General features: G+C 51.6%; 48 protein-coding genes, 3 tRNA genes and 2 pseudogenes. 29 read left to right on the top strand and 24 right to left on the bottom strand.

Going from position 1 to position 41,542, the window contains the following annotated elements; translation table 11 throughout:
* Positions 1–614, top strand: a 614-nt coding sequence (locus FDX22_RS13520; RefSeq protein WP_146717327.1) for a tyrosine-type recombinase/integrase, incomplete at its 5' end; no start/stop codon positions are given.
* A gap of 105 nt (positions 615–719) precedes the next feature.
* On the opposite strand, the gene FDX22_RS13515 is transcribed toward FDX22_RS13520, so the two are convergent.
* The 6 genes from FDX22_RS13515 to uvrY all read right to left on the bottom strand — a co-directional run bounded on the left by FDX22_RS13515 (position 720) and on the right by uvrY (position 4,261).
* Positions 720–806: transfer RNA gene (locus FDX22_RS13515), tRNA-Leu, on the bottom strand.
* A gap of 12 nt (positions 807–818) precedes the next feature.
* Positions 819–892, bottom strand: a tRNA-Cys gene (locus FDX22_RS13510).
* Positions 893–944: 52 nt separating this feature from the next.
* Positions 945–1,020: transfer RNA gene (locus tag FDX22_RS13505), tRNA-Gly, on the bottom strand.
* Between the two features lie 151 nt (positions 1,021–1,171).
* Entirely contained in the window at positions 1,172–1,720 is a 549-nt protein-coding gene (gene pgsA, locus FDX22_RS13500; RefSeq protein ID WP_096757488.1) for a CDP-diacylglycerol--glycerol-3-phosphate 3-phosphatidyltransferase, read from the bottom strand.
* A 55-nt stretch (positions 1,721–1,775) separates the two neighbouring features.
* Positions 1,776–3,608, bottom strand: coding sequence for an excinuclease ABC subunit UvrC (uvrC, locus tag FDX22_RS13495; RefSeq protein WP_096757489.1), 1,833 nt, complete (start codon positions 3,606–3,608; stop codon positions 1,776–1,778).
* Positions 3,605–4,261 carry a UvrY/SirA/GacA family response regulator transcription factor gene (gene uvrY, locus FDX22_RS13490; RefSeq protein WP_096757490.1) on the bottom strand — a complete coding sequence of 219 codons (657 nt, stop codon included), beginning with the start codon at positions 4,259–4,261 and terminating at the stop codon, positions 3,605–3,607. Before uvrY ends, uvrC begins: the two co-directional genes overlap by 4 nt.
* Before the next feature lie 358 nt (positions 4,262–4,619).
* On the opposite strand from uvrY, the pseudogene FDX22_RS32600 reads away from it, so the two are divergent.
* Both FDX22_RS32600 and FDX22_RS13485 read left to right on the top strand, forming a co-directional pair.
* Positions 4,620–4,733: pseudogene (locus tag FDX22_RS32600) on the top strand (hypothetical protein); the annotation flags it as partial.
* The gene (locus tag FDX22_RS13485; RefSeq protein WP_096757491.1) at positions 4,720–4,944 is read left to right on the top strand and encodes a DUF2594 family protein; all 225 of its coding nucleotides are present in this window, start codon (positions 4,720–4,722) and stop codon (positions 4,942–4,944) included. The pseudogene FDX22_RS32600 and the gene FDX22_RS13485, both read left to right, overlap by 14 nt.
* A 66-nt stretch (positions 4,945–5,010) precedes the next feature.
* On the opposite strand, the gene sdiA is transcribed toward FDX22_RS13485, so the two are convergent.
* The 9 genes from sdiA to FDX22_RS13440 all read right to left on the bottom strand — a co-directional run bounded on the left by sdiA (position 5,011) and on the right by FDX22_RS13440 (position 13,445).
* Complete coding sequence (gene sdiA / locus FDX22_RS13480) at positions 5,011–5,733, bottom strand: transcriptional regulator SdiA (RefSeq protein WP_146717326.1); 723 nt, start codon at positions 5,731–5,733, stop codon at positions 5,011–5,013.
* A 232-nt stretch (positions 5,734–5,965) separates the two neighbouring features.
* The gene (tcyN, locus tag FDX22_RS13475) at positions 5,966–6,718 is read right to left on the bottom strand and encodes an L-cystine ABC transporter ATP-binding protein TcyN (RefSeq protein ID WP_096757493.1); all 753 of its coding nucleotides are present in this window, start codon (positions 6,716–6,718) and stop codon (positions 5,966–5,968) included.
* Complete coding sequence (tcyL, locus tag FDX22_RS13470) at positions 6,715–7,383, bottom strand: cystine ABC transporter permease (protein WP_115258812.1); 669 nt, start codon at positions 7,381–7,383, stop codon at positions 6,715–6,717. The genes tcyN and tcyL overlap by 4 nt, the downstream gene beginning before the upstream one ends.
* A 21-nt stretch (positions 7,384–7,404) precedes the next feature.
* Positions 7,405–8,391 carry a D-cysteine desulfhydrase gene (gene dcyD / locus FDX22_RS13465; RefSeq protein ID WP_146717325.1) on the bottom strand — a complete coding sequence of 329 codons (987 nt, stop codon included), beginning with the start codon at positions 8,389–8,391 and terminating at the stop codon, positions 7,405–7,407.
* 107 nt (positions 8,392–8,498) lie between these two features.
* Complete coding sequence (gene tcyJ / locus FDX22_RS13460; protein WP_096757496.1) at positions 8,499–9,299, bottom strand: cystine ABC transporter substrate-binding protein; 801 nt, start codon at positions 9,297–9,299, stop codon at positions 8,499–8,501.
* Positions 9,300–9,399: 100 nt separating this feature from the next.
* Positions 9,400–9,951 (bottom strand): flagella biosynthesis regulatory protein FliZ, encoded by a 552-nt coding sequence (fliZ, locus tag FDX22_RS13455; protein ID WP_096757497.1) that lies wholly within the window; start codon positions 9,949–9,951, stop codon positions 9,400–9,402.
* A 57-nt stretch (positions 9,952–10,008) separates the two neighbouring features.
* Positions 10,009–10,728, bottom strand: a complete 720-nt coding sequence (locus FDX22_RS13450) for an RNA polymerase sigma factor FliA (protein ID WP_096757498.1) — start codon at positions 10,726–10,728, stop codon at positions 10,009–10,011.
* Positions 10,729–10,924: 196 nt separating this feature from the next.
* Complete coding sequence (gene fliB / locus FDX22_RS13445; protein WP_146717324.1) at positions 10,925–12,127, bottom strand: flagellin lysine-N-methylase; 1,203 nt, start codon at positions 12,125–12,127, stop codon at positions 10,925–10,927.
* A 79-nt stretch (positions 12,128–12,206) separates the two neighbouring features.
* A complete protein-coding gene (locus tag FDX22_RS13440; RefSeq protein ID WP_146717323.1) occupies positions 12,207–13,445 on the bottom strand; it encodes a FliC/FljB family flagellin in 1,239 nt (412 codons plus the stop codon).
* A gap of 255 nt (positions 13,446–13,700) precedes the next feature.
* Between FDX22_RS13440 and fliD the strand changes: the two genes are divergently transcribed.
* The 4 genes from fliD (at position 13,701) to amyA (ending at position 17,451) form a co-directional block, all read left to right on the top strand.
* Positions 13,701–15,101, top strand: coding sequence for a flagellar filament capping protein FliD (fliD, locus tag FDX22_RS13435; RefSeq protein ID WP_146717322.1), 1,401 nt, complete (start codon positions 13,701–13,703; stop codon positions 15,099–15,101).
* A gap of 15 nt (positions 15,102–15,116) precedes the next feature.
* The gene (fliS, locus tag FDX22_RS13430; RefSeq protein WP_146717321.1) at positions 15,117–15,524 is read left to right on the top strand and encodes a flagellar export chaperone FliS; all 408 of its coding nucleotides are present in this window, start codon (positions 15,117–15,119) and stop codon (positions 15,522–15,524) included.
* Complete coding sequence (gene fliT / locus FDX22_RS13425) at positions 15,524–15,892, top strand: flagella biosynthesis regulatory protein FliT (RefSeq protein ID WP_146717320.1); 369 nt, start codon at positions 15,524–15,526, stop codon at positions 15,890–15,892. The genes fliS and fliT overlap by 1 nt, the downstream gene beginning before the upstream one ends.
* A 71-nt stretch (positions 15,893–15,963) precedes the next feature.
* Positions 15,964–17,451: an alpha-amylase gene (gene amyA, locus FDX22_RS13420; RefSeq protein ID WP_146717319.1), complete on the top strand. Its 1,488-nt coding sequence runs from the start codon at positions 15,964–15,966 to the stop codon at positions 17,449–17,451.
* A 40-nt stretch (positions 17,452–17,491) separates the two neighbouring features.
* On the opposite strand, the gene yedD is transcribed toward amyA, so the two are convergent.
* Positions 17,492–17,905, bottom strand: a complete 414-nt coding sequence (gene yedD / locus FDX22_RS13415; RefSeq protein ID WP_096757505.1) for a lipoprotein YedD — start codon at positions 17,903–17,905, stop codon at positions 17,492–17,494.
* Positions 17,906–18,027: 122 nt separating this feature from the next.
* Between yedD and yedE the strand changes: the two genes are divergently transcribed.
* Entirely contained in the window at positions 18,028–19,296 is a 1,269-nt protein-coding gene (gene yedE, locus FDX22_RS13410; protein ID WP_370317232.1) for a selenium metabolism membrane protein YedE/FdhT, read from the top strand.
* Positions 19,293–19,526 (top strand): sulfurtransferase-like selenium metabolism protein YedF, encoded by a 234-nt coding sequence (gene yedF, locus FDX22_RS13405; protein ID WP_000790504.1) that lies wholly within the window; start codon positions 19,293–19,295, stop codon positions 19,524–19,526. Before yedE ends, yedF begins: the two co-directional genes overlap by 4 nt.
* Before the next feature lie 54 nt (positions 19,527–19,580).
* Here the strand turns inward: yedF and fliE are convergent, their stop codons facing one another.
* Positions 19,581–19,895 carry a flagellar hook-basal body complex protein FliE gene (fliE, locus tag FDX22_RS13400; RefSeq protein WP_045444321.1) on the bottom strand — a complete coding sequence of 105 codons (315 nt, stop codon included), beginning with the start codon at positions 19,893–19,895 and terminating at the stop codon, positions 19,581–19,583.
* Positions 19,896–20,111: 216 nt separating this feature from the next.
* Here fliE and fliF point away from each other — a divergent pair, with 216 nt between their 5' ends.
* The 14 genes from fliF (at position 20,112) to rcsA (ending at position 31,608) form a co-directional block, all read left to right on the top strand.
* Complete coding sequence (gene fliF / locus FDX22_RS13395) at positions 20,112–21,782, top strand: flagellar basal-body MS-ring/collar protein FliF (protein WP_115258824.1); 1,671 nt, start codon at positions 20,112–20,114, stop codon at positions 21,780–21,782.
* Positions 21,775–22,770, top strand: coding sequence for a flagellar motor switch protein FliG (gene fliG, locus FDX22_RS13390; RefSeq protein WP_048211311.1), 996 nt, complete (start codon positions 21,775–21,777; stop codon positions 22,768–22,770). Before fliF ends, fliG begins: the two co-directional genes overlap by 8 nt.
* Complete coding sequence (fliH, locus tag FDX22_RS13385; RefSeq protein ID WP_115258825.1) at positions 22,763–23,470, top strand: flagellar assembly protein FliH; 708 nt, start codon at positions 22,763–22,765, stop codon at positions 23,468–23,470. The genes fliG and fliH overlap by 8 nt, the downstream gene beginning before the upstream one ends.
* Complete coding sequence (gene fliI / locus FDX22_RS13380; RefSeq protein WP_115258826.1) at positions 23,470–24,840, top strand: flagellar protein export ATPase FliI; 1,371 nt, start codon at positions 23,470–23,472, stop codon at positions 24,838–24,840. The genes fliH and fliI overlap by 1 nt, the downstream gene beginning before the upstream one ends.
* Positions 24,841–24,861: 21 nt before the next feature.
* The gene (gene fliJ, locus FDX22_RS13375; RefSeq protein ID WP_115258827.1) at positions 24,862–25,305 is read left to right on the top strand and encodes a flagellar export protein FliJ; all 444 of its coding nucleotides are present in this window, start codon (positions 24,862–24,864) and stop codon (positions 25,303–25,305) included.
* On the top strand, positions 25,302–26,516 hold the full coding sequence (fliK, locus tag FDX22_RS13370; RefSeq protein ID WP_146717317.1) for a flagellar hook length control protein FliK: 1,215 nt from the start codon (positions 25,302–25,304) through the stop codon (positions 26,514–26,516). The genes fliJ and fliK overlap by 4 nt, the downstream gene beginning before the upstream one ends.
* A 104-nt stretch (positions 26,517–26,620) precedes the next feature.
* Positions 26,621–27,088: a flagellar basal body-associated protein FliL gene (fliL, locus tag FDX22_RS13365; protein WP_115258829.1), complete on the top strand. Its 468-nt coding sequence runs from the start codon at positions 26,621–26,623 to the stop codon at positions 27,086–27,088.
* 4 nt (positions 27,089–27,092) lie between these two features.
* Positions 27,093–28,097 carry a flagellar motor switch protein FliM gene (fliM, locus tag FDX22_RS13360; protein ID WP_115258830.1) on the top strand — a complete coding sequence of 335 codons (1,005 nt, stop codon included), beginning with the start codon at positions 27,093–27,095 and terminating at the stop codon, positions 28,095–28,097.
* Positions 28,094–28,507: a flagellar motor switch protein FliN gene (fliN, locus tag FDX22_RS13355; protein WP_096757515.1), complete on the top strand. Its 414-nt coding sequence runs from the start codon at positions 28,094–28,096 to the stop codon at positions 28,505–28,507. The genes fliM and fliN overlap by 4 nt, the downstream gene beginning before the upstream one ends.
* The gene (gene fliO, locus FDX22_RS13350) at positions 28,507–28,884 is read left to right on the top strand and encodes a flagellar biosynthetic protein FliO (RefSeq protein ID WP_135912238.1); all 378 of its coding nucleotides are present in this window, start codon (positions 28,507–28,509) and stop codon (positions 28,882–28,884) included. The genes fliN and fliO overlap by 1 nt, the downstream gene beginning before the upstream one ends.
* Complete coding sequence (gene fliP, locus FDX22_RS13345) at positions 28,884–29,621, top strand: flagellar type III secretion system pore protein FliP (RefSeq protein WP_115258832.1); 738 nt, start codon at positions 28,884–28,886, stop codon at positions 29,619–29,621. Before fliO ends, fliP begins: the two co-directional genes overlap by 1 nt.
* Positions 29,622–29,630: 9 nt before the next feature.
* Positions 29,631–29,900, top strand: coding sequence for a flagellar biosynthesis protein FliQ (gene fliQ, locus FDX22_RS13340; protein ID WP_115258833.1), 270 nt, complete (start codon positions 29,631–29,633; stop codon positions 29,898–29,900).
* 8 nt (positions 29,901–29,908) lie between these two features.
* Complete coding sequence (gene fliR / locus FDX22_RS13335; protein ID WP_115258834.1) at positions 29,909–30,703, top strand: flagellar biosynthetic protein FliR; 795 nt, start codon at positions 29,909–29,911, stop codon at positions 30,701–30,703.
* 281 nt (positions 30,704–30,984) lie between these two features.
* Positions 30,985–31,608 (top strand): transcriptional regulator RcsA, encoded by a 624-nt coding sequence (gene rcsA, locus FDX22_RS13330; protein ID WP_135912239.1) that lies wholly within the window; start codon positions 30,985–30,987, stop codon positions 31,606–31,608.
* A gap of 55 nt (positions 31,609–31,663) precedes the next feature.
* Here the strand turns inward: rcsA and dsrB are convergent, their stop codons facing one another.
* Positions 31,664–31,852, bottom strand: coding sequence for a protein DsrB (dsrB, locus tag FDX22_RS13325; protein WP_170974186.1), 189 nt, complete (start codon positions 31,850–31,852; stop codon positions 31,664–31,666).
* Between the two features lie 163 nt (positions 31,853–32,015).
* Between dsrB and yodD the strand changes: the two genes are divergently transcribed.
* Complete coding sequence (yodD, locus tag FDX22_RS13315) at positions 32,016–32,243, top strand: YodD family peroxide/acid resistance protein (protein WP_096757522.1); 228 nt, start codon at positions 32,016–32,018, stop codon at positions 32,241–32,243.
* A gap of 206 nt (positions 32,244–32,449) precedes the next feature.
* Here yodD and FDX22_RS13310 read toward each other — a convergent pair whose 3' ends face one another.
* Both FDX22_RS13310 and FDX22_RS13305 read right to left on the bottom strand, forming a co-directional pair.
* Positions 32,450–32,629, bottom strand: coding sequence for a YodC family protein (locus FDX22_RS13310; protein ID WP_170973029.1), 180 nt, complete (start codon positions 32,627–32,629; stop codon positions 32,450–32,452).
* Positions 32,630–32,706: 77 nt separating this feature from the next.
* Positions 32,707–33,621 carry a DUF808 domain-containing protein gene (locus tag FDX22_RS13305; protein ID WP_182039105.1) on the bottom strand — a complete coding sequence of 305 codons (915 nt, stop codon included), beginning with the start codon at positions 33,619–33,621 and terminating at the stop codon, positions 32,707–32,709.
* A 174-nt stretch (positions 33,622–33,795) separates the two neighbouring features.
* Here FDX22_RS13305 and yedA point away from each other — a divergent pair, with 174 nt between their 5' ends.
* Complete coding sequence (yedA, locus tag FDX22_RS13300; protein WP_096757525.1) at positions 33,796–34,716, top strand: drug/metabolite exporter YedA; 921 nt, start codon at positions 33,796–33,798, stop codon at positions 34,714–34,716.
* Here the strand turns inward: yedA and FDX22_RS13295 are convergent.
* The 3 genes from FDX22_RS13295 to FDX22_RS13285 form a co-directional block, all read right to left on the bottom strand.
* The gene (locus FDX22_RS13295; protein WP_146717315.1) at positions 34,708–35,175 is read right to left on the bottom strand and encodes a very short patch repair endonuclease; all 468 of its coding nucleotides are present in this window, start codon (positions 35,173–35,175) and stop codon (positions 34,708–34,710) included. The two genes, yedA and FDX22_RS13295, sit on opposite strands and share 9 nt — an antisense overlap.
* Positions 35,156–36,586 carry a DNA cytosine methyltransferase gene (locus tag FDX22_RS13290; RefSeq protein WP_096757527.1) on the bottom strand — a complete coding sequence of 477 codons (1,431 nt, stop codon included), beginning with the start codon at positions 36,584–36,586 and terminating at the stop codon, positions 35,156–35,158. The genes FDX22_RS13295 and FDX22_RS13290 overlap by 20 nt, the downstream gene beginning before the upstream one ends.
* 73 nt (positions 36,587–36,659) lie before the next feature.
* The gene (locus tag FDX22_RS13285) at positions 36,660–37,355 is read right to left on the bottom strand and encodes a phosphohydrolase (RefSeq protein ID WP_146717314.1); all 696 of its coding nucleotides are present in this window, start codon (positions 37,353–37,355) and stop codon (positions 36,660–36,662) included.
* 399 nt (positions 37,356–37,754) lie between these two features.
* On the opposite strand from FDX22_RS13285, the gene ompC reads away from it, so the two are divergent.
* From ompC to FDX22_RS30445, 3 genes are all read left to right on the top strand, one after another.
* A complete protein-coding gene (gene ompC / locus FDX22_RS13280) occupies positions 37,755–38,930 on the top strand; it encodes a porin OmpC (RefSeq protein WP_117341893.1) in 1,176 nt (391 codons plus the stop codon).
* Between the two features lie 692 nt (positions 38,931–39,622).
* Positions 39,623–39,835, top strand: a complete 213-nt coding sequence (cspA, locus tag FDX22_RS13275) for an RNA chaperone/antiterminator CspA (RefSeq protein ID WP_096757530.1) — start codon at positions 39,623–39,625, stop codon at positions 39,833–39,835.
* A 281-nt stretch (positions 39,836–40,116) separates the two neighbouring features.
* Positions 40,117–40,350, top strand: coding sequence for a YnfU family zinc-binding protein (locus FDX22_RS30445; RefSeq protein WP_326929964.1), 234 nt, complete (start codon positions 40,117–40,119; stop codon positions 40,348–40,350).
* A gap of 312 nt (positions 40,351–40,662) precedes the next feature.
* Here FDX22_RS30445 and FDX22_RS13270 read toward each other — a convergent pair whose 3' ends face one another.
* Positions 40,663–40,881, bottom strand: a complete 219-nt coding sequence (locus FDX22_RS13270) for a cold shock domain-containing protein (protein ID WP_096757531.1) — start codon at positions 40,879–40,881, stop codon at positions 40,663–40,665.
* Positions 40,882–41,137: 256 nt separating this feature from the next.
* Here FDX22_RS13270 and FDX22_RS13265 point away from each other — a divergent pair.
* Positions 41,138–41,471 (top strand): annotated as a pseudogene (locus FDX22_RS13265) (integrase); the annotation flags it as partial.
* Between the last annotated feature and the right edge of the window lie 71 nt (positions 41,472–41,542).

Here is a 41,542-nt window from a genome sequence, read left to right as displayed (position 1 = left end):
TGTCACGAGTGTATCGCTGGGCATACGAACGCGGTTATGCGAAGGGCAACCCCACCAAGGGCGTCAAGCAGTTTAAGGAAACCGGAAGAGATCGCTACATCACCCACGAAGAGTACAACGCACTTTACAGCGTCGCTCCGGGTGTTGTGCGTGTTGCGATGGAGCTGGCTTATCTCTGCTGTGCACGCCAGAACGACGTGCTGGAAATGAAAAAAAGCCAGCTTATTGCGGAAGGGATACTGATTAAGCAAAGCAAAACGGCCGTTGCGCAGATAAAAGCATGGTCTGAAAGGCTCAACGCCGCCATCACAATGGCGAAAACCCTCCCCCTGAATGACGGGATGAGCAGTCTTTATGTGATTCACCAGGCATCCGGACATAAATATACCCGTGACGGTTTTAATAGCCGCTGGAGAAAAGCGAAGGAAGAGGCAAAAGATCAGTACCCACACCTGAGTTTTGATTTCACTTTTCATGATTTGAAAGCGAAAGGTATCTCGGACCTGCAGGGTAACATTTACGAGAAACAGGCCATATCCGGGCACAAAAACGTGGAGCAGACAGCACGATACAACCGGAGAATTGAGGTCGTGCCGGTAGTCGGCGGACAGTAAAATATTATGAAGGGATATTATGAAATTGGATTTCAGGCACAAAAAAACCACCCGTAGGTGGTTTCACGACACTGCTTATTGCTTTGATTATTCTTTTCTTTCCCATGGTGCCCGGAGTGGGACTTGAACCCACACAGCCTTACAGCCGAGGGATTTTAAATCCCTTGTGTCTACCGATTTCACCATCCGGGCTCGGGAAGAAATTGGAGGCGCGTTCCGGAGTCGAACCGGACTAGACGGATTTGCAATCCGCTACATAACCGCTTTGCTAACGCGCCGAAATCTTCAGGCTTTTCAGCCAACACCCGCATATTGCCGATGTTTTAAATTTGGAGCGGGAAACGAGACTCGAACTCGCGACCCCGACCTTGGCAAGGTCGTGCTCTACCAACTGAGCTATTCCCGCATCACCAAGTAACTTTGTTAATCACTTGATTTTACTATCGTCTGGCAATCTGTGCTGCCGTTCGATGCGTTGCATTCTACTTACCTGACGCACTGAGTCAACGATATTTTTCACCACTTTCGATCGTTTGCTGAAATTTGCGTCGAAACGATCACTGATCAAGCAAATCTCCACGTGCAGCTCTCAAATACTGGAACATTGACCACAATGTCAGTATCGCAGCAACGAAGAAAAGCGCGATCCCGGCGTATTCAACCCAGATATTTGGCCGCCACAGTAACCACGCCAGAGCCGCCATTTGTGAGGCGGTTTTGACTTTACCGATCCATGACACGGCTACGCTGTTGCGTTTCCCCAGCTCGGCCATCCATTCGCGCAGTGCTGAAATGATAATTTCACGGGCGATCATCGTCGCAGCAGGTAATGTTACCCACCAGCTGTGGTAGTGCTCCGCCACCAGCACCATGGCGATAGCCACCAGCACTTTATCGGCGACCGGATCGAGGAAGGCACCAAAACGCGTACTTTGGTTCCAGCGGCGTGCCAGAAATCCGTCAAACCAGTCGGTAACCGCCGCGATACAGAAGATCAGCGCACTAACAAAGGGAGCCCAGGTAAATGGCAGATAAAACGCCAATACAAAGAATGGGATCAGAATGACGCGAAACAGCGTGAGCAATGTAGGGATATTAAATTGCATATGACGGATAACTATCTGTTGTCAGTGAAATTACCCCTATGTTGCTACAGAGGGCCTAATGTTTCAACGAGTAGAAGATCTTTTCTGCCAGACCTTGCGAAATACCCGGCACTTTTGCAATTTCTTCGACACTTGCGTTACGAAGCCCTTGCAAACCGCCCATGTATTTTAGCAGCATCTGTCGACGTTTTGGTCCAACGCCCTCAATGGTTTCCAGGGTACTGGTGCTTTTCACCTTCGCCCGTTTTTTACGGTGTCCGCTGATAGCGTGATCGTGTGATTCATCGCGAATATGTTGAATCACGTGCAGCGCAGGCGAATCTGGCGGCAAGCTGAACCCCTCACCTTCCGGTTCAAAGAACAACGTTTCCAGGCCAGCTTTACGATCCGCCCCTTTTGCCACGCCAAGCAGGAGCGGATGGCTTTTATCCCAGGGCACATCCAATTCAGCAAATACCGCTTTCGCCTGCCCCAGTTGACCTTTGCCACCGTCGATCAAAATAACGTCCGGGATCTTACTTGCTTCAATCGCCTTGCCATAACGGCGGCGCAGCACCTGATTCATCGCTGCATAATCATCGCCGGGGGTAATGCCGGTAATATTATAGCGGCGGTATTCAGCACGTAGTGGTCCATTAGCATCGAAAACCACGCAGGAGGCTACCGTCTGCTCGCCCATGGTATGGCTGATGTCGAAGCACTCCATGCGTTTAACCGCCGGTAGCTTCAGCACCGATGCCAGCGCCGTCAAACGTTGTGTAATGGTGGACTGCTGAGACAGTTTGGTGGTCAGCGCCGTTGCAGCATTGGTACGCGCCAACTTCAGGTAGCGCGCACGATCGCCACGCGGCTTCGTCTGGACGTTAATCCGCCGCCCGGCGAGCTCAGACAACGAATCGGCCAGCAGCGTTTTATCGCTCAGATTAAAATCGAGCAGGATCTCACCGGGCAAAGTGCGCATCTGGCTGCCCTGTAAATAAAACTGTCCGACAAAGGTCTCGACCACTTCGCCCAGTTCCGTTCCCCCCGGTACTTTAGGAAAATAGCTGCGGCTACCCAGCACTTTTCCCTGACGGATAAACAAAACATGCACGCAGGCCATCCCGGCATCAAACGCCACGCCGATAACGTCAAGGTCATCCCCGGTGTTGGAAACAAACTGTTTTTCGGTGACACGACGGACGGCCTGAATTTGGTCGCGAATACGCGCGGCCTCTTCAAATTCCAGATTCTGACTGGCCTTTTCCATCCGGGCGATCAATTGCGTTAACACCTGATCATCTTTGCCGGACAAGAACAAGCGGACGTAGTCAACCTGCTGCGCGTACTCGTCTTCGCTCACCAGACCGGCGACGCAGGGACCGAGACAGCGGCCAATCTGATATTGCAGACAAGGGCGCGAGCGGTTGCGGTAGACACTGTTTTCGCACTGACGAATTGGGAAAATTTTCTGCAGCAGTGCCAACGTTTCACGCACGGCATAGCCGTTAGGGAATGGACCGAAGTATTCGCCTTTGGCATGCTTCGCCCCACGATGCATCGCCAGGCGCGGGTGGGTATCACCGCTAAGAAAGATAAAGGGGTAAGACTTATCATCGCGTAACAGCACGTTGTAGCGCGGCTGGTACAGCTTGATGTAGTTATGCTCAAGCAACAACGCTTCGGTTTCAGTATGCGTCACCGTCACATCAATCTGCTGAATAAGCGCCACCAGCGCTTCAGTTTTACGCGACGCGAGGTTGCTGCGGAAGTAGCTGGAAAGCCGCTTTTTCAGATCCTTAGCTTTACCGACATAGATAACCGTCCCGGCGGCATCGTACATACGATAAACGCCGGGCTGGCTGGTGACGGTTTTCAGGAACGCTTTGGCATCAAACTGTTCGGTCACTGGCTTGTTAACGTCTCCGCATTACACAGGCCATGGCGAATTGCCAGGTGAGTCAGCTCTACGTCGCCGTGAATGTTTAATTTACTGAACATTCGATAGCGATAGCTGTTCACCGTTTTCGGACTGAGATTCAGCTGCTCCGAGATCTCATTGACCTTCTGGCCTTTGGTGATCATCAGCATAATCTGCAACTCGCGTTCAGATAAACTGGCAAACGGTGTTTCCGTTTTCTCCGGCTCAATTTGGCTGAGCGCCATCTGTTGAGCGATATCAGAAGCAATATAGCGCTGTCCGGAATAGACGGAGCGAATGGCGCTAACCACTTCCTGAGGTGCAGCGCCCTTGCTCAGATAACCTGCGGCCCCGGCCTGCATGACTTTTGCGGGCAATGGGTTTTCAGTATGAACGGTCAACATGATCACTTTTATGTCAGCCGTAGAACGCGCAATTTTACGTGTTGCTTCAAGCCCACCAATACCGGGCATATTCATGTCCATCAGCACGACGTCGGCGGAATTTGAGCGACACCATTTCACAGCATCTTCGCCGCAGCACGCTTCGCCGACAACTTTAATGCCTTTTATATCTTCAAGAATGCGTCGTATCCCTGCGCGCACCAGTTCATGGTCATCAACAAGAAAAACGTTGATCAAAGGAATATCTCCAGAATAGGGATAACGCTACCGATAGTTAATCGGTCCTATGTTAACGGGTTTTATCTCAACTTTGAAATGTAAAAAACATCCGTCTTCCGATTTTGCTCTCGTTTTTGGAAATTAGATTGTACGCCGCGTGGAAACATTCACTGCTGACGGCGTTCTGCCGGGGTTATATACGAATCGCTGTTTCAAAATGGTGACAAAAAAATCATATTCTTCAGTTGAATGCTAAATAGGCGGGCAAAGTTGTAACAACAATTAACGAGTAAAAAACTCGAAATATACAAAGAATGGAGAAAATATATGCACTGCAACATCTTGTTTATTTTAATGTCGCGGTTAATGTTTGTGCGAAAAACAGCCACTGATATTTTTAGCCGCGCTTATGGTATACTCCGCCGCCTTAACATTTGCCATCGCACTTTTTCATAGAGACATAACGAGGAAAATAAATGAGTACGCCTGATTTTTCCACTGCTGAGAATAATCAAGAACTGGCTAACGAAGTCACCTGCCTGAAAGCCATGTTAACGCTGATGCTGCAGGCAATGGGACAAGCCGATGCAGGCCGCGTGATTCTTAAGATGGAAAAACAGATCGCGCAGATTGAAGATCAATCCCAGGCTGCGGTATTTTCCAACACTGTTAAACAAATTAAACAGGCCTACCGCCAGTAATAAGAAACCGGCTGATAGCATTGCAATCAGCCGGTTTTGCGTCTGACACTCAGAACGACAACTTATTCAGATAAGCCCGGTCGCTGCAGCATAGCAGGCAATCTGCGTTTTGTTTGGTGCGTTAAACTTCTTCTGCATATTCTTCTGATGGAAGTTCACGGTATTTTCAGAAATCGACAGGATCATCGCTATTTCTGCCGACGTTTTTCCCTCTGCGGTCCATTTCAGTATTTCTTTCTCCCGCTTACTAAACCGCATCTCTGGCGCCATGACCATATCATCTTCCAGACGCGTCAGAACGGACAAACTCTCCCTCACCAACAATTGCATTCTGAGTTCCACTTCATCCTGCGCAAAGCGGCCATTACGCACGCTCGCACACGAGACAGAAAGAAAGCCCTGCGCCCGGTTCGGCAGCATTAAGCATTGCGTCATCCCCTTGCGTAAACCGTGATTACGCGCCGCATCCCAAAGCGGTTGTGCATCACGAAATAAGGTATCGTCCCAGGGAAGATGGCCCTGCCTGAAGTTTTCTGGTTTAAGCACGGGGTCAATCGCGAGATAATTTTCGGACTGATAATGTGCCACCCACGCTTTGGGGTAGGTTGTATGAAGCGCCGTCTTAGGTCGGGTAAACGGCACGGGGTGACGAACACAGAGAGCGTAAAAATCGAACTCCAGATGCTGTGTCTGATGTTGTAGTTCGTTATAGACGTCATCTGCCGTCGCCATTTCCTGAAAGCGTAACAGCATGCTCCGTCGCCAGGTGAAGAAATCGTGATCCTGCATACTAAGTGGTCATGTCCCTGAGATTGATAATCATCACAAATGAGAATGAAACAAACTAACACATAAATGTATTTTATATATGCAGATTATCGGACAAGAATGGATTTACTTGAGTATTACGCATAATCAGAGCAGGTTGATGCGACGCAGCGTTAATAATAAAGCAGTAATAATAAATAGTTATGCGGCTTGTGCTCACCAAAAATCTATTTCGGTGAGCACCGTAGGGTTATTATTGCATTAAGAATTTTTCCAGAAACTGACGCGTTCTCGGTTGTTGGGGCGCGGTAAACAGCGATTTTGCAGGTCCCTGCTCGACAATGCGCCCCTGATCCATAAATATCGCCCGGTCAGCAACGTCGCGCGCAAAACTCATTTCATGCGTCACAATCACCATGGTGCGTTTTTCCTGCGCCAGTTGACGAATGGTATTCAGCACCTCGCCAACCAGTTCAGGATCGAGTGCTGACGTTGGTTCATCAAACAGGATCACCTCCGGGCGCATGGCCAACGCCCGGGCAATTGCCACGCGCTGCTGCTGTCCACCGGATAACCGACGCGGATAGCTGGTCTCTTTGCCCGCCAGGCCCACCTTTGCCAGCAACTCACGTGCGCGCGCCGTTGCTTCGGCTTTCGGCTCTCCCTTCACAATCACCGGACCTTCAATAATGTTTTCCAGCACCGTACGGTGAGGAAACAAATTAAAGTTCTGGAACACAAACCCCACATGCTGGCGCAGCTGACGAATCAACCCTTTCTGCTGATTGAGTGAACGCGCCGTATCAATGGTAATGTCACCGACTTTAATCGTGCCCGCCTCAGGCTGTTCCAGCAGATTAATACTGCGCAACAACGTGGTTTTCCCTGAGCCGCTAGGCCCGATAATCGCCACAACTTCACCGGGTTTTACCTCAAGATCGATACCGTGCAGCACCGTTTGCCCGTGAAATTTTTTCACCAGGTTTCTGACTTCGATCGCACTCATTTCGGCTCTCTCTCCTGGCGGTTCAGCTGTTCTTCAAAATAGTTCTGCAGTGCGGACAGCACTGTCGCCATTACCCAGTAAATCAGTGAGGCCGCCAGATACATGGTGAACACTTCCAGCGTGCGTGAGGTGATCAGCTGCGCCTGACGGAACAGTTCCGGTACCTGGATTGTCGCCGCCAGCGAGGTGTCTTTTACCAGGCTGATAAAGCTATTGCTCAACGGCGGCAAAGCCACGCGCGCCGCCTGCGGTAGGATCGCCCGGCGCATGGTCTGCCAGCGCGTCATACCAATACTGGCGCCCGCCTCCCACTGACCTTTATCAATCGAGGAGATAGCCGCACGCAGCGTTTCCGCCGCATACGCTGCGGTGTTCAGCGACAAACCAATCATCGCCGCCGGGATCGGGTCCAGCTCAATGCCAAACTGCGGCAGACCGTAGTAGATCATAAACAGTTGGGCGATCAGTGGCGTGCCGCGAAAAATAGAAATATAGACGCGCGCCAGCCAACGCACCGGCAGCAGCGGCGACAGGCGCATCAGAGCGAGGATAAACCCCAGCACCAGACCAAAGAACATCCCACCGATACTCAGCTGCAGCGTAAATACCGCGCCTTTAAGCAGGAAGGGCAGTGAATCAATCACCAGTTGGATACTTTCTTGCATTAGCGTTTTTCTACCTTGCCATTACACGTGAGGATGGTAGGCAAACAGCGCAGGCGCCCCACCGGTATGAATAAACAGAACCGGACCTTCATCCTTAAAGCGCTTCTGGCTGATACCGTCAATCAGGCCCGCCATCGCTTTGCCGGTATATACCGGATCCAGCAAGATGCCTTCCAGACGCGCCAGCAGTTTCACCGCTTCCATGCCCTCTTCGTTTGGCGTGCCGTAACCCGGTGCATAATAGTCATCCCATAACAGAATATCCGCCGACGCGGTCAGTTCCAGTTCACGAGCCACGTCCTGCTGCAGGGTCACCACTTTTGGCTTTTGATCGGCGACGCTGCGCGAAACGGTCACCCCAATCAGCTCGACGTTGGGCATCAGCTGTTCCAGCCCCACCGCCAGACCGGCATGGGTGCCCGCGCTGCCTGAAGCAACCACCACAGAGGACAGCGCTACCGCGCCCTCGCACTGCTGGGCAATTTCCAGCGCACTTTCAACATAGCCCAACGCACCCAGCGCATTCGACCCGCCGACCGGGATCACATACGGTCGGAACCCTTGCGCTTCAATCCGTGTGGCCAGCGCCTGAAGTTGTGCATTCGGGTCGGTCAGCGCGTCGCACATTTCAACCTGGGTATTAAACAGATCTAACAACAGACGGTTACCGTTGCTGAGATAGTTTTCTGCCGTGGTGCCAATCGGGTTTTCCAGCAGCGCCACGCAGTGCAGCCCGAGCTTTGCCGCCACCGCCGCCGTCTGGCGCACGTGGTTCGACTGAATGGCCCCGGCGGTAATCAGCGTGTCGGCCCCTTCGCGCAGCGCATCTGCCGCCAGGAACTCCAGCTTGCGCAGCTTATTGCCGCCCATCGCCATTGGCGTGACATCATCGCGTTTAATAAAAATGTCGCGTCCGAGATAATCAGAGAAGCGCGGGAGATATTCGAGCGGCGTTGGCGCGCCAATAAATTCCAGACGTGGAAAGCGCGTTAAATTATGCAGCGGCATACAGCCTCCGGTATTCGTTGTTGTGATGTTCTTTTTATTATGCACGTTCAGGCGCAATGAAATAAAAAAAGGCGCTGTTAAAGGCGCCTTTTTTATCCGGATGACGATTATTTCGTCACATCCGCCCCAAACCATTTTTCAGACAGGGCTTTCAGGGTACCGTCTTTCTGCATCTCTGCAATGGCGGCATCGACCGCTTTCAGCAGATCGTCATTACCTTTACGCAGCGCCACGCCGGATGCCTGGCGGGAGAAGGCTTCACCGGTCACGGCCAGCGTATCTTTGGTTTTCTTCACCAGATCCAACGCGGCCAGACGATCAACCAGAATCGCATCGATACGACCGACACGCAGATCCTGATATTTGGTCGGGTCATCATCATAGGTACGAATATCAACGCCCTGCACGTTCTGGCGCAGCCACTCTTCGTAGTTGGTACCCAGACCGACGCCGACTTTTTTGCCTTTCAGGTCAGCCGCGGTTTTAATCACGCCTTCGTTGCCTTTTTTCACCAGCGCCTGGATACCAGAGACCGTATACGGGGTAGAGAAATCGTATTTTTTCTGACGTTCGTCAGAGATGGTTACCTGGTTAATCACCACATCAATACGTTTGGAGTCTAAAGAGGCCAGCATGCCATCCCACTTGGTCGGCTTCAGCGTCGCTTTCACCCCAAGATGTTTGGCCAGTTCTTCGGCAAATTCGACTTCAAAACCGGTCAGCTTGCCATCATCACCCTGAAAACTAAACGGGGGATAGGTCCCTTCGAGACCAACCAACAGCGTACCGCGCTCTTTCACTTTATTTAACAGACCTTCGTCCGCAAAGGTTTTAGCGCTCATACCGGCGACAAGTGCCACAGCCATTACACCCATCAGAGCCTGACGTCCCAGACGTGCTAATTTCATAGTTACCCCGAATATTGTCATTAGTGACTATCATTTATGACCGTAGTGTAGAGCGTTTACCGCTATTTACAAACACGACTCCGTTACACCTTATTCGTTTTTAATATATATCAGAACTGGCTGTCCAGGAGGATTTCTGCATCTGGCCCACAGGTGCATGCGCTTTGAACTGCTCATACTTACGCAGCGCAATGCGGTAGTTGTTGGTGCTGGTCTCCGGCAGCCACGGGGCGAGGTTTTCGTCGAGGAAGCCTTCCTGCAGCAGGTCATGAGAGATGTTCTGTTCGGTCAGATGATTACCGAGACGGCGCAGGCGAACCACATATTCGCGCACCGTGCCGTGGCTCATTTCGGTTTGTTCAAACAAAAACTGTTTAAACCCGATAATGTCAAAAAAGTCGCTCTGTTCCTTGCAGTGTAAATCACCGCAAAAACGGCATAACGCCACCCACTCTTTTTTCTCCTGCTCCCAGGCAGCGGCGTCGAGCAACATATCGAGCCGGGCAATAGCGATTTTATTCACAATCTGGCCGCGGCGGACCAGCGTGATCCTGTCGAGCAACTTATAGCAATGGGCGCAATGCGTCTGGCTGTGTTTGAAATCTTTGAGGTAGCGGCTTAGAGGCCGTCTTTTTGATTGCTGCACCGTCATGAGAACTCCTGGTAGTCAATTCGTTATGCGGCATTGTTCAGGGGCAATGATTACCCCCTATAGCTTACCCAGCTTGGTGCGTAGACGTTTGATGGCCTGACTGTGCAACTGGCTAACCCGTGACTCACCGACTTCCAGAACAGCACCAATCTCTTTCAGATTCAGCTCTTCCTGGTAATACAGCGTCAGCACCAGCTTTTCACGCTCCGGCAATGCGTCAATCGCATCCATCACGCGCTGGCGTAAATTGCCATCAAGCAGCTGCTGTAACGGGTTTTCTTGCTGGTTTTCTTCCGTCACCAGTTCAATACTATCGCCATGCTCTTCCCGCCACTCGTCGTAGGAGAAGAGTTGGCTGTTATTGGTATCAAGCAACATCTGACGATACTCTTGCACAGGAATAGCCAGACGCTCCGCCACTTCGGTTTCCGTCGCGTTGCGCCCGAGTTCCTGCTCCAGTTGTCCCATCGCCTGTGCCACTTCGCGGGCATTGCGCCGAACGCTACGCGGCACCCAATCCCGGCTGCGTAGTTCATCCAGCATAGCCCCACGAATACGCTGCACTGCGTAAGTGGTAAATGCCGTTCCTTGCAAAGCGTCATATCGGTCAACTGCATTCAATAACCCGATGCCGCCCGCTTGTAGCAGGTCATCCAGTTCTACGCTCGCCGGCAAGCGCACCTGAAGGCGCAATGCTTCGTGACGCACCAACGGTACATAACGCTGCCACAGCGAGTGTTTATCCATTACACCTTCAGCGGTATACAGTGAATTCACGATAAACAGCCCTGCGTTAAATGAGTTATCGGCATGATTATCCGTTTCTGCAGGGGGTTCTATCGGAGGAATAAGGCTATAAAAGAAGGGTTATTTCACTTATGTAGCTGATGACGTTATTTTTCATCACTAATAATCAAAAATAAATCAAATAGTTAGCTTGCGAGGGATGCGTTTTGGCGCATCCCCGTTAGAATTATGTCAAGAGATGAATCATCGACAGGTCATCGCCTGTACGCACGGTCTCGATGTGCTTGTGGAAGTTTTCATGTATCGTCGGATTATGCTGGCTTAGCGAATGGAAGCTGTAGACGATATTGATCGCATCTTCCTTCTCCAGGTATGTTCTTTCGTAGGCGCTTGCCGCGATCAGAATTTTGATAAAGTAGTATTCAACGCTGATCATGTAGAGCGTACGTAATGGATCAGCGTTTTTTTGATTGGGGAAATTGTTTTCCCATACTTTGTACAACATATAATTTTTAAGATCGAAACCCGTTGCATGCTGCTCTTCATAAACCTGCTGCCATGTAGCTTCAAGTTCCGCAACACCCTCATAGACAGAATGGGTACCATCTTGAGTCAACGTTCTCAGTAAGCACTGAATATAATAATTCAACACGCCACTCGCTCTGCTTCCTGTATTACTGCGAAAATAGTCCTGCAGCAAAAGCACCAGGGATACTTTTATATTTCTGTCTGTAGCATATGTAGACATTTCTTCTCTTAACTCGCCCGACTGAAGCTGAGTCAAAAGTGCATGATAAACGGGTTCAATCTCTGACAACGCAACATTATCAACCAGCTGAAACTTCTCAATAAACAACGTAAACTTAATCAATGCATAAAAACCAACGTTGATATCACGACCGGCCTGTTCGATAAGGCTTAAGCAATAAAGATTAAGCAGCTTCTGTTGTTGAGAAAGCGCAGGCATAGAATAAGCCTTAGACTTAATAAGTCTTTTTTCATTTAGAATCATTGAATTGGGATCGGTAAGTATCATACCGGCCACTTCCGGGCACGACAGACTCAGCGATTTTCTCACATCATTTTTATAAATACGTTCAATACGGGGGAATGTTTTACATGTGGTACTTAATGCCTTGGCCCCCAGAGTTTTCTGTACCTGACAGAGGCTGTCCTCGGTCAGATAAGGACAGTTTCCCGTATCTTCAACAAGTTTGACCATTCCCCAGGTAGTCACCTCTTTTTTAAGCAGGATAATGTTCTCTTTGGCGATCTTCTTTATATAATCATCTTTGCTGGAGAGATATTTATTCACCGTTGCCTTATCCAGATGTATATTCCAGCTTTTACAACAATGATCTCGGCATTGTGTGCCTGAGCACTGAAACGTAGTCACAAAATTGGGTTCAGTAACGGTAATTTCTTGCATTCTTCAGACTCCAGTATAGAAAAAAGGCAGCTTTCGCTGCCTTTATTGTCTCTAATGACTGAGTAACCCAATCGATGGATTAACGCAGTAAAGAGAGTACGTTTTGCGTGGTCTGGTTAGCCTGCGCCAGAACAGAGGTACCCGCCTGCTGCAGGATCTGCGCACGAGACATGTTAGACACTTCGGTCGCGTAGTCGGAGTCTTCGATACGGCTACGGGCAGAGGACAGGTTGTTCACGGTGTTACCCAAGTTGGTGACTGCAGACTCAAAACGGTTCTGCACAGCACCCAGGGAGCTACGGAATTTGTCTACATCAGACAGTGCATCGTCAATTTTCTTCAGCGGGTCAAGGCTGATATCAGGAGTAACTGCACCACCTTTAGTCACTGCACCGGTTGTACCATTAATGGTTGCTGACTTAAACGCGCCTGCGGCATCTTTAACTGCATACTTCGTCGCGCCAGCTTCTTTATAAGAGATCAACGTCTCATTGGCTGCTGTCAGAGCTTGGGTGTCAACTTTAACGTCTTTGCCGACCGTCGCAGCTGCTGTAGCACCCGTTGCAGTACCTTTAGTAGTACTGTCAAAGGTTACTTTGCCATTAACGTTATCTAATGTTGCATCGTAAACATCAGCACCCACTTTAACAAAGTATTTACCTGTGGTATCAGTTACTAAAGTTTGACCTGTCGTAATCGCACCAGTACCTTTCTGATCAACGATATCAGCTTCTGGTGGTGTAACTTGGCCATTAACTTTTGTACCATTTGTAACCGTTGTAGCAATTTTGGTCACATCCAGATCGTTAAGTTTCAACGTTTCGCTATTGATTTTTTTCAGATCAATAGTGATGGTTTCGCCATCTTTCGCACCAACCTGAATAGTCAGTTGACCATCCTGGTTCAGGACTTTTTTACCGTTGAAGTCGGTCTGCTCGGAAACGCGGTTAATTTCAGCCAGACGCTGGTTAATTTCATCCTGGATAGAAGACAGGTCAGATTCAGAGTTAGAACCGTTAGCGGCCTGGACGGACAGTTCACGCACACGCTGCAGGTTGTTGTTGATTTCAGACAGCGCGCCTTCCGTGGTCTGGGCAACAGAGATACCGTCGTTGGCGTTACGGGAAGCCTGAGTCAGACCTTTGATGTTAGAGGTGAAGCGGTTAGCGATCGCCTGGCCAGCAGCATCATCTTTGGCGCTGTTGATACGCAGACCAGAAGACAGACGCTCGATAGCGGAGCCCAGTGCGGACTGAGATTTGTTCAGGTTGTTCTGGGTCAACAGCGACAGGCTGTTTGTATTGATGACTTGTGCCATGATCTTTTCCTTATCAATTACAACTCGATGTTATTGGGCTGTTGCCCACGGTTTCTGACCGTAACCCATGTATCGGCACGTTAATTTCGAACTTTAGAAAATTTTCACTTTCTGCCGCTTTTTTTCTTAGCCCCTGAAATACCCTCTATATGCCCCACTATTCCGCGCATTATTTTCATAAAACTATCATTAAACTTTGCGCGCAAATTGCCGATAACCCGCAGAACAATTGTTTGCAATCACAAGGAATCGGGCATGGCTTCTTTTACATCACTGGGCGTAGGCTCAGGCTTACCACTGGATACGTTGCTAAACAACCTGACTATTGCTGAGAAAAAACGTTTAAATCCTATTACTCAGCAACAAACCGACAATACTGCACGCCTGACGGCCTACGGTACGCTAAAAAGCGCGCTGGAAAAATTTCAGACGGCCAATACGGCGTTAAATAAACCTGAACTGTTCAGAAGCAGTAATGTCACCAGCAGCACCGAAGATCTAAAAGTGACGACAGAAGCAGGCGCGGCGCCGGGTATTTATACCATCAGCGTAACGCAGCTGGCACAGGCGCAGTCCCTGAGTACCAAAACGGTAGCCTCCAGCAAAGATGCACTGGGTGATGGGTCAGCCACACGCACTATTAAGATTGAACAGCCGGGTCGTAAAGAGCCGCTGGAAATTAAACTGTCGCAGGATAAAACCTCGCTGGACGATATCAGCAAGGCGATTAACGATACCGACAGCGGTATCTCCGCCAGCATCGTGAAGGTGAAAGACGGTGAGTTCAAACTGGTACTGACTGCCGCCGAAGGTATGGACAGCAAGATGACTATCTCCGTTGACGGCGACAGTAAGCTGAACGATCTGCTGGCCTACGACAGCAAAACCGGTACCGGTAAAATGACTGAGTTGGTTGAAGCACAAAACGCCAAGCTCACGATGAACGGTATCGATATTGAACGTCAAAGCAACAAAGTAACCGATGCCCCACAGGGCGTGACGCTGGAACTGACCAAAAAAGTCACCGACGCACGCGTAACGGTGACAAAAAGCAATGAAAAAGCAACCGAAGCGATTAAAGGTTGGGTCGATGCCTATAACTCATTGATCGACACCTTTAATACGTTGACCAAGTATAAAGAAGTCGATCAAGGCGCTGAAGGTCAGGATAAAGACAACGGCGCCCTGGTGGGCGATAGTGTGGTACGTACCATCCAGACCGGTATTCGCGCACAGTTTGCCAACTCAGGCAGCGAAGGTGCCTTTAAAACCCTGAATGAAATCGGCATCAAGCAAGATGGCAAGACCGGCAAAATGTCCATCGACGATACCAAGCTGAAAAAAGCACTGGATGAAAACACCGCGTCAGTACGTGAGTTGTTGGCCGGCGACGGTAAAGAAACCGGCATCACCACCAAAATCGCCGCCGAAGTAAAAGGTTACCTGGCGGACGATGGCATCATCGACAATGCGCAAGACAGCATTAACTCGACGCTGAAAAAACTGACCAAGCAATACCTCTCCGTCAGCGCCAGTATTGATGACATGGTTGCGCGCTACACGGCACAGTTTACCCAGCTTGATAGCATGATGAGCAAATTGAATAACACCAGTACCTATCTGGGCCAACAATTTACAGCGATGAATAAATCCTGATAACACGAGGTAAGCATGTATACCGCGAGCGGTACCAAAGCCTATGCACAGGTCAGTGTGGAAAGCGCCGTAATGAGCGCCAGCCCGCATCAGCTGATCGAAATGTTGTTTGATGGCGCACACAGCGCCCTGGTGCGCGCTCGCCTGTTTATGCAACAGGGTGATACCGTCGCCAAAGGCGAGGCCTTAAGCAAGGCCATTAATATCATCGATAATGGCCTGAAGGCGGGTCTGGATCAGGACAATGGCGGCGAAATCGCCACCAATCTGTCAGCGCTTTATGACTATATGGTCCGCCGTCTGCTGCAAGCGAATTTGCGCAATGACAGTCAGGCCATTGAAGAAGTCGAAGGGTTGCTCAGCAACATTGCGGATGCCTGGAAACAGATCTCACCCAAAGCATCGTCCCAGGAGTCTCGTTAATGACCTCAGCCGTGGAGTTCGTCAACCGTTGGCAGCGCATCGCGCTACTCAGTCACTCGCTGCTGGAACTGGCGCAGCGCGGTGAATGGGACCTTTTACTGGAACAGGAAGTTAGCTATCTGCAAAGTATTGAAGTGGTCATGGAAGACGAAACTCCACCGGGCATTACGCGAAGCGTTCAGGACATCGTGGCCGGGTATATTAAACAGACGCTGGATAACGAACAATTACTCAAGGCGTTGCTGCAACAGCGACTGGATGAACTCAGTGGGCTTATTGGTCAGTCGACCCGTCAGAAGACGTTGAATAATGCCTATGGCCGTCTTTCCGGTATGCTGCTGGTACCCGACGCCCCCACCACACCGTAATTTTTTCCTGCCTCGCCTGAATAATCTTCCATACTCCAGAGGTCAGCCAAACGGCGTCTGGAGCACGGAAGATGAAAAATCCCACGTTATTGCAGTACTTCCACTGGTATTACCCTGAGGGCGGTCAGCTGTGGCCCGAACTTGCCGCACGCGCAGGCGGCCTCAACGATATCGGCATTAATATGGTGTGGCTGCCTCCTGCCTATAAAGGCGCGTCCGGCGGCTATTCCGTTGGCTATGACTCATACGATCTGTTTGACCTCGGCGAGTTCGACCAAAAAGGCACCGTCGCCACCAAGTACGGTGATAAAAACCAGCTGCTGGCCGCCATTGATGCGCTAAAACACAACGACATTGCGGTACTGCTGGACGTGGTGGTCAATCACAAAATGGGGGCCGATGAGAAAGAATGCATTCGCGTCCAGCGCGTAAACGCCGATGACCGCACGCAGATTGACGATGAGATTGTCGAATGCGAGGCCTGGACGCGCTACACCTTCCCGGCCCGCGCGGGTCAGTACTCGCAGTTTGTCTGGGACTTCAAATGCTTCAGCGGCATCGACCATATTGAGAACCCCACCGAAGACGGCATTTTCAAAATCGTCAATGATTACACCGGAGAAGGCTGGAACGATCAGGTGGATGACGAGCTCGGCAACTTTGATTATCTGATGGGCGAAAATATTGATTTTCGTAACCACGCCGTCACCGAGGAGATCAAATACTGGGCACGCTGGGTGATGGAGCAAACCCAGTGCGACGGTTTTCGCCTCGATGCCGTCAAGCATATTCCGGCCTGGTTTTATAAAGAGTGGATCGAACACGTGCAGGAGGTGGCACCCAAACCGCTGTTTATCGTCGCTGAATACTGGTCCCACGAGGTCGACAAACTGCAAAACTACATCGACCAGGTGGAGGGGAAAACCATGTTGTTCGACGCCCCCCTGCAGATGAAGTTTCACGAGGCTTCACGTCAGGGACGCGATTATGACATGAGCCAGATCTTCACCGATACGCTGGTGGAAGCCGATCCGTTCCATGCGGTGACGCTGGTCGCCAATCACGACACCCAACCGCTACAGGCGCTGGAGGCCCCGGTCGAGCCGTGGTTTAAGCCGCTGGCCTACGCGCTAATCCTGCTGCGCGAAAACGGCGTGCCGTCGGTATTCTACCCCGATCTGTACGGCGCGCACTATGAAGATACCGGCGGGGATGGACAAACCTATCCCATCGACATGCCGATCATTGAGCAGCTTGATGAACTGATTCTGGCCCGTCAGCGTTTCGCCCACGGCGTACAAACGCTGTATTTTGATCATCCGAATTGTATCGCCTTTAGCCGCAGCGGTACCGACGACGACCCCGGCTGTGTGGTGGTGTTGTCCAACGGCGATGACGGCGAAAAAAGCATTGCGCTTGGCGCGAACTACGGCAATAAAACCTGGCGTGACTATCTGGGGAATCGCGAAGAAAGCGTGGTCACCGATGAACACGGCGAAGCGACGTTTTTCTGCAACGGCGGCAGCGTCAGCGTGTGGGTGATTGAAGAGGTGTTGTAATGGACTTCCCCGGTAGCAGCGGGCTACCGGGGTTTAACGCTTACGGCAGCGGCGTGGCCAACGGCGTTTTCTGTAACACTTCGGCGCATTCCTGCGTTGGGCGATCGACCCGTTGCAGCGTCATCCCGTCATATTCCAGCGTATTACCTTCGCGCTCAATCTCATACAGCTCACGCTTCACCGTCACGTTTGTGAGATCGCCGGAGAGCATCGTCAGTTTCCCCGGTAGCGCAATCACCCGCTGCCACTGGCGACAATCCAGCGTATCGCCCTCTTTGGTCACCACCAGCGAGGCGATAGCTTCCGGACTCACCAGCTTGCGCTGCGGACCTTTCGACTGCCAGTAGCCTTCCAGACCGGCGGGCGCGGGGGTTTTTACCACTTCGTTATAATTTTCAACTTCGGCGCATCCGCTAAGAAGCAGAAATGCACCAACGATTGCTAATTTTTTCATCATTCATCCTGCATGCGAAGAAAAGGGGATTGTGGCATTAAACCCCTGATGTCGCCAGCCTTTCGCGGCGGCGGATAAAGATTGATCCCGTCGGGATTACTTCTTATTACTGATAGGCAAAAATGTGGATCGGTGTAATATCCACACTTCTTGTTACATACCTTCTGAGTTCAGAGGCAAAACGCATGTCATGGCAACACTTCAAACAGGCCTGGTTAATTAAATTTTGGGCCCCTGCCCCCGCGGTCATCGCGGCGGGTATTCTCTCCACTTACTATTTCGGCATTACGGGAACCTTCTGGGCGGTAACCGGCGAATTTACTCGCTGGGGCGGTCAAGTCCTGCAGTTATTTGGCGTTCACGCCGAAGAGTGGGGTTACTACAAACTGATCCACCTCGAAGGCTCTCCGTTAACCCGTATCGACGGCATGATGATCCTCGGCATGTTCGGCGGCTGCTTTGCGGCGGCACTGTGGGCCAACAACGTGAAATTACGTATGCCGCGTAGCCGGGTGCGTATTATGCAGGCCATTATCGGCGGGATGATCGCCGGTTTCGGCGCGCGTCTGGCGATGGGCTGTAACCTCGCGGCGTTCTTCACCGGGATCCCACAGTTCTCCCTGCATGCGTGGTTCTTTGCGCTGGCCACCGCAATTGGCTCATGGTTTGGCGCACGCTTCACCCTGCTGCCGATGTTCCGTATTCCGGTCAAAATGCAGAAAGTCTCTGCCGCCTCGCCGCTGACGCAAAAACCGGAGCAGGCGCGTCGGCGTTTTCGCCTCGGCATGCTGGTGTTTATCGGCATGATCGGCTGGGCGCTGCTCGCCGCCATGGATAAACCCAAGCTCGGGTTAGCCATGCTGTTCGGCGTGGGATTCGGTCTGTTGATTGAACGGGCGCAAATCTGTTTCACCTCGGCATTTCGCGACCTGTGGATTTCCGGGCGCACCCATATGGCAAAAGCCATTATCTTCGGCATGGCGGTCAGCGCTATCGGTATCTTCAGCTACGTGCAACTGGGCGTGGAGGCGAAGATCATGTGGGCCGGTCCCAACGCGGTGATCGGCGGCTTGCTGTTTGGCTTCGGCATCGTGCTGGCGGGCGGGTGTGAAACCGGCTGGATGTACCGCGCGGTCGAAGGTCAGGTGCATTACTGGTGGGTCGGTCTGGGCAACGTAATCGGCTCGACTATTCTGGCCTACTACTGGGATGACTTCGCCCCAGCGCTTGCCACCAGCTGGGATAAAGTGAACCTGCTCAACACCTTCGGTCCGCTCGGCGGCCTGCTGGTGACCTATCTGCTGTTGTTTGCCGCACTGATGCTCATCATTGGCTGGGAAAAACGTTTCTTCCGCCGTGCAGGGCTAACGCCTGCTAAGGAATCCGCATGAAAAATATCGTCCCTGATTACCGTCTGGACATGGTGGGTGAACCGTGTCCCTACCCGGCTGTCGCCACGCTGGAAGCGATGCCGCAGTTGAAGAAAGGTGAAATTCTGGAAGTGGTGAGTGACTGCCCGCAGTCGATCAATAATATTCCGCTGGATGCACGTAATCACGGCTATACGGTGCTGGATATTCAGCAGGATGGGCCAACCATTCGTTATTTGATTCAGAAGTAAGTGTTTGCCGGATAGCGTTGCGCTTATCCGGCCTACATTTTCTGCACGTTGTCCCTACACCTGCATGGACATCACTTCCTGATACGCCGACACCAGCTTGTTACGCACCTGAATCCCCATCTGCATAGAGACCGAGGCTTTTTGCATATCGGTCATCACATCATTCAGCGCAATGCCCGGCTCACCCAGGGTAAATTTTTCTGCCTGCACGCGAGATGCGGTTTGCACATCACTGATGCGGTCCAACGCCGCATGCAGCTGACCGGCAAAGCTCACGGTCGGTTGTGGCTGCATATCCTGCATCTTTGCTGACGTCGCCGTGGCCTGTAGCTGGCTGATGACCCCTTCAATCCCCTGTATTGCCGACATTCTGATCCCCTGGATGATTTTTTACGTAGCAGAGATTACCAGTTCGTCAATAAGATAAAGGCGCTAAATAACGATAAAAACCCCCGGTTTTTGGCGCATAGAAAAATTTAAAACCGCAAATAATGTGACGGTCAATTTTTCGAGTTTGCTGACCCGGGAGTGAGTCTTGTTCCACTTTGCAAAAAACGCCGTCCACGATAATCCACGAGGTGCGAGATGAGTGCGACAGCATCGACTGCAACCCCACTGAAACCTCTCGAGTGGTTAAATCGCCTGCGTGCGAATCCCAGAATCCCTCTGATTGTGGCGGGCGCGGCTGCCGTCGCGATCGTCGTAGCGATGGTCCTGTGGGCCAAAGCGCCAGATTACCGCACGCTGTTCAGCAACCTCTCCGATCAGGACGGGGGCGCCATCGTCACCCAACTGACGCAGATGAACGTGCCCTATCGTTTCACCGAGGGAAGCGGCGCCATCGAAGTTCCCGCGGATAAAGTACATGAACTGCGTTTGCGTCTGGCCCAGCAAGGTCTGCCGAAAGGCGGCGCGGTGGGCTTTGAACTGCTGGACCAGGAAAAGTTTGGTATCAGCCAGTTTAGCGAACAGGTGAATTACCAGCGTGCACTGGAAGGCGAACTGGCCCGCACCATTGAAACGCTCGGACCGGTTAAACGCGCCCGCGTCCATCTGGCCATGCCGAAACCTTCATTATTTGTCCGTGAGCAAAAATCCCCTTCCGCCTCCGTTACCGTAAATCTGGAACCGGGTCGGGCGCTGGATGAAGGTCAAATTAGCGCGGTTACCCATCTGGTCTCCAGCGCCGTGGCCGGTTTACCGCCGGGTAACGTCACGCTGGTCGATCAGGCCGGTCATCTGTTAACCCAGTCGAACACCAGCAGCCGTGACCTGAACGATGCGCAGCTGAAATACGCCAGCGACGTCGAAGGCCGCGTTCAGCGTCGTATCGAATCGATCCTGTCACCGATCGTCGGTAACGGTAACGTCCACGCGCAGGTCACCGCACAGCTGGATTTTGCCAATAAAGAGCAAACCGAAGAACAGTACAGCCCGAATGGTGATGAATCGCAGGCTGTACTGCGTTCGCGCCAGCTCAACGTCAGCGAGCAGATAGGAAGCGGCGCACCGGGCGGCGTACCGGGCGCCCTGTCGAATCAGCCTGCGCCGGCGAATACTGCGCCTATCAATACACCACCGGCTAATCAGCAAAATGCGCAAACCACGCAGACAGCCAATAACGCGAATACCGGCCCACGTAGTACTCAGCGCAATGAAACCAGCAACTATGAAGTCGACCGCACCATTCGTCATACCAAAATGAACGTCGGCGACGTGCAGCGTCTCTCCGTGGCGGTGGTGATCAATTATAAAACCTTGCCGGACGGTAAACCGCTGCCGCTGAGCGCCGATCAGATGAAGCAAATTGAGGATCTGACCCGCGAAGCCATGGGCTTCTCCGACAAGCGCGGCGATACCCTGAACGTGGTGAACTCACCCTTCACGGCAACCGACGACGCGGGCGGCGAGCTGCCATTCTGGCAACAGCAGTCCTTTATTGAGCAGTTGATGATTGCCGGACGCTGGTTACTGGTACTGCTGGTGGCCTGGATACTGTGGCGTAAAGCCGTTCGTCCGCAACTGGTCCGCCGTAGCGAAGAGGCGAAAGTCGCGCAGGAACAAACGCGCGTTCGTCAGGAAACCGAAGAAGCGGTAGAAGTTCGTCTCAGCAAAGACGAGCAGACCCAGCAGCGTCGTACGAACCAGCGCTTGGGCGCAGAAGTCATGAGCCAGCGTATTCGTGAAATGTCAGATAACGATCCGCGCGTTGTGGCGCTGGTCATCCGCCAGTGGATGAATAACGAACATGAGTAATCTTAGCGGCACCGATAAAAGCGTCATTTTACTGATGACCATTGGCGAAGATCGCGCGGCGGAGGTGTTTAAACATCTTTCCACGCGTGAAGTGCAGGCCCTCAGTACGGCGATGGCCAACGTGCGCCAGATTTCCAACAAGCAACTCACCGAGGTGCTGGCCGAGTTTGAACAAGAAGCCGAGCAGTTTGCGGCGCTGAACATTAACGCCAACGAATATCTGCGCTCGGTGCTGGTGAAAGCGCTGGGTGAAGAGCGCGCCTCCAGCCTGCTGGAAGATATTCTGGAAACCCGCGATACCACCAGCGGCATCGAAACGCTCAACTTTATGGAGCCGCAAAGCGCCGCCGACCTTATTCGCGACGAGCATCCGCAGATCATCGCCACGATTCTGGTACACCTCAAACGGGGCCAGGCGGCCGATATTCTGGCGCTGTTCGACGAGCGTTTACGCCACGATGTGATGTTACGTATTGCCACCTTCGGCGGCGTGCAGCCGGCCGCGCTGGCGGAGCTGACCGAAGTGCTGAACGGCCTGCTCGACGGCCAGAACCTGAAGCGCAGCAAAATGGGCGGCGTGAGAACGGCAGCAGAGATTATCAACCTGATGAAAACGCAGCAGGAAGAAGCGGTCATTACCGCCGTGCGCGAATTCGACGGCGAACTGGCACAGAAAATTATCGACGAGATGTTCCTGTTCGAAAACCTGGTGGACGTCGACGACCGCAGTATCCAGCGCCTGCTGCAGGAAGTGGATTCCGAGTCGCTGCTGATCGCCCTGAAAGGTGCCGAACAGCCGCTACGCGAGAAGTTCCTGCGCAATATGTCGCAACGTGCCGCCGATATTCTGCGCGATGACCTCGCCAACCGTGGTCCGGTACGTCTGTCGCAGGTAGAAAACGAACAGAAAGCGATTCTGCTGATTGTACGTCGCCTGGCGGAAACCGGCGAGATGGTGATCGGCAGCGGCGAGGATACCTATGTCTAACGACCTGCCGTGGAAAGTCTGGACCCCGGACGACCTCGCGCCACCGATGGCGGCGTTCGTGCTGGCCGATGACAGCAGCCCCTTGCCGACGGACGACACAGAAGAACCACAGCTGTCCGCTGAACAACAGCTTGAACAAAAGCTGGCACAACTGCAGTTGCAGGCGCATGAACAAGGCTATAACGCCGGCCTGGCTGAAGGTCGGCAAAAAGGCCATGAGCAGGGTTATCAGGATGGGTTAGCGCAGGGGCTGGAGCAAGGTCAGACGCAGGCCCGGGCGCAGCATGCGCCGATTCACGCCCGCATGCAGCAACTGGTGAGCGAGTTTCAAAATACGCTGGATGCGCTGGACAGCGTGATTGCCTCGCGCCTGATGCAAATGGCACTGGAAGCCGCACGTCAGGTGATTGGTCAGACGCCGATCGTCGATAACGCCGCGCTGATTAAACAAATCCAACAGCTGCTGCAGCAGGAACCGCTGTTTAGCGGCAAACCCCAACTGCGTGTGCATCCGGACGATCTCCAACGCGTGGAAGAGATGCTCGGCGCCACCCTCAGCCTGCACGGCTGGCGACTGCGCGGCGACCCAACCCTGCATCATGGCGGGTGTAAAGTCTCGGCCGACGAAGGCGATTTGGATGCCAGCGTCGCTACGCGCTGGCAGGAACTCTGCCGTCTGGCCGCACCGGGAGTCGTATAATGACCACCCGTCTGACCCGCTGGCTCACCTCGCTGGATAACTTCGAAGAGAAAATGTCGCTGCTGCCATCGGTACGACGCTACGGGCGTTTGACCCGCGCCACCGGCCTGGTGCTGGAAGCTACAGGTTTACAGCTGCCGCTGGGCGCCACCTGCGTGATTGAGCGTCAAAACGGCAACGACACTCAGGAAGTCGAAAGCGAAGTGGTCGGTTTTAACGGCCAGCGTCTGTTTTTGATGCCGCTCGAAGAAGTCGAAGGCGTTCTGCCTGGCGCACGTGTTTACGCAAAAAACATTGCCGGTGAAGGCCTGCAAAGTGGCAAGCAGTTGCCGCTAGGCCCCGCCCTGCTTGGTCGCGTGCTCGACGGCAGCGGAAAACCACTCGACGGTCTGCCTGCGCCCGACACCACGGAAACCGGGGCGTTAATTACACCACCGTTTAACCCGCTACAACGTACCGCCATTGAGCACGTGCTGGATACCGGTGTGCGGCCCATCAATGCGCTGCTAACCGTCGGTCGCGGCCAGCGTATGGGCCTGTTCGCCGGTTCCGGCGTGGGTAAAAGCGTCCTGCTCGGCATGATGGCGCGCTATACCCAAGCCGATGTCATTGTCGTTGGGCTGATTGGCGAACGTGGTCGTGAAGTAAAAGATTTTATCGAAAATATTCTCGGTGCCGACGGTCGCGCACGCTCGGTGGTGATTGCCGCCCCTGCGGACGTCTCCCCATTATTACGTATGCAGGGCGCCGCCTATGCCACGCGTATTGCCGAAGATTTTCGCGATCGCGGGCAGCACGTCCTGCTGATTATGGACTCCCTCACCCGCTACGCGATGGCACAGCGTGAAATCGCGCTGGCTATCGGTGAACCGCCCGCCACCAAAGGCTATCCGCCATCGGTGTTCGCCAAATTACCGGCGCTGGTGGAACGTGCCGGGAACGGTATTCACGGCGGCGGTTCGGTTACCGCATTTTATACCGTGCTGACCGAGGGCGATGACCAGCAGGATCCGATTGCCGATTCCGCTCGTGCGATCCTCGACGGACACATCGTGCTGTCCCGTCACCTGGCGGAGGCGGGTCATTATCCGGCCATTGATATCGAAGCCTCAATCAGCCGTGCAATGACCTCGCTCATCAGCGAAAAACACTATGCGCGGGTGCGTAATTTTAAACAGCTGCTGTCCAGTTTCCAGCGTAACCGTGATTTAGTCAGCGTGGGCGCATATGCAAAAGGCAGCGACCCGATGCTGGATAAAGCCATCACCTTATGGCCGCAGCTGGAGGCATTTTTACAGCAAGGGATCTTTGAACGGGCCGACTGGGAAGATTCCCTGCAGGCGCTGGATCTGATTTTCCCTGGGGTGTGATTAAGCAGGAGAGCATAGGTCATGGCACAACATGGTGCACTGGCAACACTAAAAGATCTGGCTGAAAAAGAGGTCGATGACGCCGCTATCTTATTAGGCGAAATGCGGCGCGGCTGTCAGCAGGCAGAAGAACAGTTAAAGATGCTGATCGACTACCAGCACGAGTATCGCACCAATCTTAATAGCGATATGGGTCAGGGGATCACCAGTAACCGCTGGATCAACTACCAGCAATTTATTCAGACGCTGGAAAAAGCAATAGACCAGCATCGCCAACAGCTGAATCAGTGGACGCAGAAAGTTGACCTGGCGCTGAGCAGCTGGCGCGATAAAAAACAACGACTGCAGGCCTGGAAAACTCTACAGGACCGACAGACCACGGCGGCTTTACTGGCTGAAAACCGCCTGGATCAGAAAAAAATGGATGAATTTGCTCAGCGCGCAGCTATGAGGAAACCCGAATGATTACGTTACCCCAACTGATTACTACCGACACCGACGTCACCGCAGGGCTTCAATCAGGAAAGGCGGTTGATTCACCCGAGAATTTTTTAGCCCTACTGGCTGGCGCATTAGGCGCGGGCGACGCACAGGGAAAAGATGCCCCGCTGTCGCTGGCCGATCTTCAGGCTGCGGGTGGCAAACTGCAAAAAGGGTTGCTGCAAGCACAGGGCGATAACGGCCAGGCGGCGAAAATTACGGATCTGCTGGCACAAAAAGGCGGGATCACGGACGCGACACTTGCCGACCTGACCGATGCCCAGCAATTGCTGTCGGCACTCACGCCGTCGCTGAAGGTGAATGCCCTGACAGCGACAGGCAAAGCCGCGCCACACGATGATAAGACCACCACGCTCAGCGATGAGGATCTGGCGAACCTGAGCGCACTATTTGCGATGCTGCCGGGCCAGCCCATCACCACGCCCGTCGGTGAAACCGCATCCGCCCCGGCAGACTCCACCCTGGCCACACTGTTGCGCGGCAATTCGTCCGGCGGGACGGCGGATAACCGCGTCGAACTGACTTCGGGTGAGGTGAAAAAAGGTAAAGCGGATGGCGCGATGCACGCCGCTGGCGTTGACCAGACACGTAATCCTACTTTAACCCCACTGACGGCGGCGGCAACCGCCCACGCGGAGATGGAAAGCACTCCGTCCCCGGTAAGCGTTGGTGCGGCAATCACGCCACCGGCTGGGGCGCAAACGCACGCGCAGCCGCTCCCTGCAGCCGCACCGGTGCTGAGCGCCCCGCTGGGTAGCCACGAATGGCAGCAATCGCTAAGTCAGCACGTCACGCTGTTCACCCGTCAGGGCCAACAAAGCGCGGAACTGCGCTTACATCCACAGGACCTGGGCCAGGTGCAAATCTCCCTCAAGCTGGATGACAACCAGGCGCAATTGCAAATGGTGTCACCACATAGCCACGTGCGTGCCGCGCTGGAAGCAGCGTTGCCGATGCTGCGGACTCAGCTGGCTGAAAGTGGGATCCAACTGGGGCAAAGCAGCATCAGCAGCGAAAGCTTCGCTGGCCAGCAGCAGTCTTCTGCTCAGCAGCAACAGGCGGGGCGCACTCAGGGACAAGACATTTTTGCCAGCGAAGATGACGCCGCTCTGGCCGCCCCGGCCTCGCTGCAAGCCGCCGCGCGCGGTGACGGCGCAGTAGACATCTTCGCCTAACGCCAGAGGTAGCATGATTATCCGCGTCTTTTCCACGCTTTGTCGGGGACAGGACACGGGATAATCAGCCCATAAGCTGTACCGAAACAGGAAGCCCGTATCTGATGACTGACTCCGCGATTAACAAAAAGAGTAAACGCGCTATTTGGATCCCTCTGCTGGTGTTAATTACCCTCGCCGCCTGCGCAACTGCGGGATATAGCTACTGGCGTATGCAGCAGCAGCCGTCCGCCAGCGTTAGCGCGGAACCGGCCCCACCGCCAGCCCCGGTGTTTTTTGCGCTGGATACATTTACCGTCAATCTGGGTGATGCGGATCGCGTGCTGTATATCGGGGTCACGCTGCGTATGAAAGACGAAGCGACGCGCGCGCGTCTGAGCGAATATCTGCCGGAAGTACGCAGCCGTCTGCTGCTGCTGTTTTCGCGTCAGAATGCCGCCACGCTCGCCACCGAGCAAGGTAAACAGCAGTTGATCGCCGCCATCAAAGAGACGCTCGCGACTCCGCTCGTTGTCGGGCAGCCGAAACAGGTTGTCACCGACGTTCTTTATACAGCTTTTATTCTGCGGTAAAGACATGGGCGACAGTATTCTTTCTCAGGCTGAAATTGACGCATTGCTTAACGGCGATAGCGACACCAAAGACGAACCTATTTCCGGTATTGCAAACGAAAGCAATATTCGTCCGTACGATCCCAACACCCAACGCCGCGTTGTTCGCGAGCGTTTGCAAGCGCTGGAGATCATCAACGAACGCTTCGCGCGCCAGTTCCGGATGGGATTATTTAACCTGTTGCGCCGTAGCCCGGATATTACCGTGGGTGCGATCCGCATCCAGCCGTATCACGAGTTTGCGCGTAACTTACCGGTACCAACCAACCTGAACTTGATCCACCTGAAACCGCTCCGCGGTACGGGTCTGGTGGTGTTCTCGCCGAGTCTGGTGTTTATCGCCGTCGATAACCTGTTTGGCGGTGATGGACGCTTCCCGACGAAGGTGGAAGGTCGCGAATTTACGCATACCGAGCAGCGCGTGATCAACCGCATGCTGAAGCTGGCGCTGGAAAGCTACAGCGACGCCTGGAAAGCGATCAACCCGCTGGAAGTGGAGTACGTGCGCTCGGAAATGCAGGTGAAATTTACCAATATCACCACTTCACCAAACGACATTGTGGTGAACACGCCGTTCCACGTTGAAATTGGCAACCTGACCGGTGAATTTAACATCTGTCTGCCCTTCAGCATGATTGAACCGTTGCGCGAGCTGCTGGTTAACCCGCCGCTGGAAAACTCGCGCAATGAGGATCAGAACTGGCGTAATAACCTGGTGCGTCAGGTTCAGCATTCAGAGCTGGAGCTGGTGGCGAACTTTGCCGACATTCCGCTGCGTCTGTCGCAGATTTTAAAGCTCAAACCCGGCGATGTGCTGCCGATTGAAAAACCCGACCGCATTATTGCTCATGTGGACGGCGTGCCTGTGCTGACCAGCCAATATGGCACCGTAAACGGTCAGTATGCGTTACGCGTAGAACATTTGATCAACCCGATTTTGAATTCGCTGAATGAGGAACAGCCCAAATGAGTGACATGAATAATCCGTCCGATGAGAACACTGGTGCATTGGACGATCTGTGGGCTGACGCGTTAAATGAGCAAACAACGACCACGGCTAAAAGTTCGGTAGATGCGGTATTCCAGCAGTTAGGCGGCGGGGACGTCAGCGGTACACTGCAGGACATTGACCTGATCATGGACATTCCGGTCAAGCTGACCGTCGAACTGGGCCGCACTCGCATGACCATCAAAGAGCTGTTGCGCCTGACGCAAGGCTCCGTCGTCGCACTGGACGGTCTGGCGGGCGAGCCGCTGGATATTCTGATCAACGGTTACCTGATTGCTCAGGGCGAAGTGGTTGTCGTCGCAGATAAATACGGCGTGCGTATCACTGACATTATTACGCCGTCTGAACGTATGCGCCGCCTGAGCCGTTAATGATGAACACCCAGGCTACCGTCTCTCAGCCCGCCGCCGTTCCCGGCTCACCGCTGGTGCAGGTCAGCGGCGCCCTGCTGGGCATAATCCTGTTGATCCTCGCCGCGGCCTGGGTCATTAAACGCCTGGGTTTTGCATCCAAAGGGGCCGGTACACGCGGACTGAAAGTCACGGCCAGCACCTCATTGGGACCGCGCGAACGGGTGGTAATTGTTGAGGTTGAGGACGCACGTCTGGTGCTGGGTGTGACCGCATCGCAGATTAACGTGCTGCATACCCTGCCCCCTACGTCCGTGGTGCCCGACGAGAACCCGGCCCCCCCGGCGGATTTCCAGTCCATGATGAAGAGTTTGCTTAAGCGTCCTGGGAGATCCTGATGCGCCGTTTGTTGTCCCTCACGCTGCTCGGCTTGTGGCTGTTTAGCCCAGTGGCCGCGGCCCAGCTTCCCGGTCTGGTTAGCCAGCCACTACCCGGCGGCGGACAAAGCTGGACGTTACCGGTACAAACGCTGGTATTTATCACCTCGCTGACGTTCCTGCCCGCCATTTTGCTGATGATGACCAGCTTCACCCGCATCATCATCGTTTTCGGTCTGTTACGTAACGCGCTGGGAACCCCGTCCGCCCCGCCAAACCAGGTGTTACTTGGACTGGCGCTATTTTTGACTTTTTTCATCATGTCCCCGGTGATCGACAAAATCTACGTTGACGCATATCAGCCGTTCAGCGAAGAGAAGATCTCCATGCAGGAAGCGATAGAGAAAGGCGCACAGCCGCTGCGTGAGTTTATGTTGCGCCAGACCCGCGAAGCCGATCTGGCACTGTTTGCGCGTCTGGCAAACAGCGGACCGTTGCAGGGACCGGAAGCAGTGCCGATGCGAATTCTGCTGCCAGCCTATGTCACCAGCGAACTGAAAACCGCCTTCCAGATAGGTTTTACGATTTTCATTCCTTTCCTGATAATCGACCTGGTGATCGCCAGCGTATTGATGGCACTCGGGATGATGATGGTACCGCCCGCCACCATCGCGCTGCCGTTTAAGCTGATGCTGTTTGTGCTGGTTGACGGCTGGCAACTGCTTGTCGGTTCGCTGGCGCAAAGTTTTTACAGTTAGAGGCGCGAAATGACACCTGAATCGGTCATGATGATGGGCACCGAGGCGATGAAAGTCGCTCTTGCCCTCGCCGCACCGTTGTTACTGGTTGCACTGGTGACGGGGCTGATTATCAGCATCCTGCAGGCGGCAACCCAAATTAACGAAATGACGCTATCGTTCATTCCGAAAATTGTCGCGGTCTTTGTCGCTATTATTGTGGCCGGGCCGTGGATGCTTAACCTGTTGCTGGACTATGTGCGTACGCTGTTCAGCAATATCCCCTATATCATCGGGTAGACGCCGCCATGCTGCAGGTGACGAGCGATCAATGGCTTTACTGGTTGAACCTGTATTTCTGGCCACTGCTGCGTGTATTGGCTCTCATTTCTACGGCACCCATCCTCAGTGAGCGTGCGATACCTAAGCGGGTAAAGCTGGGGTTGGGCCTGATGATAACGGTGGTTATCGCCCCGTCCCTACCTGCCAATGACGTGCCAATTTTCTCCATCGCGGCTTTATGGTTGGCGATGCAGCAAATCCTGATCGGTATTGCGTTAGGCTTCACCATGCAATTTGCATTTGCTGCTGTGCGTACGGCCGGTGAGTTAATTGGCCTGCAAATGGGGCTTTCTTTCGCCACATTCTTTGACCCCGGCAGTCGACTGAACATGCCCGTGCTGGCACGACTGATGGATTTACTTGCCATGCTGCTGTTTTTGACCTTTAACGGTCACCTATGGTTGATCTCACTGCTGGTAGACACGTTTCATACCCTGCCGATCGGCGGTCACCCGGTAAACAGTAATGCCTTCCTCGCCCTTGCTCGCGCGGGCAGCTTAATATTTCTCAACGGGCTGATGCTGGCGCTGCCGGTGATGACGCTGTTGCTCACGCTCAACCTCGCGCTCGGATTGTTAAATCGTATGGCTCCCCAGCTCTCCGTTTTTGTCATTGGCTTTCCGCTGACCCTGACGGTAGGTATTTCTTTAATGGCCGCATTAATGCCATTAATTGCCCCATTCTGCGAACGATTATTCAGCGAAATTTTTAATTTACTTGCCGATATCATCAGTGAAATGCCCACAAATAATAACCCATAGTATTTATCCTGTTTTACTAAGGATTGTCCGAAATTAAAAAATAGACCACATCTACCAGGATAACGCTGCCGCGGCTTATTTGTTTTTGCCTTACTCACAGAACGCAACATTTACTTTACTTTAAGAAGTTTCCTGGCAAATTATACGCAACTTTACGGGATAGTAAATCCGCCTGAAAACAAGCAGTAAAAGCGTCATCTTGGGTTGTTATTATTCCGTTTAGTTGTGCAGAAATAATCAGGTAAGGGGAATTATCGTTACGCATTGAGTGAGGGTATGCCATGTCAACGATTATTATGGATTTATGCAGTTACACCCGGTTAGGGTTGACCGGGTATCTGGTAAGCCGGGGGGTGAAAAAAAAGGAAATCAACGGTATTTCAACCGTTGACGAACTCAGTATCGCCTGTGACGCACATCAACCTGCTGTGGTGTTTATTAATGAAGACTGTTTCATCCACGATCCGGCTAACAGTCAGCAAATAAAGCAGATCATTAATCAGCATCCCAGTACATTATTTATCGTATTTATGGCTATTGCCAACGTCCATTTTGATGAATATCTCCTGGTCAGAAAAAATTTATTAATCAGTTCAAAGTCGATTAAACCGGATTCACTGGACGAATTGCTTGGCGATATTCTTAAAAAGGATGTGGATATTGTTGTCGATGTCAATCTGCCGACACTGTCATTAAGCCGCACCGAGTCCAGCATGTTACGCATGTGGATGGAGGGTCAGGGAACCATTCAGATTTCCGATCAAATGAATATCAAAGCAAAAACCGTCTCATCCCATAAGGGGAATATAAAACGAAAGATAAAAACGCATAATAAACAGGTGATCTATCACGTCGTTCGACTCACCGATAACGTCACCAACGGTATCTTTGTGAATATGCGCTAGTATGTGCTGACTGGTGGGAATGTCACCAGTCAGCATCAAGACAAAAGCGGTATGATTAGTCTACCTTCTCCACAAAAATACCATCCTGATGACCTGACTCGTTAAAGAACCAGATACCGAGCGGGTAGTCTTCCAGCGAAACCAGGTACATGGTGCCTTCACTAAACTCCTCGATTGCCAGTACCCGACCAGGCCGACGAGGACCGCCGTCCGTTTTGACTGTAACCCGATCATTCACCTTCATCATTTTCCTCCTGTGGCTTTGTGCCAGTGTAGAACAAATTCTATTTTCTGGCAGCGCCTGGCGCGCGCGATTGCGGGTTTTCTCGACGGTCTATACTTAGAAAGTGTGCGTCAGCGATTTTGCTGCATACACCCGGTATCCGTAACGGTTGAGAGGTAGGTGAATGAAAACCGCGAAAGAGTACAGCGAGACGGCCAAACGTGAGGTCAGCGTTGATGTAGACGCGCTGCTGGAGGCAATCAACGAAATCTGCGAGAGCGAGATTCATCGCAGCCGCGATGACCCGGATCGCGTCAGTGTTGACGGTCGTGATTACCATACATGGCATGAGTTAGCCGAAGCGTTTGAGTTAGATATCCACGATTTTAGCGTGACGGAAATCAATCGCTGACTTCAGGCGAAAAAAATCCCGGCCCTCAGTGGGTCGGGATCAAGCTTGCTTATGCAAGAAGCACTTGAAAATTCGTTACACCAGGAAATCTGATGTGAGGCCAACCTTATCTACAATTTTTTTGCCTGACAAGTAAATAATTCTCACCAAAATGATAAATATAACTAATGGTTGAGAGATCACTCACTTACGCCTGAACGTAATGTTCAGGCATCCTGTCGTTGTTGCCCTTTACCGGACGTCAGTTCATCTTCACGGAATGCTTCCCGTTTGACACCAAAGCCATCGTACCAGCGACACTCGACCATGCCGCTAGCGTATCCGGTGACAATCATGCGTGGGCCACCCTGTTTCACGGTGACTTCCTCACTGACAGAAAAGACCATACCTGCCTCCTGTATCAAGAGAAACCTTTTCACCTTAGACGACAAGCAGCCTTTTTGCATAATCAGGTAAACAAAAATTAGTGTGAAACACCGCGCAGTTTTGCGACCATTTTCACCGGCAGTACCACAATGCCACCAATGATAAAGCCCAATACAAGGTTTAACAGGGTCGGAATCATCATTGAAATGAATGAATTCTGTTGCTGGGCGAACTGCTCGATCGCATGATGCAACGGCGCGATCCCATGGACGACAATGCCGCCCCCTACCAAAAACATCGCCAGAGTTCCTACCACCGACAGCGTTTTCATCAGCCAGGGCGCCACCACCAGCAAGCCTTTACCCAGCGCCTGAGCGACCGCGCTGCGCTTTTCAGCCAGCCAGAAGCCGATGTCGTCCAACTTGACGATAATGCCAACCAGGCCGTATACGCCAACGGTCACCGCTAAAGCGATCCCTGACAGCACCAGAACCTGATTGAGCAACGGCGCATCGGCCACAATTCCCAGCGTAATCGCCACAATCTCCGCAGATAAAATAAAATCGGTACGTACGGCCCCTTTGATTTTATCTTTCTCAAAGGTCAGTGGGTCCTGCGCCGCCAGCTCTGCCAGACGCTGCTGGCGTTCTTCCGGCGTTTCCTGATGTTTGCGCGCCTGCAGCGTATGCAGGACTTTTTCCACGCCTTCAAAACAGAGGAACGCCCCACCAATCATTAATAACGGGGTAATCGCCCAGGGAATAAAGGCACTGATCAGTAACGCCAACGGCACAAGAATAACTTTGTTGACGAAAGATCCTTTTGCCACGCTCCAGACGACCGGAAGTTCACGGTTTGCCCGTACGCCCGATACCTGCTGCGCGTTAAGCGACAGGTCATCTCCCAGAACGCCCGCGGTTTTTTTTGCGGCCAATTTTCCCATCATGGAGACATCGTCAAGCAGCGTGGCGATGTCATCGAGTAAGGTCAGTAAGCTACTTCCTGCCAAAATTTTCACCCTCAATATTATTTTTTTCCGTCATTAGTATGAAGTAAAAAACGTGATGCTGAAACTCACCTTTATGGTCAACAAATTTTTAACAACAACGGGCAATTATAAATCTCGCCAGCACGATAGTTTTGACGTTTACTATGTTGCGCCTTTTTATTTCCACCGTGAGGGATTATGCGTTTCAGGCAATTGTTACCGCTTTTCAGTGCGCTGTTCGCGCTATACATCATTTGGGGTTCCACCTACTTCGTTATCCGTATTGGCGTTGAGAGCTGGCCGCCGCTCATGATGGCCGGCGTGCGTTTTCTGTCTGCGGGGATTTTGTTAACCGCATTTTTACTTCTGCGCGGCCACAAACTGCCGCCATTACGCCCGCTGCTCAATGCCGCACTGATCGGTATTCTGCTGCTGGCTGTGGGAAATGGGTTGGTCACCGTCGCCGAACACCAGAACGTCCCTTCCGGCATCGCTGCCGTGGTGGTCGCCACCGTCCCACTGTTTACGCTGTGCTTCAGCTATTTCTTTGGCATTAAAACCCGCAAGCTGGAGTGGATGGGCATCGCTATCGGACTGGCCGGGATCATTATGCTTAACAGCGGCGGGAATTTGAGTGGTAACCCCTGGGGTGCAGTGTTGATCCTGATTGGCTCAATGAGCTGGGCATTCGGTTCCGTGTACGGTTCCCGCATTACCTTACCCGTGGGTATGATGGCCGGTGCAATTGAAATGCTCGCCGCCGGTATCGTGCTGATGGGGGCCTCGCTTATCTCCGGGGAAAAGCTGACTACAATGCCATCTTTTTCTGGGTTTATGGCGGTCGCTTACCTGGCGCTGTTCGGCTCCATTATCGCCATCAACGCATATATGTACCTGATCCGTAACGTGAGTCCGGCGCTGGCAACCAGCTATGCCTACGTCAACCCGGTTGTTGCCGTCTTATTAGGTACCGGTCTGGGAGGTGAAAGCCTGGCGTTCATCGAGTGGCTGGCACTCGGAGTGATTGTTTTTGCCGTGGTGCTGGTGACGCTGGGTAAATACCTGTTCCCGGTCAAAGCAGACGCGGTCGCCGCACCGTCGGAAAAGTCGTTACAGTAAATGAATACCCTGGGTGTCGATCTGCGCGGTAGCGCCACCGCTGCAGATCCACTCGACCACGCGCTCGGACAGCGCCTCATCGCTGAGTTTTTTTCGCCCTCGTATGGCGCACTCCCAGATAATGAGTACCCGCCAGCCAAGTGCCTGCAGTCTCTCGCGATCCCGCGCATCGCGTTCGACGTTTTTGCCTATTTTAGCCAGCCAGAATTGCGTGCGCGTCCCGGGGGTCTTAAATAAATAACACTCGTGGTGATGCCAGAAACAACCATGGGTAAAAATAACACACTGATAGTCATCCACCACAAAATCAGGGCGGCCTGGTAACGCCGCATCCTGCACGCGAAACGTTACCCCCTGCTCCGTCAATACGCTGGCCAGACGTTTCTCAATCGCCGTATCGCGGGTCGCGATTGCCCGCATATTTTTACTGCGCGTGGCCTTATCGTGAACGTCTGCCATGCAGACTCTCTTTCTCACGCAGCGCGACGGCCTGTTTGATTTTTGGCTCCAGCAGTCGGGCTACCGCCGCAAATGCCGGGACCACCACCGAATTGCCGAACTGGCGATAGGCCTGGGTATCAGACACCGGAATACGGAACTGATAACCCTGAGGCGACTCAAATCCCATCAGGCGCGCGCACTCTCGAGGTGTAAGTCTACGTGGTCGGTGCAACTGGTTGTGCGGATCGTCAAAATCCTGTTCACCCAGCGCCATATCCCAGCCACGGTCGATTAATATTTCTGCCCCGTCCTTGTAATAGCGCGCAGATAACGTGCGCGTTACGCTGTGCGGATTGCCAGGATATACCATGCCGTAGCCAAAGCCGTTCCCCCGCGCCTGATGCTTTTTCGCGTAGCGATATAAATATTTCCACAACACCGGCGTCAGGATGTATTTCACGTCAACGGTCGGTTCAAGCAGCTCGGCCAGCGTAATACGCCGCTGCGGGTAGCGGGTGACAATATCCCGTAGCGTAAAGTCATTTTTAAGATTCAGATCGCGTCGAAAGCCCACGAGGACAATACGTTCGCGATGCTGCGGTAAAAAGTGTTTTCCATCGATAATTTTAGGATCGTCCGGCCCGTTTTCCGCCGCATCCGCCACGTCATACCCTAACTCATCCAGCGTTTGCATAATGATGCGAAACGTTTTCCCCTGGTCATGGCTCTTCAGGTTTTTGACGTTTTCCAGCACAAAGATTGCCGGACGGCGGGCATCAATGATTCTGACCACGTCGAAAAATAGCGTACCTTGCGTATCACAGGCAAAACCGTGCGCACGACCTAATGCATTTTTCTTGGAGACGCCTGCCAGCGAAAACGGCTGACAGGGAAAGCCGGCCAGCAGCACATCATGCTGAGGGACATGCTGGCGGATATGTTCAGCCGCCTCCTCATCGCTCACCCCGGCACGATGGCTTAACGTAATATCGCGAATATCTTCATTAAAATGGTGCTGGTCAGGATCGCAATAGTAATTCGCTTTGTAAGTACGCACCGCATGCTTGTTCCACTCGCTGGTAAACACGCACTGTCCACCGATCGCTTCGAAGCCGCGGCGAATACCGCCAATTCCGGCGAAAAGATCGATAAAACGAAAAGCATACTGCGGATGATGCACCGGCGGCGTCGGTAGCAAGGTCTTCAGGTGGGAATATTCACGATCGCTCAGGCGGTGCCATGTCTCGTTCGCAACCACACGTTTAAAGATGGCCGGGCTCCAGTGATGCTCACCGACGCCATTAAGGTGAGCCACCAGCGTTTTCACGTCGTAAATCTCAAGCAGCTTAGCCAACATCACCTGCACGGCGATCCCGGTATCCTCTGTCATCAGGTTTATGGTGCCTGTTACTGAAAAATTTTCCTGCATACATTTAACCGGCCAAAATGGATTAGCGACAGGTTAACATAAAACAGAGGTGTTTACGTTTCAGCTGTGCAGGCTACCGATGCGCCTTAAAGGGCTGAATCGCGGCGAGATCCAGCTCCTCATACTCCCCTTTTAACTCGGCGCTTAATTTCGCCATATAGGTCAGCAAAAAATCAGCGTTATGCTGCGCTAAACACCGTCCCTGTGCCGTTTGCATCGTCATCGGCAGTTGCAATAATTTGGTCTGGAAATGATCGAGTGCATATTGCTTGTCGTTGAGCTCGCGCCGTTGTGCAAAAGGGTCTTCCGCATCAAACAATGCCACCCCCAGTGCACCAGAAACCGCAAATACGCGGGCTAAGCCAATGGCCCCCAACGCCTCAAGTCTGTCAGCATCCTGAACAATTTTGGCCTCGATCGTGGTTGGCGAAATTTTTGCGCTAAAACTGTGTGCTTCAATGGCATGACTTACCGCCGGCAGCCGGTCTTCTGGAAATGTGGGGAAAAACTGCGTCAATACGCGGCAGGTTTCCTGCGCCGCCAGTACCGACGAGCGATGTCGGTCAGGATGGTTTTTCGGCAAGCTGATAAGGTCATGAAAATAGCAGGCTGTCAGCACCACCAGCCAGTCGATGGTTGCATCAGCACCCAACTGTTGTGACGTCATCCACACACGACGAAAATGAAAGATGTCATGGGCTGCATCCTGCCCGAGGTGATTTTCACGTAACCATGCTTCAAATTGCGACTGCCAGTACTGTAAATCCATGCTATTCCTCGCGAGCGCTACGGCCATATATACACCGCATAAATTAACCCACCCATTCTATAACATCAAATGATTAATCATTATGGGCCAGGACCAGAATCTACAAATTATAAATACAATCAACATAAACATATTAAATTTATATAAAATCAAAATTCAATATAATTAACATAAAACTCATAGCCTAGTGATAAATAAATCATTTATATGGTAAATATGAAACACGTAAACATATTAAATAAATAACAAAAATCCAAACAGAAATATTTTGAAATCTTTTAAATAGATTTGTTACACGTTATATTTTAAAATAAATGAACTTCATAGAATAGTATCAAAACGTAGTCTTTTGGATAGAACTACATATTCACATCAATTATTATCATAAGGGAATACATAATGAAAAGAAAAGCTCTGGCACTTCTTCTCCCGGCATTATTAGCTGCAGGCGCAGCAAATGCGGCAGAAATCTATAATAAAGATGGCAACAAACTGGATCTGTACGGCAAAGTCGATGGCCTGCGTTATTTTTCTGATGACGCTGGCAGCGACGGCGATCAGACCTATGCGCGTCTGGGCTTTAAAGGCGAAACCCAGATTAACGATATGCTCACCGGCTACGGTCAGTGGGAATATCAGGTTATGGCCAACAATGCTGAAGGCGAAGGCGCAAACTCCTGGACTCGTCTGGGCTTTGCCGGCTTAGGCTTTGGTGAAAACGGTACCTTCGACTACGGCCGTAATTACGGCGTGGTCTACGACGTAGAAGCCTGGACCGATATGCTGCCAGAATTTGGTGGCGATACCTACACTCAGACCGACGTATATATGACCGGCCGCACCAACGGCGTGGCAACCTACCGTAACAAAGGTTTCTTTGGTCAGGTAGAAGGTCTGAACTTTGCTCTGCAGTATCAAGGTAACAACGAAAGCGCGGGCTCCGGCGAAGGTACCGGCAATGGTGAGAACCGTAAATTGGCGCGTGAAAATGGCGACGGTTTCGGTATGTCCACCTCTTACGATTTCGACTTCGGTTTAAGCCTGGGTGCTGCATATTCCAGTTCCGATCGTACTGACAACCAGGTTGCACGTGGCCGTGGCGACAGTAGTCATGCCAATAGCTATGCTGGCGGTGAAACCGCTGATGCGTGGACCATCGGTGCAAAATATGACGCTAATAACATTTACCTGGCGGCCATGTATGCTGAAACTCGCAATATGACTGCATATGGTAAAGGAGATGGATTAGAAGGCGGTATTGCCAACAAAACCCAGAACTTTGAAGTAACCGCTCAGTACCAGTTCGACTTTGGTTTGCGTCCTGCGGTTTCCTTCCTGCAATCTAAAGGTGTTGACTTAGGCGGCTGGGATCACAATAGCAATGGCACCCCTCGTTACACCGACAAAGATCTGGTCAAATATGTGGATGTTGGCGTGACTTACTACTTCAACAAAAACATGTCCACCTATGTTGATTACAAAATCAACCTGCTGGACGAAGACGACAACTTCTATGCAAGTAATGGCATCGCAACTGATGACATCGTTGCCCTTGGTTTAGTCTACCAGTTCTAATTCTGCTCAATACGCAGCAAGCCCGCTTCATATGAAGCGGGCTTTTTGTTTATACGACACGCATTTGTGAGGATATCCAAAGAAAAACATCGGTGAGACCTGCCGTGAGAGGAATTGAGTTAACCGTTTGAATAATGGCGGCTAGAGGAGGATTTTCTCCCTTGGTGGAGTTGCCCCACTCCGATTTTCATGACCGCTGATAGGGGCAGAGAAATCTGCACCAACTCTGCACGTCTAATCCACCAATCTGATTAACGTCAGCGATGGCGATGTGGAAGTGATCGTAAAAGCCAACAACAAAATGATAGGCTTTCAGTAAGGGGTATAGCCACAGTGGCAGAAGGACGGGTACTTTAAATGAGTAGGGTGTAATGCCTCTTGTCGCGTGCCAGGTAGCACCCACACTAGTTATATTCTGGAATTTATCAGTCAGCCATTCAGCCACCCAGGCGTTTAAATGGTTAAAATAAATAACATATACCTTGCTGAATTAATTTTAATATGTCTTAATAGAGACATCGGTTTGGAAAACAGACCTTATGAAAGCAGTTTTAGTAAAGCAGTCCTCAGTTCAAGAGCTATCTACAGATACCCCTTCTTCATGAGTCTTCTCCTAAGTGCCAAATAAGTAACTCTCTAAATACAGGCCATCGTCGCCGCACTTATGTGGCTCATAAATTAAGGAAATATCTATGTCTAATAAAATGACTGGTTTAGTAAAATGGTTTAACGCAGATAAAGGTTTTGGCTTTATCACCCCTGATGACGGCAGCAAAGATGTATTCGTACATTTCTCTGCTATCCAGAGCGACAATTTTAAAACACTTGATGAAGGTCAGAAAGTCTCCTTCACCATTGAAAATGGCGCTAAAGGCCCTGCAGCTGGAAACGTCACTCCACTGTAATGCCCGCTAGTTATCAGTAGTGCTTACGATAGCGATGAGGGCAATAGTCTGAGTAGTTAATCTCTACTGATAATAAAATGAACCCGCCCAGTGCGGGTTTATTGTTAGTGTAATTATAATAACACTGGCACCCTATATTATTGCATGGCTTAATAATTTAAATCTTTAATCCAGATAATACGGCGAATATATTTCACTCATATATTACCAGCCTCATTACAGACTATGCCTGTAGTTTATTTGTCAAAAGAAATTGTATTCCAAATAATTTCAAAATCGTCATGTATCGTAAAGGAATACAAGTGGTTTTCTTATTAAACATGTATCGTTATAATCCCTTGCAGCAGGAAATCCCTATGTCCACTCGTAAAAAAACACAAACTAATCGTAATTACTTAGTCAAATGCACATGCCCAAGCTGTTCAAAAGATTCAGAACATAGTTTTAGTCGTGTCCAAAAAGGTTCTCAACTTGTCTGCCCGTTTTGCAGTACCTTGTTCAAGTCATTAAAATGATGCAGATGCCTTCTTGCAGATAGGATGAGCGTTAAATTAATTAAACGCCCTCACATATAACAATGTTTTTAGGCAAATAAAAACTCAAAGCAATGATGCTGCTGTAGACCGTCTGAGCATAAGCGCTCTTTACTGTTTATGCAGCCCATTAACGGTTACTTTTATACTGTGCATACGGGAGGTCTGCGCTTCTGCACACCTGTAAAGATGTAAAAGTTACCAGCCTGATTTTAAAAGGTTTTTCCTCCAGAAAAGCTTACAATTCTACCTTCTCAGACCTAACGCCTTAGCTATATTGCCGATCGCGTATATCTATTTATCACAAAGTATTACTTTAGAAGCAGCGGGACCTTTGTTACCGTTATAAATTGTGTACTCCACCTTCTGTCCTTCAAACAGGGTTTTAAAATGATCGCCCTGAAGCTCCGAAACATGAACTGAGATATCTTTGCTTCCATCAAGCGGAGAGATGAAACCAAAACCTTTGTCTTCCTTAAACCATTTTACCAAGCCTCTGATTCTTGAGGACATAATTACTCCAATTTCACATGATGAAGGGAACAACAAACGTACAGACTAAAAAAAGTATCAGCGATAGTACCTGGTAATGAGGGGACTGGCCGATAAAATGTTTACGTTTGCTGTATATCGAAATGATGAGTTCATTAAGGCACGGACAGTGATAATAAGCAAAATATTCTTTGCCGTTCGACTCTCCCGGTATTGTAGCAGTCAACTGATCTTTTAGCTGGCTGGAAATATTTTCAGAGTAGCGGGCTGCGATAGAAAAGCCCGGCAGCGACCAAAATCAGCCTACGAGATCAGCAACCAGTACGGTAATCGGTACATGTACAAAGGTTTTAACGAAATGAAAGTATAGTATAGACAAGAAACCATGCAGGCCAAGTGTCAGGCATTTTGACCGATTTCACCTTTCATGATCTTAAGGCTAAAGGGATTTCAGATTCCGAGGAGATAGTCGAGATAAACAGCTTTTTTCTGGACACAAGACTGAAGGACAGGTGCTCATCTACGACAGAAAGGTCAAACTTTCACCGACACTGAACGCCCCTTTACCGGAGAATATTCCAAGTAATTCCAAGTGTGATGTGTGTCCTTGAATGATGGGGCTGTAAGTGTTTGAATTGTGGCGGAGAGAGGGGGATTTGAACCCCCGGTAGAGTTGCCCCTA

The sequence above is a fragment of the Citrobacter sp. TBCS-14 genome (genome assembly GCF_005280805.1).
GTDB classification, from domain to species: domain Bacteria; phylum Pseudomonadota; class Gammaproteobacteria; order Enterobacterales; family Enterobacteriaceae; genus Citrobacter; species Citrobacter gillenii.
Note: the sequence above shows the minus strand (reverse complement) of the source record. Positions and strands in the feature narration are given on the sequence as shown.

Bases quoted from the DNA above. Each gene is read 5' to 3' on its own strand.
- pgsA (WP_096757488.1), bottom strand. From the start codon at position 1,720: ATGCAATTTAATATCCCTACATTGCTCACGCTGTTTCGCGTCATTCTG.
- FDX22_RS13485 (WP_096757491.1), top strand. From the start codon at position 4,720: ATGAGTACGCCTGATTTTTCCACTGCTGAGAATAATCAAGAACTGGCT.
- sdiA (WP_146717326.1), bottom strand. From the start codon at position 5,733: ATGCAGGATCACGATTTCTTCACCTGGCGACGGAGCATGCTGTTACGC.
- tcyN (WP_096757493.1), bottom strand. From the start codon at position 6,718: ATGAGTGCGATCGAAGTCAGAAACCTGGTGAAAAAATTTCACGGGCAA.
- tcyL (WP_115258812.1), bottom strand. From the start codon at position 7,383: ATGCAAGAAAGTATCCAACTGGTGATTGATTCACTGCCCTTCCTGCTT.
- dcyD (WP_146717325.1), bottom strand. From the start codon at position 8,391: ATGCCGCTGCATAATTTAACGCGCTTTCCACGTCTGGAATTTATTGGC.
- tcyJ (WP_096757496.1), bottom strand. From the start codon at position 9,299: ATGAAATTAGCACGTCTGGGACGTCAGGCTCTGATGGGTGTAATGGCT.
- fliZ (WP_096757497.1), bottom strand. From the start codon at position 9,951: ATGACGGTGCAGCAATCAAAAAGACGGCCTCTAAGCCGCTACCTCAAA.
- fliB (WP_146717324.1), bottom strand. From the start codon at position 12,127: ATGCAAGAAATTACCGTTACTGAACCCAATTTTGTGACTACGTTTCAG.
- FDX22_RS13440 (WP_146717323.1), bottom strand. From the start codon at position 13,445: ATGGCACAAGTCATCAATACAAACAGCCTGTCGCTGTTGACCCAGAAC.
- fliD (WP_146717322.1), top strand. From the start codon at position 13,701: ATGGCTTCTTTTACATCACTGGGCGTAGGCTCAGGCTTACCACTGGAT.
- fliS (WP_146717321.1), top strand. From the start codon at position 15,117: ATGTATACCGCGAGCGGTACCAAAGCCTATGCACAGGTCAGTGTGGAA.
- fliT (WP_146717320.1), top strand. From the start codon at position 15,524: ATGACCTCAGCCGTGGAGTTCGTCAACCGTTGGCAGCGCATCGCGCTA.
- amyA (WP_146717319.1), top strand. From the start codon at position 15,964: ATGAAAAATCCCACGTTATTGCAGTACTTCCACTGGTATTACCCTGAG.
- yedD (WP_096757505.1), bottom strand. From the start codon at position 17,905: ATGAAAAAATTAGCAATCGTTGGTGCATTTCTGCTTCTTAGCGGATGC.
- yedE (WP_370317232.1), top strand. From the start codon at position 18,028: ATGTGGATCGGTGTAATATCCACACTTCTTGTTACATACCTTCTGAGT.
- yedF (WP_000790504.1), top strand. From the start codon at position 19,293: ATGAAAAATATCGTCCCTGATTACCGTCTGGACATGGTGGGTGAACCG.
- fliE (WP_045444321.1), bottom strand. From the start codon at position 19,895: ATGTCGGCAATACAGGGGATTGAAGGGGTCATCAGCCAGCTACAGGCC.
- fliF (WP_115258824.1), top strand. From the start codon at position 20,112: ATGAGTGCGACAGCATCGACTGCAACCCCACTGAAACCTCTCGAGTGG.
- fliG (WP_048211311.1), top strand. From the start codon at position 21,775: ATGAGTAATCTTAGCGGCACCGATAAAAGCGTCATTTTACTGATGACC.
- fliH (WP_115258825.1), top strand. From the start codon at position 22,763: ATGTCTAACGACCTGCCGTGGAAAGTCTGGACCCCGGACGACCTCGCG.
- fliI (WP_115258826.1), top strand. From the start codon at position 23,470: ATGACCACCCGTCTGACCCGCTGGCTCACCTCGCTGGATAACTTCGAA.
- fliJ (WP_115258827.1), top strand. From the start codon at position 24,862: ATGGCACAACATGGTGCACTGGCAACACTAAAAGATCTGGCTGAAAAA.
- fliK (WP_146717317.1), top strand. From the start codon at position 25,302: ATGATTACGTTACCCCAACTGATTACTACCGACACCGACGTCACCGCA.
- fliL (WP_115258829.1), top strand. From the start codon at position 26,621: ATGACTGACTCCGCGATTAACAAAAAGAGTAAACGCGCTATTTGGATC.
- fliM (WP_115258830.1), top strand. From the start codon at position 27,093: ATGGGCGACAGTATTCTTTCTCAGGCTGAAATTGACGCATTGCTTAAC.
- fliN (WP_096757515.1), top strand. From the start codon at position 28,094: ATGAGTGACATGAATAATCCGTCCGATGAGAACACTGGTGCATTGGAC.
- fliO (WP_135912238.1), top strand. From the start codon at position 28,507: ATGATGAACACCCAGGCTACCGTCTCTCAGCCCGCCGCCGTTCCCGGC.
- fliP (WP_115258832.1), top strand. From the start codon at position 28,884: ATGCGCCGTTTGTTGTCCCTCACGCTGCTCGGCTTGTGGCTGTTTAGC.
- fliQ (WP_115258833.1), top strand. From the start codon at position 29,631: ATGACACCTGAATCGGTCATGATGATGGGCACCGAGGCGATGAAAGTC.
- fliR (WP_115258834.1), top strand. From the start codon at position 29,909: ATGCTGCAGGTGACGAGCGATCAATGGCTTTACTGGTTGAACCTGTAT.
- rcsA (WP_135912239.1), top strand. From the start codon at position 30,985: ATGTCAACGATTATTATGGATTTATGCAGTTACACCCGGTTAGGGTTG.
- dsrB (WP_170974186.1), bottom strand. From the start codon at position 31,852: ATGAAGGTGAATGATCGGGTTACAGTCAAAACGGACGGCGGTCCTCGT.
- yodD (WP_096757522.1), top strand. From the start codon at position 32,016: ATGAAAACCGCGAAAGAGTACAGCGAGACGGCCAAACGTGAGGTCAGC.
- FDX22_RS13310 (WP_170973029.1), bottom strand. From the start codon at position 32,629: ATGGTCTTTTCTGTCAGTGAGGAAGTCACCGTGAAACAGGGTGGCCCA.
- yedA (WP_096757525.1), top strand. From the start codon at position 33,796: ATGCGTTTCAGGCAATTGTTACCGCTTTTCAGTGCGCTGTTCGCGCTA.
- FDX22_RS13295 (WP_146717315.1), bottom strand. From the start codon at position 35,175: ATGGCAGACGTTCACGATAAGGCCACGCGCAGTAAAAATATGCGGGCA.
- FDX22_RS13290 (WP_096757527.1), bottom strand. From the start codon at position 36,586: ATGCAGGAAAATTTTTCAGTAACAGGCACCATAAACCTGATGACAGAG.
- FDX22_RS13285 (WP_146717314.1), bottom strand. From the start codon at position 37,355: ATGGATTTACAGTACTGGCAGTCGCAATTTGAAGCATGGTTACGTGAA.
- ompC (WP_117341893.1), top strand. From the start codon at position 37,755: ATGAAAAGAAAAGCTCTGGCACTTCTTCTCCCGGCATTATTAGCTGCA.
- cspA (WP_096757530.1), top strand. From the start codon at position 39,623: ATGTCTAATAAAATGACTGGTTTAGTAAAATGGTTTAACGCAGATAAA.
- FDX22_RS30445 (WP_326929964.1), top strand. From the start codon at position 40,117: ATGTATCGTAAAGGAATACAAGTGGTTTTCTTATTAAACATGTATCGT.
- FDX22_RS13270 (WP_096757531.1), bottom strand. From the start codon at position 40,881: ATGTCCTCAAGAATCAGAGGCTTGGTAAAATGGTTTAAGGAAGACAAA.